The sequence below is a fragment of the Halalkaliarchaeum sp. AArc-GB genome, from assembly GCF_031432225.1.
Lineage (GTDB): Archaea > Halobacteriota > Halobacteria > Halobacteriales > Haloferacaceae > Halalkaliarchaeum.
Window position 1 is genome coordinate 1 of record NZ_JAVKGM010000018.1, and the last position, 56,083, is coordinate 56,083.

A 56,083-nucleotide genomic window follows, 5' to 3' on the forward strand; every position below is an offset into this window, starting at 1 on the left:
GAATTTTGTTTCGAGCAATTCACGGAACCGTTCCTCCCGTCCATACGTTCGGAGAAACGCCGCATCCCCCATCCCCGTTTTCGATGCCAAACTGAGTTGATACCCGTTCTCGTCCGGTCGAACCTGGATCAAGTACTCACCATCGTAGATATTCACTTTGAATCCAGAGTCGCTATCCTCTGAAACCTTGACTTCGGGAGTTCGTGGCTGTTCCGAGGGCATCAATGACCGAAAGTGGTTCAAGAAACAGCAAAACGGTTTGCCCTTGCGGTGTGGACAGGTAGATGGCGGAATCAGGTAGATTCCATCATATGAAAAATATTCTATCCTGACAATTCCTTCCCAGTCCTATTTGATCATCGTAGAGAACTGTGTTCCTGGTTGAACAGCTATGGCATATCGTATACCAAGAAATAGGAGTGATTCTTCCGAGCGTGGACTTGCTTGTTCATCCCAACGACAGTTGGTTTCTCTTTCCTAATCTGAACGAATAGGTCACGAGTGTAGAAATCCAATTCTCTTTCGTAGTAGTTTGTTACTTGAATGTGCGCAAGTTCCTGCTTATTCGACGAGACCTCGTCCATTATTTTGATAATCAGCGTTCCATCCGGTTTCAGCACCCGCTTTGCTTCATGCCCCCCCTCAAAGTAGGTTTGAAGAACTGCTTGGTGGTATTTCCCACTGCCGTCATACGCTCGACCCCCCGAATATGTGTCGCGGAACGACTTGTGAGACCCATTCCCAGCCATGTGTTCCCGGTTCCTTCGGTAGTACCCTTCAGCGTATGGTGGGTCAAGGATCATACAATCGAGACTATTGTCTTGAATGGGGAGTGCGCAGCAATCGCCAATCATGGAAAGGTCGTCCGTCTTCGGTGTGATATCGGACGTGACCAGCTCCATACCACGGCTTTCGAGGTCAATGTCTTGCCAGAAGACACCTGTGCCGTGTGTAACATCCGCGATGCGCGCGCCTTCCTCAATATGTAGATCGAGAATACGGGGGAAGAGTTCGCTACTATCGGCTCTGTAAGCAGAGAGGATTAGATCATCGTTCTCTTCGCTATCCGTCATCTGTTGCTAAATTAGCTACCGTGTATATATTTAAACTTGCGTCACTTGACCGCTCAGGCACTTCGCCAATCATCTCGCTTACCGTCCCTGACCACGGTTCTTTGTTCGCTTCCTCAGTGATGATTTCATACATCCGCTTCCACTTCCGCGCGCTCCTGTACTGTTCTTTATCTGAGGGAATGACATTAATCAGACTACGAGGGACAACCAGTACGAGCTTCTTTTTCATCCGACTCATCGCCACATTCAGGCGTTCGGGACTCAAAATGAACTCTGCTTCACGCCTGATATAGTCCGGATCAGAAACGGTTGCTGACACGATGATGAGATCACGCTCCCCACCTTGGAACCGCTCCACCGTGTCTACCGAGTCATCATCGACACGCCCTCGGAGTTTGGTTCGGAGACGGCCGCGCTGTGCATTGTGAGGCGTCACGACACCTTTCGATTCTTTGTCTGCAGCGGCGTCCACGAGTTTGCTAATGATACCCGCCTCGAATGGGTTTGACTGTTGGCTCTCCTGCTCGTCATGGACGATTAACACCAGGGGATAACGTGGGTGCATTGCACGGCGAACTCCCGGCCGGTGCGACCCTTTGACATCTAGCTGATGATTGAGCCCAGAGCGGTATCGGATGCCATCGTCGCTGTAGATGAGTCGGCGGAGGAACTCGGCGACAACAGTATGACACCGGTACGTAATTTCGAGACGGTCAATAGGGACGAACTGTCCAGTTGGGACATCCACGAGTTCCAGATTCTCACCACCGCTGAAGTTGTCGTCTTCGCTGAAGAGCCGGAAAAAGTCCATCGTGGACAGGAACGGCGCGATCTCCTCAACAATCCGCCTGTCCTCCCGGTCCCAGTCGTGCTGTTGAACCGGGGGCATCTGCCGGTGATCGCCCGATATCAGGATCTGTGCACCCTTTGTTGTTGAGGCCCCCGGGACTAACAGATCTGGGACCGGCATCATCGACGCTTCGTCAGCAGCTAATAATTCGAAGTGGGGTTCAGTCCCGTCGTCATAGATCTTCTCAACAAGCTTGTAACCTCCCGAAGGAGTTGAGCACACCAGAATCCCTGAGTTCGTACTTCCACCAGCACCGAACGCATCGAGACTGCTCTGCCCACTCGTCAGGTCCCGCTTGATTTCCGAAATTGCTTCCTCGTCCGTATGGTAGTTGACGAACCGGGATTCGTCGTAGCGGTCTTCACGGACATCAACGTCGCGGCTAACTGCCCGGACGAGTTGTAGATCATCTAGAGGGTCGTCGTCTGTCCGTGGGCCACTCGCCCTCCATTGCTGGAGTAACGCGTCCGTTTTCTCTAAGATGGCGTTCGTTGCGCGATTGGAGGGGGCAACGACGAGTCCGCGGAAGTCTTCATTGTCGTCGAGCCTAGCGAAGGCGCGAGCTAGCAGACCATAGGAGAGGGTGACCGTCTTCCCAGTACCCGGTGGGCCTTGAAGTACTGCAAATCGCTCTGCGTACCGCTGAATGAACTGACGTTGTTTCTCGTTCGGTGAATCTAATTGGGTCTCCTCGTCAATCCACGAGAGGAATTCGTTCGCTTTCCTTCGGTTGAATAATTCAATCTCAGCGGGGCTACTCATAGCTACCCTCCATTAACTGCTCCATCGACTCGTAGATCGGCACTTCCTTCTCTTCGATGCTGTTGTACACTGTTTGACCGCTTTCAGCAGTCCATTCGTCGGTCTGCGGATCGAGAATTATTACGTCATCGGGCGCGAAGTGGACGAGATAGGGCCTTTCGCCAGCTTTGTGTTTGTCTTCGTGCCACGCTCGGTGTTCTCGGACGTAGTCGTAATCCGTATACTGGTTACTGCCGGGATGGAACCCGTGCGCAAATTCGCTCAAGTGGATCTGTATTTCCCGGTCCGGAATATCGATATCCACAACCTCGACGGGGACACCTTGTTCGATAGTCTGCGGCGTCTTATTGTCTTCGTGCATATACTTTTCACCATTCCATTCAACATGGCTCGCTATCAGACGGCTGCCCGATGTCGTCCCTTCCGAGCCCTTGAGACGGCACGAATTCGCAATCTCACTTGGATTAGCGAATTCTCGCCTGTCGTAAACTAACTCCCCATACAGCATCTGTTCCTTCTCTCCCACCTGCTCAGTCCGTTTCACACGGACAATTGCGGTTCGGCCCGTCCGGACCCTTTCTCTCGGTGACTTTGCGTAGTGTCTGAGTTCTTCTTGGCGCTGTGAGAAGTGTTCTAGGTCGATGTAGTCTTGCGATGCCTGTCGCAGGTCGCTCTCACCTAGGGTGAACGACGGCAACTCGGGTAGCGGAATAGGCTTTTTACCGAGATACGCGTTGTGGTACTGTTCATTGTTGTAACCGAGCGCGCGCTCAACGTGCTCTATCGCCCGACACAGTTCTTCTCCCAGTAGTTCAACGTCGTCCGGGGTAATTCGTCGATCTTGCTTGTCTGCGTCGTGCCAGCGATACTGCTGGATCTCGTTGATTTGCTTATCACCGCCAGCCCAGTCGAGGTCGAGTTTCCCCTGCGCAGCCCAGATATACTCCAAGGGGAATTGAGAGTCGAATCGAGCGCGGACCGGATACCAGCCATCTTCATCCTGCACCGATTGGAACGTGAACCCCTCGTCAGTTTCCTTAAACGGCAGGCGGAAATTGAAGAAGTTTGGTTTGAACGTATTGTATAGGTCGATATCGGGCTTATCTTCGCGCTCAATCTTCCATTCCCATCTGGTGAATCCACCGTCACATCCACACGTGCAGTTGTAGAAGTACGCTCCCTCAAGAACTGGTAGCAGCCCTGTGGACGTGAATTTCAACTCGTATCGCTCTCGCAGTTCGTCCTGTAGGATGCCGACCATAGGCTGGTCTATGGCTTGCCTGAGGCCGAGGAGATCACGAACCGCGCCGAGACTTTCTGAATCCCACCGCTGCATATGCCGTTTAATCCCCTCCACAAGCCAGTCACGTTCACTTCGCGTGTAGAAATAGAGGTGAATCGGGACTTCGTCTCGCCCATCGGCAACCGTTTGAATTGCCTTGAACAACTTGCGGAACGAGGTTTTCAGTAACTTTCGCTCTACCCGAAGTTTCTCCTCATCATCATCCGGAAGTGACTCTGACAGTTCGGAGAAGGTCTCAGGTTCGCCGTCGTAGTTCGTCCGCGTGACACGGCCCGCTACAAGTCCAACCGCATCACGCATGTAGTCCTGCCTAACATACAGGTAGACCCGAACCATCTCCCCCGGCTCGTACTCGATATCCCCCTTATCGTACTGGCTCTGAGTCGGTTGGTCCTTCGGTAGCGTACCATCTCCTGCTCCTTGCAGCGTCCGAAGATAGGATTTCGACTCGGTAAGTGGGTGGTCCTCGTAGAGTTCCCCAAGTACGCCCTGGGCGTTTTGAACCATATCGTCAAGTCCATCACCGATAATCGGCTCATTCATCAGATCCTGCACTTTTGCCTCACGAAGTGAGTCCAACTCTCGGTACTCCCATGGCTTCGGGTTTTGAGGTGCGCGTTTCAACGACGCGAGTTCGTCAACGGTTTCAATGCTATGCTCTTCGAGGACTCGCTGTTCGCCCTCTGTAAGGCCTAACAAGGCGAGATCAAGGTCACCAACCGCTTGCTTGAAACAATCCTCGTTATACAGGCAATAGTTGCATTTGCCCGATAACCGATAGCGGACATCGTCAGCGTCAGCTAATTCATCCATTCGCCCACCCTCCCTCAACAGGCGATTGACGTCACCCTCAACTACCCCCAGATCGTTGATGCTAGGGAATGTGCTTGGATTAGTTGCGTCGAGGGCATCCGAATCGCGGTGAACGATCCCGGCTTCGACGTTCGCATCGAAGCCACTAATAGAGAGATAGTCACGCAGCATTAACGAGTAGACTGCGGCCTGAACCTCGTGGTGTGGCTGGGTGTCTTTCGAACTCTTAATCTCCACTACATGGGCGTGTAGCCCGTCGCCTTCGGGCCAGAAGGCAATGAGATCGGAGTTCCCTGTAACGGGCCAAGCACCGATACGGCGGCGGAGTGGTGCTTGGTATACGAGAACCATCCCGTCTTCTTCAAGTGCAGTCGTGGCAGCCTGATCGATCTTCTCACGGATTGTATTCAAGGAATCAGAGAAGTCATCGGGAAGTTCCCATTCTCCCTTCTTTTCGGCGTCGATGAATGCGGCAGCATCCGACTTGAGTTGTGAGAGGATTTCCTGTTCGAACCGCTCGCCGTGTTCCGATAGGAGGACGCTCAATTCCTCCTCCTTCCCCTCGACTGGCCCCATACTCTTTACAAGATAATTAGCGCACTCCTCGAAACCGATATAGAGACTAATGCTTGACGCGGTTATCGGATTCCGGGAACGATCAATCACGGATTTCGTTTCAAATGATTACGACTTAAACCCTCGCTGTAACCTGAACGTGGTCCGTAACTACACTCTCCTAAATGACTGCTATCATTTCCTTGATACTCACCTTTCGGATATCGCTTGAAAAGACGCAGATACGGACTAATTAGCTGATGCAGAACGATCATCGGGGTCAGGTCACTGGAGGAGATCTGAACCTTCGTAGATCAAGGGGCGGCTATCCAATAGTGGGTTCTCTTAGAATGCAGTTGATCTAGCCTAAACAAATGAGAAAATCCGTCCACTATTCTACTGTGTTTACCAGGAAGCCGGTCTAGAGATCATCCAGATATTCCCTCCGTTGCTCCATCTTTTCACGTTCAGTACGTCGGTCGTAGTGCTGCTCGATCACGCGTTGACTTACATTTGCACGGTCGCTGACGACCTTGTCCGGCATATCGCTGTTCAGGCTGTGGGTTATGCTTCCTCGACGAATGGCGTGTGGGCTCACACTCGACGGACATCGGTAGGCAGTGTCCCGCTCTACTGCTGAACACTCACCGAGGCCGCGGTCGTGGGGACACTCGGTGCTATAGACACACGGACGTGTCCAGCGGTACACGTAGGCGCGCAGCGTCGTCTTATTCGTCCGTCCTTCCCGCGAGGCCAGCAACGGTTCTCGTCCGTACTCGTCGGTGACTGACGGTCGCTTGGTTTCGAGCCAGTCATCGAGGAGGTCACAGACTTGGTCTGACAGCGCGACCATCCGTTCACCCTCTCCCTGGTTTTTGATCGGGGTGCCGGTGTCCGGTCGATGACGGACCTTGATGCACTGCTCGTCTGAGGCGTAGTCGTCAACGTCTAGTGCGTGAACACCGCCGACGCGCATCATCGTGTGCCACATCAGGGCAATCGAGACGTGCTGGATGCTCGCATATTCGTACTTCTCCAGATGCGCGAGCACCTTCGAAGCACTGTCACTGTCCAACATTACGTCCCGAGAGTTCTCATCAGGAGTGATCGCCGGAGACAGCACCTTCTGACTCAGGTCCTGTTCTACGCCGTCGATAGACTCTAGCCACCGGATGAACACGCGAAGGGTATCCATCTGGGTCTTCTCACTGACTTTGTTCAGGTCGCCATCCTCGCGCCGCCAGAGCCGGTACTTGTGCAGCTGGCGGCCGCTAAGGGTGTTGAGGTTCTGTATCTCTTCTACCTCGTCACACCAGCGGACGAAGTGACCGAGTCGGTACTTGTGGCCCTTCAGCGAGGCCTCCGATAATTCGTTTCCTCTGTCAGCGAGGTACAGTTCGAGCGCGGTTTCTGCGTCGATTGGTTCGAGACTCATGGTTGGTCTTCTCCGGTCAAGCGAACCCCATGAGTCCCGGCTACTGCACGTTCCGAACCAACGGCTACAACGCTCGAAATCGCCAAAAGGACGGGTTGTCACGCCGCGTGACCAGGGCCTGCAGATTTGAACCCGGAGGAAGACGGTCGCTCACTCCGTTCTCGCTGCGTCTTCCAGGGCTTCAAATCCACGCGTCCGCAAGGCGGACGCTCGGCTCGTCCATTCTCGCTCCCTCGTAAAACTCGGTCGCTCCGATGGACTCGCCGGGATTTGAACCCGGGGCCTCTCCCATGCCAAGGGAGTGATCTACCACTGATCTACGAGCCCCCGTACGCGACCGAACGTATCCCGGTTACGCTAATAAGGCCTTCGAATCGCCCGAACCTCCGATACCGATTCCAAACCGACCGGGGATAGAAACCCATTAAACCCTCCGCGTCCACCTCACAGTTGGGAACAGCACGGCCGCAAATCTGACTCGCCCGTACGGGCTTGGGATTGCGGAAGTGCATCGAGAGCTCCCGGCGGACCCACCAGTTCGTCGCGGAGTAGTCGGTGTTTCGCCTTCTGCGGCCGGCGTTCCAATCAGACAATGGCACGAATGCACACACGCCGACGCGGCTCGTCCGGTTCGGACAGGCCCGTCGCAGACGACCCACCGGAGTGGAGCGACGTCGAACCAGACGCGATCGAGGAGCGCGTCCTCGAACTTGCAGACCAGGGGCACGATCCCAGCCAGATCGGCATGAAACTGCGCGACGAGGGCGTCAAGGGCGTCCCAGTCCCCGACGTGAAACTCGCGACCGGCAAGAAGCTCACCGAGATCCTCGAGGAGAACGACGCCGACCCGGAGCTCCCCGAAGACCTCCGGAACCTGATGGAACGTGCCGTCCGCCTGCGCGAGCACATGCAGGAAAACCAGCAGGACCACAGCAACAAGCGGGCGCTTCAAAACACCGAAGCGAAGATCCGCCGCCTGGCTAACTACTACCGCGGCGACAAGCTCGAGGAAGACTTCAAGTACAACTACGAGAACGCCGTCGAGCTGCTCGAAGAGTAACCCGAGACGACTCCCACCACCAATGTCCGGAACCGACGCGGTCGGTCCGTCCGCCGACGCGACAAGCGTCGCCGCTACCGTCCGGGAGGCATCGTTCCTGACGCTGCTTTCCGACACTGACGGCGATGCGATCGCCGCTGCGGGACTCATCGCAGGCGCCGCACGGACCGCAGGGATCCCGTTTCAGGTCAGGTCGACCGACGACCCGAACGGCCTGCTTTCGACGGGACTCCCGAACGACGGCCCGGACGAGCGGACGCTGGTTGTGGGACGCGAGTCGGCGATCGCCGACGCGTCCCTGCCAGGGAAGGTGTCGACAGCCGACGGGGAATCCGCTAGCGCGTCCGCCTACCGGACGGCAATCGAGCTCGACGACGATCCCGATCCGGTGCTCGCGCTCGCAGGCTCGATCGCGGCCGGGGCGGTACCCGGAGACGACGGCACCGCGGCGATCCTCGAACGCGCACGGGAACGGGACCGCCTCGAACAGCGACCCGGCGTCGGGCTGCCGGTTCGGGAGCTCACGGACGGGCTCGGCCACTCTGTGCAGTTTCTCGCCCCGTTTTCGGGTGATCCCGATCGGACCGCGGAGATCCTCGACGAGTGGGGACTCCCGACGGACGCCGATGCGGGAGAGCTGGAACCCGGCCAGCAGGAACAGCTCGCCTCACTGCTCGCAATCGAGGTGACGACCGCCGAGGGGGCGGTCCCGGAGGCGGCGGCCGCGATCGAGACAGCGTTGCGACCGTACGCGATCGACGGCCCGTTCGAAACGCTAGCCGGCTATGCGGAGGTACTCGACGTGCTGGCCCGCGAACGACCGGGAACCGCGATCGCGATCGCACTCGATCGCGACGACCGAGAAGGGCCGAACAGCTCGAACCGATCTCCCCAGCTTCGCGAGAGCGCACTCGAGGCGTGGCGCGCCCACGCTCGAGGAACCCATCGAGCGATCGACGCCGCGACCACCGGGCGATACGACGGCTCGCTGCTCGCGCGCGTCGACGCCGACCCGGCCGTGCTGCCGACGATCGCCAGACTTCTGTGCGACTACCGGTCGCCGGAGCCGGTCGTGGTCGTGATCCAGCAGGGCGCGGACGGTGCCGGCGGAGCAGCCGCCGGGGCGAACCGGGATCCCGGGGGAGGTGGGCCGGCGCTCGGCGAGGCGTTCACGGACGTGGCTGCCGAATTCGACGGCACCGGCTCGGGAACGACCACAATCGCGACTGCGAGGTTCGACGGTGACCCCACCGAGTTCGCGGCCGCCATCAGGGAACAGCTATGACAGGAAACACCGCCGACGTCGACACCGAATGGGACCGCGGGGATCACCGCCGGTTCGCGCGGATCGAGACGGCACACGACGATCCAACGGCCGTCGCGGCCGCGGTCGCGCCGGACAACACCGCCGACGTCGACACTGAGGCGGTCGAATCCGACGGCGTGGTTCGAACCAGAATCCGGCGGGAGACGACCGGCGGGCTCCAGTCGACGGTGGACGACTACGTCGTCAACCTGATCGTCGCAGAGCGGCTCTCCGGGATCGCCGCCGACCACGCCGACGCCCTCGGCTATGACGGAAACAGCACCGACAGACGAACACGACACGAGACAGACGACACACATCATGAGTGAACGATCAGTAAGCAAGCAGAAGCGAGGTAAGCGATGGTACACCGTGATCGCGCCCGAGCAGTTCGACCGGGCGGAGATCGGCGAGACCGTCGCGGAGGAACCGGACATGGTCATCGGACGAACCATCGAGACGACGCTGGGCGACATCACTGACGACGCCGGCGCGAACAACACGAAGTTGACGTTCAAGATCACGGATGTCGGCTCCGACTCGGCGTATACGGAGTTCGTCAAACACGAGCTCACGCGGGACTACCTGCGATCGCTCGTGCGTCGGGGCGCATCGAAGATCGACGCGTCGATCACGGTGCTCACGACCGACGACTACCGACTGCAGGTCCAGCCGGTCGCGTTTACGACCAAGCGTGCGGACCGCTCCCAGGAGGAAGCGATCCGCCGGATCATGATCGATCAGGTCGAGGCAGCCGCCGAAGACCGCACGTTCGAACAGTACGTCGACAGCATTGTCGAAGGACGTCTCTCCTCGGCGATCTACGGTGACGCGAAGGAGATCTACCCGCTTCGTCGCGTCGAGGTCCAGAAGCTGACGCTCGAGGCGCGTCCCGAGGAAGTCGCCGCAGAAGAGGAAGCCGCCGTCGACGTCGACGCCGAAGACGTCGCCGTCGACGAGTAACCCTCGAGGATCTGCCGCAGACGAACATTCTTCGAGTCACTGTCAGTCTTCGACGAAGACGCGGCCGGTCATGCCTCCAGTTTCGTGGGGAACACAGACGTATCCGTACTCTCCCGGCACCTCGAACGTGTGCGAGAAGGTGTCGCCCGATTCCATGATCCCGCCGTAGTCGTCCCACCACTCCTGACGGGCGGTCAACTCGTCGTCGTAGCCCCCGCTTGCGAAGTAGTCCGCGTCCTCGGGGATGAGGTTCTCGTAGGCGGTCACGGTGTGGGCCCGCGCGCTGGTGTTTTTCCACACCACCGTCGTTCCCACTTCGACGATCAGCTCCTCGGGAACGAACTCGGTTGCGGTCATCCCGACGTCGTACTCTTCGTCGCCCAGCACGCTCGAACAGCCCGCAAGACCCGTAACCGCGGCGGTGCCAGCGGCCGCGAGAACCCGACGCCGCTTCATAGCGATCATTCGGGGCGTCACGGATAAAGGGTTCGCGGTTCAGCCGGATGGATCCCTTCGGTCCTCACGGGACCCCCGAACTGGCGGAACAACGGCCTAATCGCTCGCAGCCGGTTCCTCGGGATCCAGCGAGAACGTCTCCCCGACCATCTCCGTCGAGACGGGACGGCCGACCGACAGCGGCGAGACCGAAATCTCCCCGTCGACGGCCGCCCGACGGTCGGTCCCCACCGGGTCGGGAACGTCGAGGTTCAAAAACGAACGCCAGAACCGGTCGCGAAGTTCGATTCCCGCCTCCCCGCGTGCAGTCACTTCCGGATCAGTCGGATCGACGGTCGTCACGTCGTATCCGGTCGCCGGTCGGGTAAACCTCATCGGCGGGAAAGCCGACTCCGGCCACCCGTCTTCACCCCTGGGGTTGCCGAGGGTTCGTGCGGAGTCGGGGGCAGGTACGTTCACGTTCAGGTAGTCGGCTCCCTCGATCGGACCCGTAGAGAGCCACCGGTCGACAAGCCGGCAGGTGACGTCGGCGGCGACCGCGAAGTCCTCGACCGACGGGACCGCGTTCGTCGGCGGCAGATCGGAGAGATCGTACAGCGACATCGCGATCCCGGGAACCGAAAGCAGTGCCGCCTCGTGGGCTGCGCCGACCGTTCCCGACCGACCGAGGATGTGTGCACCGATGTTCGGTCCGTCGTTGCAGCCGGACACGACAAGCGACGGTTCGAGTTCGAGCCCGGCGAACGCGAAGGCCACGCAGTCGGCGGGCGTCCCCCGGACGGCGTAGCCGAGCTCGTGGTCGTCGTACTCGAGGGTGGTCTCCCACCAGGTGCGAGCGCCGCCGGCGCCGCTTTGGTTCGTGGCGGGCGCGACGACCGTCACGTCGTACTCCGAAGAGAGGGCGTCGTACAGCGCCCGAATCCCGGGCGCGTCGATCCCGTCGTCGTTCGTGAGCAGGAGTTCGGTCATACCTGTAGCTGTCGCCGGACGGTGATAGATGCACCGAGAACGGTTGGACGGGACGCCGATGCCGAGAGGCGCCGCTGCGGGAAACGAAACGAACGAAGCCTCACACCAACCTCAATCTACCGACCTCAATCTACCGACCTCAATCCGCTGCAACCGGCACTCGACGCTCCGCCAGCTCGAGTACGTCGTCGAAAAAGCCCAGCGAGTCGTGCGGTCCCGGGTTGGCCTCGGGGTGGTACTGACGGGTGATGACGTCCGACTCGGCACACTCCAGCCCCTCGACCGTGCCGTCGTTGACGTTCACCTGCGTCACTTCGAGGCTGCCGACCTCGTCGACGGTGTAGCCGTGGTTTTGAGTCGTCATCACGACCTGGTCGGTGCGGAGGTCGCGGACGGGCTGGTTGACTCCACGGTGACCGAACGCCATCTTCTCGGTGGTGCCGCCGAACGCCCGGGCGACGATCTGCTGTCCCAGGCAGATCCCCGCGATCGGGACGTCGCCGACGAACGACTCCACGAGCGACTGGGCCTGCTCGAAGTTCGCGGGATCGCCCGGCCCGTTCGAGACGAACAGCAGATCCGGATCCACCGCGGCGACCTCCGACTCGCTCGCGTCGTACGGGAGGACGTGGACGTCCGCACCGCGGGCGGTAAGCGACTCTATGATCGATCCCTTGACGCCACAGTCGACGAGCGCGACGTCGTACTCGCCGCCTCCATCGTAGGTCGTCGCCGAGGGAACGCTCACTTGTGAGCCGATATCTACGTGATCGCTCATCCCTTTCGCGTTCGCGAGCTCCTCGCGTGCGTCCGCCGGAGTCGCGTCCGGTCCGGCGGCGATCCCGCACCGCATCGCCCCTTCTTCCCGGACGGTCGTCACCAGTTCCCGCGTGTCGAGGTGGTCGATCGCCGGCACGCCCTCGTCTGCGAGCCACGCCGCCGCCTCGTCGGTGAACTCGCGGGCGATCGCAGCACGGGGGTGGACGCGGTCGGACTCGAACCGCTCCGCTCGGACGCCGTAGTTTCCGATCAGGGGGTACGAGAACGTGAGGATCTGCTCTTCGTACGAGGGGTCAGTGAGCGACTCCTCGTACCCCGTATAGGCAGTCGTAAACACCAGTTCGCCACGGGTGCGCCCCGGCGCACGAGCACGTGCTTCGAACACGCGTCCGTCGGCCAGCGCGAGGTAGGCGTCCGACATTACGAGATACGAATGGACTCCCGGGTAATAAGTGCGTCGTTCGAAGCGACGTTACGAAATTCGTAATCGGTAAGGGACTGGAAATACATTTTCGTACATGGACGACCTCGACCGTCGCATCCTGAACATCCTCCGGCGGGACGCTCGAACGCCCTACACGGAGATCGCAGAGTCGGTCGGAACCTCTGAAGGAACCGTCCGCAACCGGGTCGAACGCATGACCGAGGAAGGAGTAATCGAGCGGTTCACGGTTACGACCCGGACGGGGAACGTGAAGGCGATGATCGAGATCTCGGTGGCGATGGACGTCGACACCGCCGGCGTCTCCGAACGGATGGCCGACTGGGCGGAGGTAGACTTTGTCTGGCAGGTGTCCGGGGAGGAAGACGTCGTGTTGATCGTCGACGCCGTCGACACGCGCGCGGTGAACGAACTGATCTCTCAGGCCCGGGAGATGGACGAAGTGAAAAGTACCAAGACGCGGCTGATTCTCGACGAGCGGCTGGGATAGCCGATCCGCTCACCCCTGGAACCCGGAGCAGACACCGAACCCTTATTGTGTCCGCTGTCCGTCACGGCGCACATGAGTTCCGAGCAGACGGACGCCGAGAGTGGCGCCGACTCCGGTGGCGCGGACAGCCGTTCCGGCGACGAGCCGGTCCACGAGAACGCGCGACAGGACGTCATTGCGGTCGATGCGGACGACAGTGCTACGGGGACGGTCAACAGACTCGAAGCACACACCGGGGACGGCGTCCGACACCGGGCGTTTACCTGCATGGTGTTCGACGGCGAGGGGCGGATCCTGCTCGCACAGCGGGCTCCCGAAAAACGACTCTGGGACACCCACTGGGACGGAACGGTCGCCTCACACCCCGTCGAAGGGCAAAGCCAGAAGGAAGCGACGAGACAGCGCCTCGAGGAGGAGCTCGGCGTGACGCCGGACCAGTACAGCGATCTCCGTGTCACCGACAAGTTCGAGTACAAACGCTACTACCCGAACCAGGGCGTCGAGTGGGAGGTGTGTGCCGTGTTGCAGGTCACCCTCGAGGACACGACGCTGTCGCCGGACGACGCCGAAATCGGCGGGCGGATGTGGGTCGACTACGAGCACTTCCACGAAAACCCGAAACTGTACCGCCAGCTCAGGCTGTGTCCCTGGTTCGAGATCGCCGTACGTCGGGACGTCGCCTGATACTGGTTATTGTAGTGATTGACCGGACGATCGGCCACCGGATGGGCCGATCGTCCGGTAACGGCCGAGAATAATCATTATGAAAGCGCCGAATAAAGCGCCCGGAAGCGGTCTCTCTGTGCCTATTGGCTTTTATAAGTAGTGCCGTCGTACCCCGACCCGTGTGTACCCTGACACTCGCCTGGCAGGTGTTCCCCGACGCGCCCATCGTCGCGGCGGCGAACCGGGACGAGGCGACCGACCGCCCGTCATCGCCACCGAAGATTCGTTCGGACGGGATCGCAGCGTCTACGGGCGAACCCGGTCCAGCCGTGCTCGCGCCGGTCGACGACCGGGCTGGGGGAACCTGGATCGGCCTCAACGATCGGGGGGTGTTCGCTGCGATCACTAACCGCTGGAACGCGTCCGACCTGAAGGGGGACCGTTCGCGGGGGCTTCTGGTAGCGGACTGTCTCCGTTCGGATTCGGCAACGGACGCGGCGAGACACGTCGAACGGGAGCTCGACCGGACCGCATACGAGGGATTCAACCTCGTTCTCGCCGACGCCGAGAGCGCTCATCTCCTGGAGTGGACCGGCCGCTTCCAGGTTCGCAGCTTCGCTCCCGGCGTTCACGTCGTCGTCAACGTCGGCGCGGACGGGGTCTACGAGATTCCCCACGAGCGTGCCGAACTCGGTGAAACGCAGGCGCAAAACGCCGACGAACTCAGAGCTCGCCTCCAGCCCGAGCCGGGAGAGACGGCCGACCGCTGGCTCGACCGGGCGGGCGGAGCCCTCGGGGATCACGAGGCGGGAGTCTGCGTACACGGCGACGGCTTCGGTACCCGGTCGTCGTCACTGGTTCGGCTTTCGAGCGACGGCGACGTACGGTACGACTACGCCGACGGACCCCCCTGCGAGACGCCCGCAGAACCGGTCGACCTCGACGGGACGTTCACGATCGAAGCAGAGCGAGAGAGCAGGTTTTAAGCGACTCGCAGGCGGGTGTACGTGTATGAGCGTCTCCGAGGAGGAAGCTGAACTGTCGGCCGACGAGCTCGCTGGACTCGAGCTCGTCCGAGAGACCGGGGGAATCCACCAAAGCGACTTCTGGAAGGAGCTGGACATCTCCTCGCGGAAGGGAAGCCGGATCGCGGACAAACTCGAGAGTACGGATCTCATCGAGCGGGAAGAAACCGTCTACCAGGGACACAACACCTATCTCCTCCGACCCACGGCGCGCGACCTCGACTTCGAGCTTTTGATGGCAGGCGACATGCTCTCCCCGTTTATCGGCGAAGAGGAGGTCAACCCGCAAAGCGACGCCTTCTCGCAGTGGTTGATGAACCTCGCGTACGAGGAGTCCTGAAACGGGACGCCGGCGGACCTCACTCAATGTAGCGTCCCATCCCTTTCGACCCCGGAGCGACGGGTTCGAACCCCCACTGTTCGTAAAACCCGTCGACGTCGGCGATCAGGTTCACGTACGCCCCCGTGGGCGCAGTCTCCTCGAGGTACGCCATCAACCGATCCATGATTTCCGTCCCGATCCCGTTGCCCTGGTGGTCGGGATGCACCGCCACGTCCGAGATCTGATACACTGCGCCGCCGTCGCCGACGATCCGCCCCATCCCGACGGTCGCCCCGTCGTTGCTCTCTTCGTGAACGTCGTCGGTAGTTGCGGTGCGTTCGGATGTGCCGTCGACGGTAACAACGACCCCGTACAGGGTGCCCGGCAGCCCGCGCCGGGCCGACTCGACCGTGCGGGGCGTCATCCCGGAACGGCGGCGGAGTTCGGTGAACCGTTCGGGGGAGGGCGTGCCGGGTTCGAACGCGTACGCGTCCGTTCGGTCGGCGACCATGTGGGGCGGATGAGGTGAGCGGGCCGTTACTGCTCGGTGTCGTCGCTTTCGTCTGTGTCGTCTTCGCCTGCTTCTTCGTCGTCTTCGTCGCTTGCAAGCAGATCGTGCTCCTCCAGAATCTCCTCGATCTCCTCGGGCGACCGATCGTGGAACTGTTCGTCCTCGACCGAGACGGTCGCGACGCCGACGCCCTCTGGCGTGAGCCCCTCGTCGTTGCTCTCGGCGATCGCCTCGAGCGCGAGACCGATCCCCTCCTCGAGGGTGATCTCGTCGTGGTACCGCTCCTCGAGGAAGTTTCTGATCTCCGACCGGTTCGATCCGATCGACAGCGCCTTCCACTCGTAGGGTGTCCCGGAGGGGTCGGTTTCGAACAATCGGGGTTCGCCGTTGGAGACTCCGCCGATGATCAACGCGACGCCGAACGGGCGCGCGCCGCCGATCTGGGTGTACTGCTGGATGTGGTCGGTCACCGTTTTCGTCAGGGTCTCGATGCCGACCGCTTCGCCGTACCGGAGGTGGTTGATCTGGGCGAACCGCCGGGCGAAGTCGATCAGCTGCCGGGCGTCGGCGACGTGACCCGCCGAAGCGATTCCGACGTGGTCGTCGGCCTTGTGGATCTTCTCGATGCTCGCCGGCTCCATCAGCGAGGAGCGCGGGCGTTTGTCCGCCGCGAGCACGACTCCGTCGGCCGTCCGGATGCCGACGCTCGCGGTGCCTCGCTTGACCGCCTCGCGTGCGTACTCGACCTGATAGAGCCGTCCGTCCGGCGAGAAGATGGTGATCCCGCGGTCGTACGCCTGCTGTTGGGCTTGTCCCTGCATAGTATCACTCGAAATCGAGTCCCGTCGCGCCCACGAACCCCTCGTCGGTCCGGACGTCGTACGCCTCGTCGCGTTTCCACGCGGACCGACGCTCGTTCGCGAACGCCACGTCTCTCTGGTTGGTTTTTCCGCCCGCACGTCCTAAATACCTTTCCGAACACGCCCGGACTGTTCCCGAAACGCCCCGCACGCGGATGCCGACCGGCGCCCCGCCGATCTCGTCCACGCAGGCGATCGCCGCCCTGGCGGGGTCGACCTCGCCGCGCCGAACGCGAACGACCGCTTCACCGTCGCCGTCGGCGAACCGGAACGCGAACACTCGGAGGTCGGCGTCTGCGCTCCCCGGATCCCCCAGAAGGTTGCCGGCAGCGTACCACAGTTCGCGCTGGAACGCGCCCCGGTCGATCGAGGCGTCCGGCCACGACTCGATCCCGACAGCGAGATACCGCCACCGTGGCTGGAGATGTTTCGGGAGGTGCTTCATCGATTACTCCCTCACACCAGTGTGCCGTCGGGCTCGCCGTCCCCGGCGTACTCGCCGACGAGCACGCCCACCTGTGGATGGACGTGCTCGACGGCGGTGATCGCGAACCCCGCGTCGGTGAACGCGTCCGCGAGAACACCCACCGTCGCCGGGTCGTCCACCTCCGGGCTGTAAAACGGTTCCTCGGGGTCGGGCTCGCCGAAGAACATCACGTCGCCGAGGACGAACCGCCGGGGTTCGAAGCCGGCAACGACCTCGATCGCCTCTCGCTTCTCCTCGTCGGCGAGGTGATGCAACGCGAAGTTCGAGGTGACCACGTCGGCGGGGCCGTCGTAGTTCGGCTCCCGAAACGAGCCGGTACCGAACGAGACGTTATCGAGGCCGGCTTCCTCGCGTTTCCGCTCGGCCTGACCGAGCATGCCCTCGCTTATGTCCCGACCGACGACCCGGCCGGCGTCGGGAGCAATCGCCAGCGCGATCGCGCCGGTGCCGGTTCCCAGATCCAGGACGACGTCGCTCGATCGGGGCGCCGCGTGCTGGATCACCAGATCGGCGCAGGCGCGGTACTCCGGGGAGTTCGAGTCGTCGTACTCGTCGGCCTTCCGCGAGAAGCGCTCGGCGTGTTCCTCAATACTCCGTTTCATATCTCCCACGTTCGATCCCCTCCCCAATGAACGACTCGGAGAGCCGCCGGCGGTTCCGATCTGCGATCTCGCCCCAGCGCTCGAGTCCCTCGCGTATCGCCCCCTCCTCGAACCCGATCTGTACACCGAGTGCGCACAGCTCCCGAACCGAACGCACTCGGAGGTGGGAGTCGGGACGGACACTCACGACGAACGGCGCCCCGTAGTGCTCGATCAGCTCCCGCAACTTCCGGAGCCGCCCGAGGGCCCGAACCCGGCGACCGCCGGAGAGCCGGACCACTGGAGAGAGGTCGTACTCGATGGCGACGTCGTTGTCGCGGGCCGCCTTCACGAGCACGTGATTTACGTCACCTCCCTCGGTCCCGCCAGCTCCGTCGTCGCCGAACGGCCGGGAGAGAACGTCGACCCGGGAGTCCTCGAGCGCGGCGCGGTTGACACCGGAATCGCCGCCGCGAACGATCACCACGACCGTTCGATCCCGAACCGATGAGACGAGCCCGCCGACCCGCGTCGACGAATCGGGAACGATTTCGACGCCGGAAACGACGTCGACGCCGTACGGATCCGATCTCTCGGAGTCAGGGGCCGGTAGAGTCGGGCTCCCGTCGGAACGACCCATCTGCGACCGCAGGATGACCCCACCGTAGCCGTACTCCCCAGCGGTTTTTGCGAACCTGTTCGCGGTGGCGTTCCCGTCGGGGTACGGGAGCACCGCCTCGTACGGTTCGCTCACGGAACTCACCACCTGTCGCTCTGTTTCGTCCCCTCGCGGGTTGCGGCCGCGACGTTCACGGCGGCGACGTTTTCGGGGACGTCGTGGACGCGCACCACGTCAGCCCCTCGATCCGCTGCGATCGCGGTCCCGGCGATGGTCTCGGCGTACGCCTCGCCCGCCTCCCCGCCGGCGCGTTCGAACATCGACTTGTGAGAGTGTCCCACCAGTACCGGACAGCCAAGCGCCTGGAACTCCTCGATGCGGTCGAGCAGTTCGAAACTCTCTTCTGGTGACTTTCCGAATCCGAGTCCCGGATCGATCACGACGTTCTCCCGGGGAACCCCCGCCTTCTCGGCGAGCAGCACCCGCTCGCGGAGGTCGCTCAGTACGTCGTCGACGACGTCGTCGTACTCGACGTGTTGCCCCGGAACGACCGGCGCGTCGACGCTGTGCATCACCACGACCGGGACGTCCCGGTCTGCCGCCAGGAAGCGCATCTCCGGATCCTGGAGTCCGGTCACGTCGTTGAGAACGTCAGCGCCCGCATCGAGCGCCGCCTCGGCAACGGCGGCCCGGCGACTGTCGACCGACACCAGCGCGTCGACCTCCGAGACCGCCTCGATCACCGGAACCACGCGTCGAATCTCCTCCTCGGTCGAGATCGGTTCGGCGCCCGGCCGAGTCGACTCGCCGCCGACGTCGACGACGTCCGCACCGGCCTCGACCATCGCCTCGGCCTGGGCGACGGCGTCCTCGAGGTCGTAGTACTCGCCCCCGTCGTGGAACGAGTCCGGCGTGACGTTCAAGATCCCCATTACTGCGGTCCCGTTCTCCCAGGGATAGGTTGGGTCGTCGACGCCGGAAGTTTGCGTTCCGCTTTTCGGTTCCGGTTCCGATTTGAGACGCCGACGCAGTTCGGCTGCGATCGTCGGGAGCCCGACGCGGTGGCTCTCGAGGGCGTCGATCAACCGGTCGAACTCGAGACGGGTCCCCGACAGGACAACGGACACCCGTTCGCCCGATTCGACATCCGAGACGCCACACTCGCCGCCGGCTCTGAGGAGTTCGGTACGGACCGTCCGGGCCTCGCCGGGCTCGAGCCGTGTGCGAACGACGTGGTGTGTCATCCCGTCGGCCAGGCGATCGGCCGCGGATGGCGCAACGTCGGCGTCGGCGAGGAGCCGTTCGGCATCTGTACGGCTCTCGACGCGCGTCGGTATTTGAAGCCGCGTGTACGCCGATCTCGCCTCACGGACGGCCGACAGCGATCCAGTGAGCAACACGGCGTCGTCGTCGCCGGCACGTTCCCGGGCGTCGGCGAACGCCTGCGGGATCGAACTGGCCGTTTCGACGACGGTCTCCCGGTCGACGGTGGCCTCGGTCGCCCTCGCGAGGACGTCGGCGTCGGCGGCCCGTTCGAGGTCCGCCTCGCAGACGGTCACGCGCGCGGCGTCGGGCAGCGCTGCGGCCATTCCGGCGTGATCTTTGTCGTGCATCGCCGCGAACACGATCTCCAGGTCGTCGTACGCGAACGTCGAGAGCGTCTCGGCGACCGTCGCGCACGCGTCGGGGTTGTGGGCGCCGTCCAGCACCACAAGCGGTGACTCGGAGAACACCTCGAAACGTCCCGGCCAGTTCGCCCGTCGGAGCCCTCGATGGAACGGGGTGTCGGAGCGCCCACCGTCGCTTTCTCCCGGTTCGGCGACCGAATCGAACCCGATCACCTGGCCGGCCAGGGCGACTGCGACCCCGGCGTTTGTGGCCTGGTAGTCACCCAGGAGAGGGATCCGTGCCTCGAACTCCCACCCGTCGCCGACGATCGACACCGCCGATTCCTGACTCGAGACGCGACCCTCCGGCCGCACGACGACGTCGCGGTCGGCCTCGACGCCGACGGTGAACAGCTCGCCTGCAACCTCTCGGAGCGTTTCGAGGGCGTCGCCGCTCGCGGCGGTGACGAGTGGGGCGTCGACAGGCGCGACGGCCGCCTTCGTCCGGGCGATCTCCTCGACTGTGTCGCCCAGCACGTCGGTATGCTCGAGGGACACGTTCGTCACACAGGAGGCGATCGGGTCGACGGCGCTGGTCGCGTCGTACTCGCCCCCCATCCCGACCTCCAGGACCGCGACGTCGACGTCGGCGCGTTCGAACTGCCACAGCGCCATCGCGGTGACGACTTCGAAGAACGTAAGCGGATCGTCGGCGGGCGATCGGTCGATCAGCCACGGCCGGACCTCCGAAACGAACTCCGCCATCGCGGCGTCGGCCATCGGCCGCCCGTCGATCCGGACCTCCTCGCCCAGGTCACCCAGATGGGGGGAGGTGTACAGTCCGACAGTGTTCCCTTCCGCCCGGAGGATCGATTCGACCATCCGCGCGGTGCTTCCCTTGCCGTTGCTCCCGGCGATCTGGACGCTGTCGAACGACTCCTGGGGGTTCCCGAGTTGTGCGAGCAGTTCCATCACGGAGTCTGTGCCCGGATCGATGGCGAACCGGCGGAGGCCGAAAAGGAAATTCGCCGCCTCGTGATAATCCATATCTCCGAATCCGCTGGCATCCGTTTAGCAGTAACGGACGCCGCCGACGCTTCCGCTACTCGTCGTTCACTGGGGCTCGTCGCTGCTGTCCTCACCAGGATTTCCGTCAGACTCCGCTTCGGGACGCTCCCGCTGGACGACGATCACCGGGCCGAGGAACCGCTCTGCCACCTGTTTGGCCCGCATCCCGAACACGAACGTCGCGATCGACGGGTCCGACTCCCCCATCACGATCGCGTCGTATTCGTCTGCGGCGTCGGCGATCGCTTGCTTGGGATCCGTTCCACGGCCGATACGTGTCCGGATCGCACGCTCGTCCATCCCCAGTTCGACCAGGCGATCGGCGACGCCGTCCAGAAGCGTCTGGACGTCCTCGTCGGTTTCGTCTTCGGCGGCGAGATGGAACAGCGTCACTGCGACACCTGTCTCCCGGAACAGCCCCGCTACCACGCGGGCGATGCGGTCGACGCCGACGGTTCCGCGCACGGCGACGAGCACGTCCTCCGGCGGGCCGGTCGCCTTCGGAACGAGCGCGGCGATACAGTCGTGTTCGTAGATCATTCGGTCGATCGTCGTTTGCCCGTCGTGGGTGAACACGAGCCTGGTCTCGACGGTCGCCCCGGCCTCCTCGAGCATCTCCTCGAACTCCTCGAGCCGCTGTGTGGCGCGCTCCTCGAACTGCATCCGCGCCTGGCCCGGGGCGGTCTGGTCCGGGATGACGTGATAGCCCAGTAGGACGACGTGGGCGTTCGCGAGCAGGCCGGGCACGCCCTCCGGGATCGATTCCCCCTCGAGGATTTGGATCGGAACGAGTACGTTGGGTCTGTCTGTCATGGTCAGAAGTCTCCTTTGAGTTCGACGGTTCCGGCGTAGTACCAGTACCACATGTACGAGAGGATCATCACGCCGATGCCGATGACGATCGAGGCGGGTTGCATGAAGACGATCAGCCCGAAACTGGCGACCGCGCCGACGCCCGGCAGGACCGGGAAACCGGGCATCCGGTAGCTCGGTTCGTACCAGGACGGGCTCCGTCGCCGCAGCACGATCACTGCCACGCAGATCAGTCCATACATGATCAAGTGGAGGAACGAAGCCACCTCCGCGAGCACCTCCACCTGCCCGGTTGCGGTCAAAAGCAGGATCGGACCGCCGGCCGCAAGCAGCGCGACGTGTGGGGTGCCGTACTTGAGGTTGATCTCGCTTGCCTTCCGGGGCAACAGCGCGTCGCGGCTCAGCGCGTACACAGTGCGGGAGGCGCTGAGGATCGAGGCGTTCGCGCTCGAGAACGTTGCCAACAGCCCCGCAAACAGGATCGCGACGGCGCCGGGCAGCCCGACGAACTCCCGGGCCACCTCGACCATCGCCGTCTCGCCGAACCCGGCGAGTTGCTCCGCGCCGAACGCGCTGGTCGCAACGAAGATCGTCGCCACGTAAAAGACCGTCACGACGATCACCGAGCCGACCATCGCGAGCGGGAGGTTCCGGCTGGGCTGTTTGATGTCGCCGGCGACCGTCGCCACCTGCGCGAACCCGAGATAGGAGGTGAACACGAGCGCAGCAGTGGTCAAAACCGGCAGATATCCCCGGGGGAAGAACGCTTCTGGCACTGACTCTCGGCCGAAGACGCCCACCGCGTCCAGCGCACCGTACGACAGGAAGACCGTCAAGATTACGAGCAGGATCCCGACGACCGCGTTCTGGATCTTGGCGGTGTTTTCGGTCCCGCCGATGCTCAACGCGGTCAACGCGACGGCAAACAGCAATCCCAGCGGAATCACCGGGCTGACCGGGAGCCCGATGCCGACCTCCGCAAACACTGCTGCGGCGTAGTGGCCGAGCCCGACCAGGTAAAAGGCGGACGCGAACACCAGCCCGAGCCACAGTCCGAGTCCGACGATCGCGCCGTACGCGGTGCCCATGCTCCGGGAGACGAAGTAGTACCCCCCGCCGCTCCGGGGCATGGCCGTCGCCAGCTCCGAGGCCGGTAAGGCGACCAGCAGGGCGATCACACCGCCGATGGCGAAAGAGAGGGCTGCCGCCGGTCCCGCATTGCCCGCGGCCAGTCCCGGGAACACGAAGATCCCCGCGCCGATCATCGTGCCGATCCCGATCGCCAATCCACCGGCGAGCCCGATCGTCCGCTCGAGTTCGACGTCGTCGTCGTGAACCGTGGCGCCTTCGGTGACTGCCTCTGGTTCGTCTTCGGGCCGGACTCCCTCGACGTTCGCCCCCGACCCGGCGACCTGTTCCCCATCGATCGGCACCTCGACGTCCCGATCGGCCATAGTACAAACATCACACGAGATGCAGATAAGTGTGCCGTCGAACCCGGATTCGAACCGGTCGAACCGGCCGTCTCCCCCGGTACGCGGAGTTTGAAGTCGGCTGGCCGCACGGATAGCGATATGGCCGAGCTATCCATCGACACCCAACGCGAAATCGCGTCGTTCGTCCGCGAGTGGATGAGCGAGGCGACCGTTCCGGGAGCGAGCCTCGCTGTCACCGACTGCGACGGCGTCGTCTACGCCGACGGGTTCGGTTCGCGTACTCTCGCGAGCAACGCGCCGGCGACGCCGGCGACGCTCTACGGGTTCGGCTCCGTCACGAAGTCGTTCACGGCGCTTGCCGTGTTACAGGGGGTCCAGAACGGCTGGTTCGACCTCTCGGACTCGATCGCCGACCACACGCCGGCCTCGTTCGACGGCGCCGAGGAAGTGACGCTTCATCAGCTGCTGACACACTCCTCGGGGCTTCCGTCCCTGGGGACCAGCGAGGTGCTGATCGCGCGTCAGGGCGGTGCCGGGGAACACGGGATCCCCCTCGGCGACATGGACGACGTTTACGCCCACGTCGACGGCGCCGGGGACGAACGGGACGCACACAGCGAGGGACTATTTATGTACAACAACGAGGCGTACGTCCTGCTCGCCGACGCGGTCGAACGAGCCAGCGGTCGGCGGTTCGCCGACTACCTCGACCGGGGAATTCTCGACCCCCTGGGCATGGAGCGGTCCCGACTGCTGACGGGTACCCTTCCCGGACAAAACACTGACGGAGAGGACGCTCCGGACGTGATGACGCCGTACCGACCGGGGGAGGACGGCCCGGAAGCGGCGTCCCTCCCCGTCCGGGAACTGAGTCACGGGCCGGGTGGGCTCTTCGGCACCGTCGAGGAACTCGCCGCCTATCTGCGGTATCACCTCTCCGGTGGCGAACCGCTTCCGGACGGTACGCAACTCGTCGGTCCCGCTCTGCTGGCCCGGGCGCACGAGGGCCACGTCGACACTCCGTCAGGGCCGTACGGCTACGGCTGGCGGACCCGCGAGATCGCCGGCACACGACTGGTGGGCCACGGCGGATCGATCATGGTCTCGACCGCATACGTCGGGTTTCTCCCCGAGGAGGATCTCGGCGTCGCGGTCGCCTGCAACGTCGGCGCTCGACCACACCCGACCCAGGTCGCGGAAGGGATCGTCGCTATCCTACAGGACGAAGACCCCGCCGAAGTCGTCCCGTACTACGCGTACCGCGACCGGATCGATCCGCTCGTGGGGAGCTACGAGGCGTACGCTGGGATCCGGGAAGCGACCGTCGAAGAGCGCGACGGCGTGCTCTGGGTGACCCTCGAGAACGGGATCGACGAACGGACCGTCGCACTCGTGCCCGAAGATCTCGAGGAGTGGCAGTTCCGGACGCGAACCCGGGGTGGCCGGCAGTCGGTAGTCGAGTTTGTCGAAACCGACGACAGAATCGACCTGTTCCTCGAACGGCTCCGTCTGCACCAGATTTGAAGGGTTGGTGTGGCGAACCACCGATCATGAGCGGTTCCGAACCGACACTTTCCGACGACGCACAGCGCAACTTCCCGGTGCCGGAGTTCGAGGACCTCCCCGCGGACCTACAGGAACGCATCGCCGAGGAGACCGCCGACGCCGGCTTCACGCCGAACGTGTTCGCCGCGCTCGCATATCGACCGGAACATTTCCGGCCGTTCGTCGACTTCCACGACGCGATCGTCGAGGAGAGCGCGCTCGACCGGGCGGAAATCGAGATGATCGTCGTCGCCGTCTCGGGGGTCAACCACTGTCTGTACTGCAACGTCGCCCACGGCGCGCTGTGCCGGATCTACGCCGGTGATCCACAGCTCGCTGAGCAGCTGATCTCCAACTACCGTACCGCCGACGTGAGCGACGCCCACCGGGTCATGCTCGATGTGGCCGTGAAACTGAGCGAACAACCCGCGTCAGTCACTCGCGAGGATCTCGACCGCCTGTACGACGCCGGATTCTCCGAGGCGGAAGTGTGGGACGTCGGCGTCGTCGCGGCGTTTTTCAACCTCTCGAACAGGCTCGCGACGTTCGCCGACTGGCGGCCCAACGACGAGTTTTACGAACTGGGACGGGTCAAACCCGACGGCAGCGACTGATCGGAACCCGAGAACTGACGGAGGAACACCCCGCCGCGTCAGCAACCTGCTCTCCTACTGTTCCTCCAGAAGGTCCCTGCTGTGGGCGAGCGCCTCCGTCGCCCCGTCGACGACGTAGAGCAGATCGATGCCGGCGACGAGGTAGTCGACGCCCCACGCGAGCCGTTGCTCGCGTTCGGTCGCGTCGGTGGCTAACGTCCCGATGGCGACGTCGTTTTCCCTGGCCGCAGCAAGTGCCCGATCCACCGCGTTTTGAAACCTGTCGGTGTCGTACTCGCCGAGCTGCCCCATCGACAACGAGAGGTCCATCGGCCCGACGAACACGCCGTCGATCCCGTCGACGGCAGCGATCTCGGCTGCGTTGTCGATCGCCTGCTCCGACTCGAGCTGGACGTGAAGCGCGAACGCGTCGTCGTTGGCCTCGACGGCCTCGGCGAGCGAGAGACTGTATCCCGTCGATCGCGCGGGTCCGATCCCCCGGCTGCCGGACGGCGGGTACCGGACGGCGCGAACGATGCGCTCGGCCTGTTCGGAGGTGTCGACCATCGGGACGAGAATCGCGTCGGGACCGAGATCGAGTGTTCGCTGAAGCGTCGTGGGGTCGTCGTCGGCGACGCGGACCATCGTCTCGGCGTCGCCGTTGGCGGCGTCGATCGCCCGGAGCATCTCCGCTACGGTCTCGTCGGACATCGGCGAGTGCTCCGCGTCGACGACCACGAAGTCGTACCCGACGCTCGCTGCGAGTTCGGCCGTCGACGGGTGTGGAATGAATCCCCAGCTTCCGATCAGTGCCTCTGCCGTGGCGCCGGCATTCTCGAAGCCTGGTTCCATACTACTCTCCCCGAGAGGGGGGCACTATAAAGTCTCGGCCCGGCCCTCGGGCCGTGTCGAGAGATAGCAGAAACCGCTTACACCTCGCTCGTCGAGGTCCGTCGTCTCCCGAACCGACCGGGCGGGGTCGGACCTTGCGACTCGCCGCAGGCGGGACAGATCGGATAGCCGAGGTCGTCGTATTCGACCGACCGTCCCTTGAACGCGGCGGTGCAGTTCCCACACCGAAGGTTTGCTTCCCAGACGAACTCCATGAGCGTGAGATAGTCACGAAGCCCAATAGGTATGGGCCGCCTGAAGCCGATCGAGTTTCTCCGAGAGAACCAGCCCGCGTTCGCAATCGACCCCGTCGGAGTCTGGCGGTAATGTGACGTTACCGACCGTCGCTGTGACGGTTCACTCGAGGAGTCTGTCGGCGTCAGCGTGTTCGCGCAACAGTCCCCGCATCACTTCGACGGTCTCCGGCGACCGGGTACGCCCGCTACGCACGACGTTTTCGGCGCGCTCGATCGCGGTGAGCGTGTCGGTGTTCAGCGCGAGCACTGGCATGCCGGCTTCGGTGGCCTTCCCCAGCACGGCACTGGACGGGCGGTGACCGCCGGTGAGCACCAGACACCGCACGCCCGGCGCCTCGAGGGCCGCCGTCTGGACGTCGGAGCGATCGCCGCCGGTGATCACTGCCGCGTCCCGGGCGCGTCTGAAGTGGCGGAGCGCAGCATCCCCGCCCATCGCGCCCACCAGGAACCGCTCGACAAAGGCGTCACCGGGCACATCCGTGAGCACGTCCGCGCCGAGTTCGTCCGCCAGATCGTCGACGGTGACCCCGGACAGTTCTTGCACCTCGGGGATCGCGCCGAAAACCTCGACCCCCTCCGCTTCGAGGAAGGGGATCGCGTCTCGTTCGAGCCCGTCGTAGGCGGCGTCGTCGACAGCGTTGAAGATGATCCCGGCCAGTCGGTCACCGAACGCGTCAGCCGCCCCCAGCAGTTCGTCGAGATCGCCCGGCTCCTCGTAGTCCGCCACGAGAACGACGCGGGCGTCGAGCAGCTCCGCGACGTCGACATCGGTCAGATCGATGACGCCGCCGGTCGTGTACCGACCGCCGCCCTCGATAAACATCAGGTCGTGTCCGGATCTGAGGGAGTCGAACGCCTCCCGGACGCGGTCGCGCAGCTCTGTGGGGTCCTCGCGTCCCTGGATCGCCCCCTCGATGAACGTCGGCGAGTAGACGACCGGCTCGAGGTCGTGCATTTCGGCCTCCAGCCCCAGCAGTTCTCTGGCCAGCATCGGATCCGTATCGAGCGTCTTGCCCACTTTGCTTTCGAGGCGGGTTCCCTTCGGCTTCATGTATCCGACCGAGCGTTCCTCCGTTGCGTGGGTCGCAAGCGCCAGCGTGACTGCCGTCTTTCCGGTCACGTCGTCGACGGCCGAGATCAGGATCGTCTCGATCTCGCCGTCCCGGTTCGACGCCGTGGTTTCAGTTTCGGTACCGCCGTTTTCCGTCGGTGTGTCGTCAGTCATTGTGTTCCGCCTCTAGTTGCTCCGGATCGACAGTAAGTGCGATGTCGACGGCCGTAACGCCCGTCGTCTGCTGTTCGTCGTCCGCGTCTCCCGTGGCTTCGGGAAGCGCGACCAGTGGATTGATGTCGAGTTCGAGGATCGCCGGGAAGTCCGTCACGAGCTGTGAGAGCCGCTGGACAGTCTCGACGATGCCGTCAACGTCGACTGGGTCGCGTCCGCGAGCGCCGCGCAGCAACGGTGCTGTCTTCACCTCCTCGGTCATCTCGCGAGCTTCCGATTCCGCGACCGGCGCAACGCGGAAGGCGGTGTCTTCGAGTACCTCCACGAAGATCCCGCCCAGTCCGAACATCAACAGCGGCCCGAACTGTGGATCGCGGTTCATTCCGACGATGGTCTCGATGCCGTCCTCGAGGTCGACCATCTCCTGAACCTGAACCCCGAGGAGATCCGCGTCGGGCTGGTAGTTGCGCGCCCGAGTGACGAGATCTTCGTACGTGTCGGCTACAGCTTCGTCTTCGACGCCGACGGCGACGCCGCCGATGTCGGATTTGTGAAGGATGTCCGGCGAGACGATCTTCATCACCACCGGCCCCTCGATATCGCGGGCGACCGACTCCGCTGTGTCGGGGGAGTTTACGATGTCGCCGTCGGGGATCGGAATACCGTAGGCGTCGAGGAGGCCCATCGCCTCCACGCCGAGCCGGTTGTCGTCGCGGCCACGGACAGCGCCGAGTATCTCCCGTGCGCGTTCTCGGTCGACGTCGAACTCCGTCGACGCTTCGTACTCCCGTTCGGTGATGCGTTTGTAGCGTGCTAACGCATCGAGACTCGAGACCGCCCGTGCCGGATCGAAATACGAGGGGATCCCGTACTCCTGCAGTTCCCGTCCGGCGGCCCTGGCGTCGTCCCCACCCATCAGACAAGTGGCGATCGGGAGACCGGTGTCGGCCTGGACGTCCGCGGCCGCCTCCGCGAGGTCGTCGAAGGAAAGCACTGCGGTCGGCGCCGACAACACCAGCGCCGACCCGACGTTGTCGTCGGCGAGCACGATCTCGAGCGCCTCCCTGAACCGGTCGATGTCCGCGTCCCCGATGATGTCCACCGGGTTGTGGATGTTCGCCTCCTCGGGCATCGACTCCTTGAGCCGGTCGGTGGTTTCCGGGGTGAACGCCGCCATCGAGAGGTCCGAGTCCCCGATCGCGTCGGTCGCCATCACGCCCGGCCCGCCGGCGTTGGTGATCACCGCGACGTCCGCGGTCTCGGGAAGCGGCTGTCCGGCGAGCACTCCGGCGTAGTCGAACAGCTCCTGAACCGACTCCGCGCGGAGCACCCCCGCCTGATCCAGCCCGGCCTCGTAAGCCCGGTCGGAACCCGCGAGCGTCCCCGTGTGGGATGAGGCGGCCTGCGCGCCAGCGCTCGTCCGGCCCGACTTGACGAGCACGACCGGCGTGTCGTTCGTCACCTCGCGTGCAGTGTCGATGAACTCCCGGCCCTCCTCGATCCCCTCGAGGTAGCCGATGACGACGTCGGTCTCGTCGTCGTCCCCCCACGTCCGGAGGAAGTCCGTCTCGTCGAGCACCGCCTTGTTCCCCAGCGAAACGACGTCCTTGAAGCCGATTCCCTGATCGTTCGCCCAGTCCAGGACCGCGGTGATGAACGCGCCAGATTGGCTCATAAACGAGAGCCCGCCGGGAATCGCGTTTTCGGGGCCGAACGTGGCGTTCATGCCCGACGGTGTAGACATGATCCCGAGGCTGTTGGGGCCGACGAGGTTCAGTTCGTACTTCTCGGCGATCTCCTGTAGCCGCCGTTCGCGCTGAGCGCCGTCGGCGCCAGCCTCGCCGAAGCCGGCAGTGATGACGACGACGTTTCGAACGCCCGCCTTCCCACACGATTCGATCGCGTCGATCACGATCGAGGGCGGGACGACGACGACCGCGAGGTCGGCGTCGGCGTCGTCGACGTCGCCGACCGCGGTGATGCCGAGCACCTCGTCGTAGTTTGGATTCACCGGAACCACCTCGCCCTCGAAATCGTCGAGGAGGTTCCGGGTGATGGCCCGGCCAATCGATCCCTCTCGGGGTGTGGCGCCGACCACCGCGACCCGGTCTGCCGTGAATAGTTCCGATACGACTCCCATCTTTAGAAGCTTCGCAATCCGAGGTTAAAAGCCTCCTGACGCCGAAGAACTTCAGCATCGATGATTATACGTTCGTCGAACTACGGCGGTTTTCGACGGGAGCCGCCGACTTTAACCGTTTGTCCCGTCCCAGTGGGGACGTACGTATGAGCGAGGACCTCGCGGAGTCGGTTCGGGACGTGCTCGAGGTCGATCCCGAAGCGTTCCGCTCGCGTGCGGCCGCCGACGCGGAAGTTGTAAAGGAAGCCATCCACGAGGGGACCTTCGACAACCACCAGTCGATCGTCGGTCTCGAGTACGAATTCTACGCGGTCGCCGACGGACGCTGGTCCGGGGAATCACAGGGTGGGAAGTACGCGCTGATGCGGGTCCCGCGCCGATTGCTCGAATTGATCGGCTTCGAGAAGGAACTGGGGCTGCACAACGCCGAGATGACGACGAACCCACAGCCGTTCAACGCCCACGGGTTGCGGGCACAGGAGGCGGAAGTTCGTGCCCGCCTCGAGGCCGCGTTGAACTGTACGAGCGCCGAGGGGATGCGGCTCGTCAGCGACGGGATGTGGACGATCCCGCCGGTGGGCGAGACCGCACGAGAGTATCTCACCGACAGCGTCACCGACAGCGGGATCCGGATCGCGACGAACATGAGTCGTGCGGTGCGGTATCACGCGATGGCAAACCAGACGGGCGACGGCCGGACAGTTTCCGTCGACGCACCGCTTGTCGATCTCTCGGCGGACACCGTGATGCCAGAGAGCCTCATCACCTCGATCCAACCACACTATCAGGTGAAGCAAGCGGTTGACCTCGCCCTCGTGTTCAACTACGCTCTCCGGGTTGCCGGCCCGTTGCTCGCGCTGTCAGTCAACACCCCGGTGTTCCCCCCGGACCTGTACGCCGACGGCACCTCCGGCGATGACGTCCTCGCGGACGGGTGGCACGAGAACCGGATCGCCGTGTTCGAATCGGTGCTCAACGCCGCCGCAGACGCCGAGAAGGTCCGATTCCCGAGAGATCTCACGGACGTCGAGGAGGCAGTCGATCGCGTCGCCAACGACGAGCCGTTCGTTCCGATGCTGCCGTCGTCAGGGGACCGGTTCGACGACTCCTTTTCCACCCTGCGGGAGAAACACGGCACCTACTGGCGGTGGGTTCGTCCGGTGTTCGACGGCGCGACGAGATCGGAAGCCAACGCGCGAATCGAATTCAGGCCGATTCCCGCACAACCGACGGTTCGGGACACGACCGCGGTGCAGGCGGCATTCGCTGGTCTGATGGAGGCGCTCCCCCGCCGGGAGCATCCGATCCGCGAACAGCCGTGGGAGAAGGCGCGCGAAAACTTCTATGCCGCCGTCCGCGACGGGTTCGAGGCAGACATGGTCTGGATCGACGCAGCCGGGGAGACGGTCACCGACACCGAACAGCTGTTCGGAGACCTCCTCGATCACGCGGAGATCGGTCTCCACGCTGCCGGCTGTAGCGAGCGCCAGGCTGAAGAGATCCTCCGACCGCTCCGGTTCCGGGTGGAGTCCGGGAGGACGCCCGCTGGCTGGAAACGCGAAAAGATACGCGAGTGGATCGAATCCGGTCGTTCGCTGAGTGCCGCGATCCAAGGAATGCAACGCGCGTACATCGAACACCAGGTCGACACGTTACTCGACGGGTCGTTCGAAGAGTGGATCTGATCAGTACTCCGGCCGCTGTGCCCGGAGCACCTCCGCGAGCTGTTGTTTCTCGTCGGCGATGAGTTCGATCAGATCGTCTGCCGAGATGATGCCCACGAGCTCGCCGTCCCGGCACACGGGTAGCCGCCGAATGCCGCGATCACTCATACGCGCCGTCGCCTCGTAGAACCCGGCGTTCCACTCGATCGTACACAGGTCCTCGGTCATCACGTCAGAAGCGGTGGCCGCCGTCGGATCACTCCCCTCCGCGAGGATCCGTACGGTCAGATCGCGATCCGTGACGATGCCGACCGGCTCGGTTCCGTCCACGATGACGACGCTGCCGACGCTCTCGTCCCGCATCGTCGTTGCGAGCTGGGTCGCCGACGTGTTCGGTTCGGCCGTCACGACGTCGCTTCTTGCGAGATCGTCCACTGGCATGTTGTGTTCCCTCCCCCAGGTGAACGACGACTGGGTACCTTAATAAATTATCATTATTGTTCTTCGTAGTCAGGAATCGGCGCCGCCTTTATGAAGTTCTCCGAGGACGGTTTCCAGTCTATTTCTAAGTGTTTCCGAATCCGAAGCGAGCAGGCGGGTCATCGCTTCCTTTCCCACGTCGCCCCGGTCGAACACCGCCGAGGGCGTTTTCTCGGCGCGTTCGAACGCTCGACCGGCGGCCCAGCCCATCGTCGATCCCTCCTCGTCGGGCGCGGGTTCCTTCGAGCGGTCGATCTCGACGACACTCTCGAGGGCCGACAACGCCGATTCGACGTCGTCGTCGAACCGGAGGTTCGCCGCAAACCGGAGGGTCGAATCGTGTTCCCGGGCGGAAAGCAGGAAGCGGGCGACGTGGCTTGATGCGCCGAATCGGACGCCGCGATTCGGCCTGACACCGGAACGAGTTCGAGTGATCCGCCCTTCGACGGCTGCAGTCTCGACGGTCGCCTCGGCGTACGGCGTGGCACCGACCACGTTCAGCCCGACCTCGGGGACGAGCGGTCGTGCGTCCATCTCGATCAGGGAATCGACGACTTCCTCGACTGCTTCTGCAGTGGGATGTCGCGAGGCACGCTCCCGAATCTCGACCAGGTGATGCACCGGACCCGGGCCGGTACCGACGTCGTGGTGATACCGGACCGCACGCTCCAGGAACGCGATTCCGGTTCGAACAGCCTCCTCGAGCTCCTCACCCCGCGCGAGTCGCGCGGCGATCGCACTCGAGAGCGTACAGCCGGATCCATGCGTCGCGTCAGTCCCGACGCGCGGGTGCTCGAAGATCATCGTTTCTTTGTCGCCGGCGAAGGCGAGCACGTCGCGTATCCGGTCGCCCGGAACGTGTCCGCCTTTCACGAGGGCGGCGTCGGCACCGAGTTCGACGAGTCGTTCGCCCGCCTCTCGTGCGGTGTCTTCTCCCTCGGGTTCGATGTCGGTCAGCACGCCAGCCTCGTCTGCGTTCGGCGTCACGAGCGTCGCTTCGGCGATCAGGTCCTCGTAGGCTGCTTCAGCCTCCGATTCCAGCAGCCGATCGCCGGACGCAGCGACCATCACCGGATCGACGACGAGGGGGATCGACATCTCGGCTGTTCGTTCGGTGACTGCCTCGAGAACCTCTCGAGTCCCGAGCATCCCAGTTTTGGCGGCCCGAACGTCGAAATCCGAGCGGACGGCGTCGATCTGTGCCTCGATCTCCGAAACTGGAACCGGATGGGTCGACTCGACGCCGAGCGTGTTCTGTGCGGTGACGCTCGTGACGACGCTCGTCCCGAAGGTCCCCTGCGCCTCCATCGTTTTGAGGTCGGCCTGGATGCCGGCGCCGCCGCCGGAGTCGCTGCCGGCGATCGACAACACGACTGGTTTCCGTACGGGTGCGGCGCGTCTCTGGGTTCCCATGTGTGACGCTATAACGGGAAGATACTAATCGGTGGTGTCGGTGGTAACAACTGGATTGTATCACCTACTTATTTCGGCATTGAGCTACGATCCTCCGGCATGAGCAAAGCGGGACACGAACGGGGCGAGTGTCTCGAAGACGCCAGCGGCGAAGTCGCGGGCGAAGCAACGCCGCCGGAGTCGGGTGAGCCGTCGACTGACGTGACAGCTGTCACTCGGGGCGCGATCCGTTCGTACCTGGGGGAGATGGGGCCCTCCTGGATCGCGGGCGCGATCGCTGCCGGGCCGGCGACGATGGCGAGCCTGATCACCGCGGGCGCACTCTTCGATTACGCCCTGCTGTGGGTGGTCGTTCTGTCGGCTGGAGCCGGCGCCCTCGCTCAGTACCTGGCGATGCGGTTGGGTCTGCTCACCGAACGAGGGATCGTCGGCGTCACGGAGGACCATCTCGGCGAAACGTGGGCGTGGATACTGGTGATCGACGTCGTCATCGCCGCCGGCCTCGCCCAGTTGGTGATCATGAACACCCTCGCGAGCGTGTCGGCGACGCTCACGGGGATCGACGCCCGTGTGTGGGGCCTGCTGTGGGCACTGATCCTCGTACTCGGCCTCGCCGGGAGGGGGTACGACCTCCTGGAGTTCGCGGCCAAACTTCTGGTCGCATTGGCCGTGCTCGCGTTCGTCGCCTCGCTATTCGTGGTCCCGACCGACGCCGGTACGGCTGCGACGGGGCTTGTTCCTACCCTCCCGTCCGGCGGTGCGCTGGTCGCGGCGGGCGTCCTCGGCGGCGCGGTCCACATCACGCTGATCACGATGCACTCGTACACGATGCGGGCACGCGGGTGGACGGACCGAGAGTACGGGCTCGCGACGTTCGACGTCGGCGCGTCGATGCTCGTGGCGTTCGGGATCTACAGCGTCGCCATCTTTCTCGTCGCCGCGAGCGTCCTCTCGGATCCGGATCTGACCGCAGTGGGGGCCGCGGAGGCGCTCGGTCCGCTGGTCGGCGAACACGCGCGTCTGCTGTTCCTGCTGGGTCTGGGCGGTGCCGCGGTGTCGACGCTCGGCGGAAACACGGTGGTGCCGCCGTTCCTCGTCGCCGACAAACTCGGCTGGGAGACGACCATCGCCGACACACGCTATCGCCTGTTGCTCGCGGGCTTTGCCGTCGTCTCCGGCGCCGGCGCGTTCATCGGCGGGGAGGTGCTCGGCCAACTCGTGCTCGTGCTCGCGCTGGGTACCGTCGGGACACCGTTCGCGATCGCGATCGTGCTGTACTTGCTGAACAGCGACGCGGTCCCCGAACCCAACTCCCGGCTGGCGAACTTCGGCGGCGTCACGCTGTTTGCCGTTACGGGAACCCTCGCGGCGAACTTCGTACGGGAGGAGGTTTCGACCGGCGTCGATCCGATCTCGGGATTCGTACTCGCGTTCGCCATCGTGCTCGGAATCGCGATCGTCGGACTCCTCGGAAAATACGGACTCGAGACGGTGGGCCGATGACCGACCACGGCGAGCAAACTCGGGACGTTCCGCTTTCGGGATCGACGCTGATCGTCGGCCCCTCCGGCACGGGGAAAACCCGCCTCACAGCCGGGGCGCTTTCCGCATGGATCGAACAGCACGGAACTGAGGGCGTCGCCCTCCTCGAATTTGGGCCGGAGGTCGAACGCGACGGTCGGGTTATCGGCGGTCGACTCGATCGGTTCCTCGAGGTTCCCGAGGGGGTCTGGCACGGCGTCCTCGTCGCACACGCGCCGCGGCTACAGGGGAAAACAGACGACGAGGCGCTACGGCTGGCACGGAACAACGCCGAGCGCGCCAGGAAACTGCTCGACGCTGTACCGTCGAATCCATCTGCGGTGTTCGTCAACGACGCCACAATCCCGTTCCAGCACGACGTGGGGAACCCGAATGAGCTAACTGCCTACTGCGATCGCGCCGAGTGTGCAGTGGTGAACGCCTACGAGGGTGGGGAACTGGGGAGAAACGATCCCGTCACCCGGCACGAGCGGGATTGTCTCTCGACGCTCAAGCGCTGGGCCGATCGGACGATCGAACTCGAATGACGATCGAGTTTTGAGTGAACCGTTTGTGAAGACAGCGCATGGCACGTCGTTCGGAAACCTGCCCGAACTGTGGACACAGCTTCAACTACAACGCGGCGACGGGAACCGGGCCGACCGAGTTCATGGAAGAAGGTCAATGTCCGAACTGCGGACACCACGTGCGGACCCCGCCCGGAACCTGACGTTCACCCGTGGAACCGGTAGAGGGAGGTCACGAACGGGAGTCGGTTCAGCATCCAGATCGCGATCGGGAGGCCGACGATCGTGATCGCAAGCAGGGCCGCGAAATTGGCCCACAGAAAGCTCAGCCACCAGCCGATCAGCACGAAGTAGATCGCCCTGAGGAGAAGCGAGTGCTGTCCCCGGCTCGAGGACTTGTCTGTAAGCGACCGCGGCTCCGCCAGCGTCAGCACCGTCGGGACGAGGTTTATGAGTTTGATCCCGATCGGGATGAGGATCACGGTGGCGTTCAGCGCCCAGGCGACGTTGACGACGATCGGCGTCGTCCACCAGCCGACGAACAGGAACCACAGTGCACGTGTGAGGAGGGAACGTTGGGTCATTGTTGTTAGTACGCCATCGAGCGATAAACCGGTGTCGGAGCCGGGATCTTGATCCGTTCGCGTTCACGGGCCAGGCGTGCCAGGATCGCCAAAAATCATCGGTGAGAATCCGGGGCAGCCATTTAAGGGACGATCGAATCGAGAGTCCGATGGAGGAGACCGGTGCCACCGGAAACAGGACATGACGGCGACGACGTCGTGGTGAGTTGCGAGTTTAGAGATCGGATCGGGCTGTCGGGGTCCGGTAGCATAACCGCCCGGGTCCAGGAGTACTGGAGCTGGATCGCAGTCGCGCTGTTCCTGCTCGTCACCGTGGACATGATCACGACGACGTATGCGGCCTATCAGGTCGGGGTGATCCACGAGGCGAATCCCCTTGTTCGGTGGTCGCTCCTCCAGGGGCCGGTCATCTTTCTGGGGATAAATCTCGCTGCGGTCGTGCTCGTCACCGTGCTGTTCGACAGAGTCGTCGACGTTTTGCGCCGGACACCCGCACCATACGACGGTTATCTCGCGGCCGGAATCGAAGCGTGGCTCGGGGGCCTACTCGCTGCAGGACTGCTCGTGTTCGCGAACAACCTGGCGGTCATCTTCTTCGGACAGAGCCTGTTTTGAGTGCCGTCGCCCCTTGACCGTCGGACGTGAGCTGACTCTGCCCAGTCGACGGTGTTCAGATAAGATGGCTGGCCCGTCCGACCGGTCGGGTGGGACTGAAAGAGGGCTTTCGAGGTCCGCTGAGTCACTGTCTCACTAGTTCCAGCCGTCTCTGAACAGTACCGCCCAGTTCCTCACGAGAACTCGCCCAGGCCGGACTGTTCGTGCTCGAGGGGTTCGATCACGCGCTCGTCGTCGTTTCCGGGATCGTTCACCCGCGTCGAGATTTCGTACGCGTCGAGATCGTCTCCGGGATACGGACGGCACAGTTCCGCGCGGGCTGTCGGGTCCGCCTCGAGCCACTCGGATTCGACCTCGTTCGGCAAGACAACGGGCATCCGATCGTGGATCGGCTCCATCAACTGGTTCGCCTCGGTGGTCAGGATCGTTACTCTCGGCATCGACTCTTCGGTGTTGTCACTCTGGCCCGCGGGGGGTTCCCACAGTCCTGCCATCGCGAATGCGTCGTCCCCGTCCTGATAGATTCGATACGGCCGTTTCGATCCCCCGGCTTTCGACTGCCATTCGTAAAACCCCGACGAGAGAACGAGACAGGGCCGGGACTTCCATGCGTCCCGAAACACACGCTTTTCAGCGACGGTCTCGCTGCGAGCGTTGACGAGCAGATCCCCCCGCCCGGAATCGTCGCTCCAGGGCGGGACGATCCCCCAGCGATAGCGGTCGATCTCGTCGGGGGCCTCGGCCGTGATCACTTCCAGCCCGTCTCCGGGAGCGACGTTGTATCGCGGTTCGTACCCACCGTCGGCGACGAGTTCGGCGTCGAACCGCGCTTCCAGTTGCTCCCGCGGGACGAACAGGGAGTTCCGTCCGCACATGGTGTGTCATTTCTCGAGGAGCACCTTAACATTCGGCTATCGATACCGTTCACGCCGGAGCACCCGTCCTGCTGTCGGCGAGCCACTGGATACAAGACCGGGTCCGCCGTACTGTGGCGGTAGTGACGCCATCACACGTGCTCGTTCCACTTGACGGATCGCCGCTCGCCGACGACGCGCTCGTGTATGCCCTCGATGTGTTCGACTGCAGAATCACCGTTCTGAACATCGTGACGCCGATCGACGCGGAGATGAGCGAAGGCGGTGTTCTGGAACCCGAGACGCCGCGGATCGAGGATGCCCGGGAACGTGCCGAACGACTGATCGAACGCGCCAGAAGGAGGGCCGAAGCCGCCGACCGGTCGGTCGAAACGGCAATCGAAACCGGCGAGCCGGCGGAAACGATCCTCGCGTACGTCGAGGCAGCCGACGTCGATCAGGTTGTGATGGGGAGCCACGGGGGCCCGCGGACCGGCATCGTTCGTCGGCTCCTGGGAACCGTCGCGACAACCGTGACCGGCGAAGCGCCCGTTCCGGTGACTGTCGTTCGCTGACTGCACGGCTGCTTGCCAACTTCCTGACACTCACTGAATCCCCAGGAGCGTCGAGAACAGTCGATAGAGCCCGAATCCGATCCCGATCGACGTTGCCAGCGTGAGCAGCCAAAACGTTATCGTCACTCCGATCTTCTTGCGGGAGACACCGGCAGTCCCGGCAGCCAGTCCGCCGCCGATGACTCCCGAGATGATGATGTTGTTAAAGGAGATCGGAATCCCGAGCGCGATCGCCGCCTGCGCGATGATGAACCCCGGGACGAGCGCCGCGATCGACCGGCGGACGCCCAGCTGGGCGTACTCCCGAGAGGTGGCCTGTAACAGTCTCGGGGCCCCCATCCACGCTCCGGCGAGGATCCCCGTAGCACCGATGGTTAGGAGCACGATCCCTGGAAGGCCGAGCTCGACCCCGTACAGCTCCTCCAGTGGACCTGTCGCCAGTCCCACCTGACTGCCGCCGCTGCTGAACGCGACGATGCCACCGAGGACGAGGAGGAACGACCGGATCCCTCGATCGACGGACGCGGACACCTTCCGTCGGATGAACAGGAATCCAACTGCGGCGAAGGCGACGGTCACGACGACGAGAGCCGGATCGATGCCGATGATGCTCGGACTCCCGACCAGGTGTGAGACGAACTCCGCAACCGACCCCTGGGCGCGGTCGGGGTGTGGAATCACCCCGAGTCGGATGTGGGCGAGAATGGCCGCGACGACCGCCGCCAACAGGGGAACGCCCACGGTTTCGGGAACGTCGTCTCGGCGGAGCAGCGTGGCGGTGGAATACGCGAGCCCGCCCGACACGGGCGGAACGAGCAGCCAGAACGTCCCGATCCGTCGGTACGTGTCGAACGCGGGGGCGCCCCCCAGCGAGAGACCGACGCCCACCATCGCGCCGGTCGTCGCAAACGCCGCCGGGACGGGATACCCCGAATAGACGCCGAACGTCATGAACGACGCTGCGACGAGCAGCCCGGTCGTCGCCGCAAGCGGCGTGATGGTCGTCCCCAGAATGAGGTCTGTACCGACCGTTTCGGAGATACTTCCCCCCTGTGTGACCGCGCCGGCGGCCGCGAGGATCCCGATCAGGAACGCCGCACGCATCGTCGAAACCGCGTTGGCGCCGATCGCCGGCGCGAAGGGAGGGGAGTTACTGTTGGCGCCCAGCGACCACGCCATAAACAGCCCGGTCGCCGTCGCGAGGGCCACGAGCACCCAGAACGCGAGTGTCACGTCCGCCCCCGGAGCCGATCGGGGCCGCCGAATTCACGGACGCCCCTGTCATCGATGATCCGCGACGGGAGTGGATGCTCCCTCGATACTCCGTTCACGAGTAAAGCGTTCGATCGGGAGCGACGAATAGTCTGTGATTCGACCGGGGACGACGAATAGTCTGTGATTCGACCGGGGGGACCGACGACGGATCGGACAGTCACGGCCGGGCGTACACCATCTCCATCGGCAACCCGGCAGGGTCACCAGGACCGTCCGGACCGCTCTGATCGTCCGAATCGACGCCGGACCGATCGCCGGGGAGCGTCCGAAGGTCGCCAGTGAGCGGGCTGGCCGTCACCGCGAGTGCGAACGCGTCGGCGAGATCGTCGAGACCGACCTCGGCACCGAGATCAGTTCCGGCCGCCCGAAGGTGCGACATGACCTCTGGATCGATCGCCTCGAGCCGGTCGACGCGCTCGACGAACGCGGCAGCGGGTTGCCCCGTTTTCGAATATCGAGTTGCCTCCTCGCCGGCGAGCGCCCAGAACGCGACTTCTGGGTGGGCTTCCCGGACGACGCCGACCGCTTCCGGTCGCATCTCCCGAAGGAAGCGATCCACCTGTGCGATCCCGTCGGCGATCCCCCACGTCTGGACCCCGAGGCTGCCGTCGGTGTGCTCCTCCTGAATACGCTTGGCTTCCTCGTAGCTGTCGGCGTGGACTGCCGCCCGGATCGGCGGGGCGAAGACGCTGGAGTGACGATCGGGGGACAGCAGCTTCCTGGCGGCGACGTCACAGGGACGTTTCGCGTTCGAGCGCTCCCGGAGACCGATCGGGACGTCGACGAGGATTGTCTCCGCGTCGACGCCGTACTTCCCGTAGAGGTCTTCGATGTGAGAGTACAGCCCGGAATCGGCGTACCCGTGGTCGTCGTAGGCAACGGCGATCCATCCGTCCGGACAGCCGTCGACTCCGAGATACATACGGGAAGAGACGACGGCACGTCGGTAAAGTGATCCGGGTTCCGGGACGCTCCGAAAGAATTTTCAGCGTCGTTAACTGACCAGTCAGTCAATGGGTCGGGAATCGGCAGCGGACGAGGAGATACTGGAGGCGGTCGACCGCGCCCTGCGGAAACACGGCTACGCCGAATTGACCATGCAGAACATTGCCGACGAGTGTTCGAAGAGCAAGTCGCTTTTGCACTACCACTTCGATACGAAGGAGGATCTGCTGGTGGCGTTCCTCGATGACCTCCTCGACTCCTACGAACAGCGGCTCGAATGTCGGTCGACCGAACCGCCGGGGGAACGACTGATGGAGTTTCTGGCCCGGTTCGTCTTCGCGCCGGGCGACGAGGACCGGGAGGCGTTTCACCTCGCACTGCTGGAAATGCGGTCGCAGGGCGCGTTCAACGAACGTATCCGCGAACGACTTGTCCGGAGCGACCGGCTATTGCGGACTACTGTGATCGACATCCTCGAGGACGGGATCGAGACCGGCGTCTTCGAACCGGTCGATCCCGAACGGACCGCAGCACTGCTGGTCGCGACGCTCGATGGCGCCAGAACTCGACAGATCACTCTCGGCGAGGAGAACGACAGTTACACCCGGACTGTCGTCGAGGAGCTCCTCGACCGGGTCATCGAACCGATCCTCACCCGGGACGCTGATCTCCCCACACTCGAGGAAACGCTCGACGAGCTCGACCGGCAGGCCTGATGTATCGGCTGCCGAACCCCGTCCGGCTGGTTATTCTGTGGATCGGACTCGGGCTGGCGAAGCTCGGGCTGATCGACCGGGAACGGGCGGTGAAGACGACGGCGCTGGCCTGGCCCCGCGTCGTGACCGGTATCGCCCGAATGTCGAAAAACGCCGTCGACGTCGCGATGGTCGGCGTCGCGGTGGGGACGTCGGCGATCGCCGGCGTCGGCTTTGCGAGTCCGTTCTGGGGGTTCGCGTTCGCCGTCGGCGGCGGCGTCGCCGGCGGGACGATCGCGCTGGTTTCCCAGCGATACGGCGCACAGGCGTGGGGCGAACTGGGACGGGCCGTCCGGTCGAGCACGCTGCTTGTCGTCGTCTTGACGGTTCCGCTGTCGGTCGTGTTCTGGACGTATCCCGAACAGTTCATCTCGCTTTTGACCCGCAACGAGGCGGCGATCCGGGAGGGGGCGACGTATCTCAAGATCGTCGGGCTCGGTATCCCCTTTGCGGGGCTGAACCTCGTCGGAAGCCGCGTGCTCGTCGGCTGTGACGACGCCTACACGGCGATGCTGGTGCGTGCCGGCGGGGCGGTGGCGAACATCCTGCTCAACGCGGTGTTCATCTTCGGGTTCGGCATGGGCGTTGCCGGCGCCGCGCTCGGAACGGTGCTTTCCAACGTGGCGATCACGGCGGCGTTCGTCGTGGGGCTGCTTCTCGGTGGATTGCCGGGTCTCGTCCCGTTTCCCGTGCAGATCTCGGCGACCGGCAAGTGGGCCGAGCCGGGGATGATCGGTGATCTCATCGAGATCGGAACCCCGGTCGGACTGCGTAATCTCGTCTGGACAGCCGCCGAATTTCCGATGCTGGGTATTCTCGACATCTTCGGGGAGAACACCGTCGCCGCGTGGGTGATCGCCCGGCGGATCTGGGGCGTGATGAACGCGCCCGGCTGGGGATTCGGGCTCGCGGCGTCCAGCCTGGTCGGCCAGTCGCTCGGGCAGAACGACGAAACCGAAGCCGCCGCCTACGGCCGGGACATCACCCGGTTTTCGGTGGCGACGTACGTGGTGTCTGCGCTGCTCGTCGCCGCATTCGCCGAACAGATCGTGGTGCTTTTCGCCGACGACCCGACGAGCGGCGAGATCCCGATCGCGATCAACCTCGTGTACGCGGCGTGTTTCGCGGTGGTGTTCCAGGGCGTGAAAAGTTCGGCTGCGGGCCTGCTGGACGCCAGCGGCGACACCCGGATAACGTTCCTGAGTCAGCTTCTCGGCATGTTCGGCGTGTCGATCCCGGTCGCCTATCTCGGTGCCGTCGGACTGGTCGTGCCGTCGATCGCGGTTCCGGTCCTGGGGGTGACCACGCCCGGGATCGCCGTGCCCGCGATCGGGCTGTGGGGACTGTATCTGGCGTTCGTCGCCGAGACCGCGGTTCCGGCGGTAATTAACTACTGGCGGTTCCGCACGGACAAATGGCTGAAGATAAGCGAGGAGTACCGGCCCGACGCGGCAGTCGCCGACGACTGACCGGGTCGAACTGTAAGATGCCATCCCCGTAACGCTATTGAGAGTTGGAGATCAAGACTTAAATATGACTACTCGCGAGTTCGGCGACGTCACGCTCGAGAAGATCCGGAAACACGTCTGGGAGATGCCCCGCGAGGGGGAGATGAACGTGCCGGCTCGCGTATACGCCAGCGAGCCCCTGCTCGAGGAGATCAGCGGCGACAAGACCCTCGAACAGCTGCGTAATTCGACTGAACTGCCGGGAATGACCTCCCACGCCGTCTGCCTCCCCGACGGCCACCAGGGGTACGGCTTCCCCGTGGGCGGCGTCGGTGCGATCGACGCCGAACACGGCTGTATATCCCCGGGGGCGATCGGATACGACATCAACTGCGGTGTTCGAATGGTGAAGACGAACCTCACCTACGAGGACCTCCAGGGCAAAGAGGAGGAACTCGTCGACGCGCTGTTCGCGAACGTCCCGTCCGGGCTGGGCGGGGGCGGGGTCGTGGAATCGGACGTCGACACCGTAACCGCGGTGCTCGATCGGGGCGTCGACTGGGCGCTGGAGCACGGCTACGCCGTCGAGGAGGATCTCCGCCACTGCGAGGACGAGGGGATGCGCCCCGACGCAGACCCCGGCGCAGTCTCGGCGGAGGCGAAGAACCGCGGGAAAAACCAGATCGGCAGCCTCGGGTCGGGGAATCACTTCCTGGAAGTCCAGCGGGTGACGGACGTCTACCGGGAGGACGTCGCCGACGCCTACGGGCTCACAGAGGATCAGATCGTCGTGTTGATCCACTGTGGCTCCCGCGGGCTCGGTCACCAGGTCTGTACGGACTACCTCCGGAAAATCGAGAAGCGACACGGCGACCTCCTGGCGGAGCTTCCCGACAAGGAGCTTGCGGCCGCACCGGCCGGATCCGAACTCGCAGAGCAGTATTACGGCGCGATGTGTGCAGCGATCAACTTCGCATGGGTGAACCGACAGCTGATCACCCACCAGACTCGCCGGGTCTTCGAGCGCGTCTTCGACGACAGCTGGGAGGATCTCGGAATGGAACTGCTGTACGACGTCGCCCACAACATCGGCAAAAAGGAGGTCCACGAGGTTTCCGTCGACGCGAACGGGACTGCAGTTCCCCACGACTCGCCTGACGCCGTCGACACCGAGCAGCGGGAACTGTACGTTCACCGGAAAGGAGCCACGCGGGCGTTCCCGGCCGGCCGGCCCGAGGTCCCGTCGGCGTATCGCGACGTCGGCCAGCCCGTGATCATCCCCGGCAGCATGGGGGCCGGATCCTACGTCCTTCGGGGTGGAGAACACTCCCTTGAGCTCTCGTTCGGCTCGACGGCCCACGGCGCCGGCCGGTTGATGTCCCGGACCCAGGCGAAACAGGAGTACTGGGGCGGCGACGTTCGGGACGACCTCAGGGAGATGAACCAGATCTACGTGAAGGCACAGTCCGGCGCGACGATCGCCGAGGAGGCGCCCGGCGTCTACAAGGACGTCGACGAGGTGGTTCGCGTGAGCGACGAACTCGGGATCGGCGACAAGGTGGCCCGGACGTATCCGGTCTGTAACATCAAAGGCTGAGGCGGCCGAACCACCAGCGGTTCAGCAGTTTCGAGGCGGATCCCTCGGCCTCAAGTTTGTCGATAGATAGCCGGCACGTCGACGAACCACGAACACGATCCCCGCCCCGGCGACGACGAGACCCCCGGCCGTCCCGAACGCGAGGAGGTAGTCGATCGCGGCGAGATATCCCCCGAGGATACTACCGAACCCGCCGGCGAGCGCCCCGATCGCGGCGTACACGCCGAGCGCTTCCCCGCGGACGGTCATCGGCGCGAGCCGCGTGACCAGCGTCCCCGCAGTAACCGCGATAACTGCCCAGGTAAGCCCGATCACGGCGAAGACGGCGGCAGTGGTGCCCAAACTCGCCGGCGTGGCGCCCAGCAGGAGACCGACGACCGCAACCGACGGGATCGCGACGCCACGGACGAGGAGACCGGCCGCCTGGAACACGCCGACGTCGAACCGGGTCGCGAGCCGTCCGGCGGTTCCGAACGCGACTGCCGCGCCGGCACTCGAGACGAGATACAGCAGGAATATTTCCCCTGACGTGAAGCCGGTGTCTGAAAGGAACGCCGGAAGGGGCGCGAAGAACCCGGAAAACCCGGAAAAGAAGACGAACACGGCACCGAAGTACAGCGCGAGTTCGGGCGTGAATCGGTCGACGAGGCGATCGAACCGGAGCCCACGGAAGTCACTCCGCGCCGGGGTGAACGGGAACGTCACCGTCCGGACGCTGAACCGGTCGGAGCGCCTGAGCGCCCGCCTGATTCGATCCCCCGAGAGTCTGGGAGTGCCGTCCGCCCTTCGGGTGGCGGGATTGACCGGAAACGTTCGAACCCCGACGATCAGGCCGATGCCGGCGCAGATCCCCGTCAGGAGAAAGAACCCGTCGAACACCCACCCTGGAGAGAGGAACCGTTCGGCGGTCCCTGTCCACACCGCACCAAAGAGGAGTCCGAGCGCCCAGCCGACGCCCTGATACTTGTTCAAAATCGCGATCCGAGTGCTCCAGGAGTCGGGCGGAACATCGGAAACCGCAAGGAGTGTGAGAACGGGCGTTGCCGCCGCAAAGGCAAACCAGATCGCCCCGTTGGCCACCACCACCACGGCGATGGAGTCGACCGCCGGCATGAGCAGTAGCATCGCCGCCACGAGTCCGAGAGCGCCCAGCACGAACAGCCGACGCTTGCCGGTTCTGTCCGCGAGCCGTCCGAAAACGAGCGCTCCCGGAACCCCGACGAACGCGGCGATCCCCGCGAGCACGCCGAGCGTGAACGGCGTCCCGCCGAGGGCAACGACGTACAGCGGGATGATCAGCGACGCGCCGCCGAGGGCGACGGAGCCGAGCCCCCACGCGTACAGCCATCCCTTCGCCATGCCCGGTGGCTCTCCGGGCGCCGTGAAAAGGTCACCGCTCGGGGCGGTCGAGAACAGAACTCCTCGGATGGACAGTCAGCCGGAACCGCTTACGGCGTCAACACGAGCTTCCCGAGGAACGTATCCTCCATCACCGCACGCTGCGCCTCGGCGGCCTCCTCGAGGTCGTACGTCCGGGCGACCGACGTTTCGAAGTCGCCGGCGTCGACGAGCGTTGTCAGCCGCGCCAGCGGATCCGCAAGTCGGGGCGTGTTGAACATACTCATGAAGGTCGCCTGCAGATCCTTGCTCCGGGCGGCGGACGACTGCGAGAAGCCGACCGACGGATCGTTCTCGCCGATGCCGACGAGTCGGGCGCCCGTCACGGCGACCTCGGCGTCGAACTGGAGATAGTCGTCCAGCCGATGATCGAGGATAACGTCGACGCCATCCCCGACGGCCGCCTCCCGGACCGCGTCGGCGAGCTCGTCGCGCCCGTAATCGAGGACGACGTCCGCGCCGAGATCGGCGACCCGATCGTGATACTCGGGTGCGGCAGTCGTCACGACGTGTGCGCCCGCGGCGGCGGCGATCTGTACCGCCGCGTGGCCGACGCCGCCCGACCCGCCGTGGATCAGGCACGTCTCGGCCGGTTCGAGACCGGCGTGATCGATCAGCGCGCGCCAGGCGGTGACGCCGGCCACTCCCATTCCGCCCGCCGCCACGAGATCCGCACCCTCGGGCAGAACCGCGAGTTGGCTCTCGGGTACTGCGACGTATTCGGCGTACCCCCCGTATCGATCGTTGCCAAGGCCCGTCGCGACCACCGGGTCACCCTCCTGAACGGAGTCGACGTATTCGGACGTCTCGGCGACCGTGCCCGCGACGTCGACGCCCGGGATCATCGGCAGCGTGAACGGCTCGTACGATCCCTCCCTGAAGTAGGTGTCGACCGGGTTCACTCCGGCCCCCGCGACCTCGATTACGACGCTGTGACCCGTCGCCTCCGGGCGTTCGGTTTCGTCTACCTGCAGTACATCCGGCCCACCGTGTTCGTGAAAGCGAACTGCGCGCATGCCAGACGAGTCGGCCTCGGGAACCATAAACCCGCCCCCGGACAGTTGGTATCGGAACTTATTCGAGGACACCTTTTTTAAGCGAGCGGGCGACTCGGCGCACGTGAAACGATCGCTCGGATATCTCGCGGTTCTTTCGGCAGTCCTCCTCGGCGCGGGTGCAGGGGTCGTGAGACGGACCGAGCCGCTACAGCGATCACTCTTCGACGTGCCGGCGAACGTAATAGCGGTTCAGCTACTTTCAGTCGCCGCGGTCGTCGTCGGGATCGTCGGCATCTACGTCCTCGTGACTCAGTTCCTCGTCGGTCGAGTCGGCGACAAACGCCGCCGACACAACCTCCGGAACCTGCTCCGGTTCGTCTTCGGGCTTGCTGCGCTCGTAGCCGTGTTCGCGGTGCTCACCCGGCAGTGGGCCGGCCTGCTCGTCTCGCTTGGCGTTGTCGGGTTCGCGATCACGTTCGCACTCCAGCAACCTCTCTTTTCGCTCATCGGCTGGATCTACATTATGGTCAAACGTCCCTACGGCGTCGGTGACCGGGTCGCAATCGAGGGCTCGAAGGGTGATGTGGTCGACGTCGACTTCTTCGTCACCACGTTGTGGGAGATCAACGGAGAGATCGTCTCGAGCCACCAGCCGTCCGGCCGGGTCGTCACACTGCCGAACTCGGTCGTTCTCTCCTCGCACGTCCACAACTATTCGTATCAGGACTTCCCACACATCTGGAACGAACTGTCCGTCCAGGTCGCCTACGAAACCGATTTGGCGTTCGCCCGCCAGCTGATGGTCGAAGAGGCCGACGATTACCTCGGAGCGGAGATGGAACGGGCGATCGAGCGGTACCGCGTGCGGCTCGCCGAGACGCCCGTCGAACTGGAGGTCCGCAGCCGCCCCTCGGTGAACATCACTCAAAAGGAGTCCTGGGTAGAGCTCAGGCTCCGTTATCTCGTTCATCCCCGACGCGGGCAAACGGTGCGAAACGAGCTGTACGAGCGAATACTCGACCGGATGAACGACAACCCGGACCGCGTCGCGTTTCCGGTCAGTCGGAGCCGGTGATTGTCGACTGACCGACCGTCTCGGTGCCGATAGCCGTGGACGGAGAAGCCAAGAGCCATCTGTCCCGGGGTTCTATTTCACCCATGGCACGATCCGACGCCGACTCGAGCCGCGAGTCACCCCAGGGATCCGACCGGGGACGCCACGCGGCTCTGGCGATCGTTTGCCTCGCAGTCGGCGTCGGTCTCATGGCGAACCCGCTTTACTTACCGGTCGCCGTGGGTCAGCCGACAGCCGAGTACGTCCACACGGTCCAGCCGGCCGACGCCTCCACGCCGGACTACGGAACAGAGCCGATCGCGTACGAACAGCTGCCGCCCGACGCCCAGGAGCTGTTCGAACAGACCCGCGAGAGCCGCGAGTTCTCTGTCGCCGATCCCGACGACCGGATCGACCGGTTCGCATATCCTGACGATCCCTCGCCGAATGACGGGTTCTATCTGATCGAATACGACGGAGAAACGTACGAACTGTGGACCCGAACGATCGAATCTGATGGAGCTGTCGTGTTGCTGCAACGGCTCGTCGTTCAACCCGCCGCGTTCCTCCTGGGCTTTTTCGCGGTCTTCGCCGGCGGACTACTGGCGCGTCGCGCCGCTTCGTGAGTCGTCGTACTTAAACATCCGGTAAATAGGGGGTAGTCCACTTTCCCGAGGAGGCCAATTCTCGAACAATGAGTTCACCCCACCGCCGAGACGCCGGTTCCGGTAGCCACCCACACGCGGATCGCTCCTCCGATTCCGGTAGCCACCCACACGCGGATCGCTCCTCCGATTCCGGTAGCCACCCACACGCGAACAGGGCTGCAGACTCCGGAGGCCATCCCGGCGCCCGGGACTACAGCGAGTCCCCGCTCGTGGTCACCTGGGAGGTGTCCCAGGCGTGTGATCTCACGTGTGACCACTGTCGCGCGGAGGCGAACACGGACCGGGACTCCGGAGAGCTTTCCACCGAGGAGGGGATCGAACTGTTCGAGCAGGTCGCGGAGTTCTCGACGCAGCCGTTCATGGTTCTCTCCGGCGGCGATCCGCTCAAACGGCCCGACATCTTCGAGCTGCTCGAGGGTGCGGTCGAGGCCGGCGTGACACCGTCGATAACGCCGGCGACGACGCCGCTTTTGGATCGGGAGACGATCGAGCGGTTCGCCGACATCGGGATCGGACGCATGGCGCTGAGTCTCGACGGGGCGACCGCAGAGAGCCACGACGCATTCAGAGGCGAGGAGGGAACTTTCGAGACGGCGATCCGGGCGGCAGAACACGCCCGTGATCTGGGTGTGTCGATCCAGTTCAACACTACCGTCACCGCCTCGACCGTGGACGAGCTCCCCGAGATCGCGGACCTCGTCGAGGAGTACGACGCCGCGATGTGGGAGGTGTTCTTCCTGATTCCCGTTGGACGGGGAGAAGAGCTCGAACAGTTATCCCCCGAGCGCGCCCGGGAGGTCATGGAGTGGCTCTATCGCCGGGGACAGGATGCGCCGTTCCGGCTCATCACCGTCGAAGCGCCGTTCTACCGTCGGGTCGCCCGGGAACTTCAGGAACGGGAGGGCGTCCGTGGCGGTCCGGTCGGCTCCACCGGTGCCGGCAACGGCTTCGTGTTCGTGAGCCACACCGGGGAAGTGTATCCGTCGGGGTTCATGCCGCTGTCTGCCGGGAACGTTCGGGACACCCCGCTGCCGGAGATCTATCAGGAGTCCCCGACCCTGCAGAAGCTCCGGGACCGAAACTCCTTCAACGGTCCCTGCGGCGACTGCGTCGTCACCGAGGAGTGTGGCGGCTCTCGCTCCCGGGCGTACGCCGCCACCGGTGATCCGATCGGGAGCGACCCGTTGTGTCCGTGGGCGATCGCCGACGACTGACGGACGTCAGTCTCCAGGGAGTTCGATGCCTAAAAGGCCGTTCGGCGTGTGTCGAAGCGGTTATTGGCTCGACGCCGGTAGGCCGACACAGATGGGTACGTCACCGATTTCACTGTTGTCGGGCGCCAGATCCGAGGTGGGCCGATGACCGTCGGCGTCGTCGGTGCGGGCGTCTCCGGACTCTCGGTCGTCCGCGAGTTGTCGAACCGCGGCGTCGACGTGGTCGGATTCGAGGCGCGCGAAGAGCCAGGCGGCATCATGCGGAGCCGGCAGGTCGACGGACACGTCTTGGAGCTCGGTCCCCAGCGGCTCCGTCTTTCCGGACAGATCTCCGGGATGGTCGACGAGTTGGGTCTGCGCGAGGAACTCCGTATCGGCGACGACGACCAGCCGATGTACGTCTACCTCGACGGCGAGTTGAAGGTCGTCCCACTGTCCGTCCGCGAGGCGTTCACGACTGATCTGCTCTCGCTCGGAGGCAAGCTTCGGATCCTGAAAGAGCCGCTCACCGGACCGCCCAGAGACGGTGAAACCGTCGAGGCCTTCCTCGCGCGGAAGTTCGGTCCGCAGGCCGCCCGTCGATATCTCGGGCCACTGTACAGCGGACTTTACGGGACGGATCCCGACGAGATGCTGATGGAATACTCGCTCGGGAAAGCGATTCGGGGCGCCGGGATCGAGGGAAGCATCTTGCTGTGGCTGATTCGAAAACTGATCGACGGACGGGAGGTCCCGGAAATCTGTACGTTCGAGGACGGTCTGGGTACGCTTTCGGACGCGTTGTACGAGGCGAACGCCGACGCGATCCGGCTCGGGACCGCGGTGACGGGGATCAGGCGTGACGGCGACGGGTTCGAGATCGTAACCGAGGACGGGGTCACGCCCGTCGAGCAAGTGGTGATCACGACGCAGGCGAACGCTGCAGCCGAGGTGCTGTCGAATCTCGACGAGGAGACCGCCGACACGCTGAGACGGTTCAACTACAACCCGATCGCGATGGTGTATCTGGAGTCGTCGTTCGACCGACCCGGCATCGGGACGCTGGTTCCGTGGTACGAGTCCTCGAAGATCAGCGGCATGACCTGGAACTCGAGTTTCCTCGACCGGGACCGGCTGTTCACCTGCTACGTCGATCCGGGCAGCTATCCCGGACTGCTCGAGGTGTCGGACGGAACGCTCGGCGCGGAAATCGCCCGGGAGTTCGAAGCGGTGGTCGGCACGCCGGCGACGCCGATCGACGTCCACCTGATCGAACCAGGAATGCCCGCTTACGACCGGTCCTTCAAAGCGCTCGACGAGTTGAACCCCCCGGAGGGAATCCACTTCTGTACGGCGTTTACGGAACGGCCGGGGATCCCCGGCCGGCTCCGACACGCCGCCCGGATCGCCGAGCATATTGCAGAGGAGAGACCGGAATCCGGAACGTGAACCGGGTCGAGAGCGGCAAAACAGCGACACCGAACGGTCGGCCTCCGACGACACTCTTATAGGACATCCCTCGAACCGTTAGATATGGAACTCTCCCAGTTCGAACACGACGCGTGGCAGACGGCCGGAGCGATGGTAGTGAGCTACGCCATCATTCTCGTGGCGATTTTCGTCGTCCTGTTCCTCGTGCCGTACGGCATTTTCGCGCTGTTTTGAGCGACGGTACGGAACTCCTTCCGGACGGTACGGTCACCATAACTACCCTGTGGAACGACCTCCGGAAGGTATGATCGAGGTTATTTCTCGGACAGTCGCGTCGATAGCGAAGCCGGAGTACACTGGCGAGAACCGATGTCTGCCGTGCACTGGTGTCAATCTCGTGATCGCGGGGGGCCTTGCGATCGCCGCTGGTGTGTTCCAGCCGGTGCTGGGCGTGGCGGTTCTCGTTGTTTCCCTGGGGGCGATCTATCTACGTGGGTACCTCGTTCCCGGGACGCCAGCACTCACGAAGCGATACCTTCCGGCTCGCGTGCTCCGGTGGTTCGGCAAAGAGACCGCTCGGCCGGTCGTGACGGGTGACTCGATCGACATCGGAGAGACGTTGCTCTCTGCGGGCGTGCTCGTCGAAGACCCCGACACGGAGGATTTCGTCGTCGAGCCCGCGTTCGCCGCCGAGTGGATAGATCGGGCCCGACAGTATTCCGACGCCGACACCGACGAGGCGCTGCTTGCCGACTTCCTGAAGGTCGAGGAGACCGATCCATCGCGGCGTGAACTCGGCTTCGAGTGGCGCGGACTCGCGTTCGTCGCCCACCTGGGGAACGAACGGATCGGACGCTGGGAGTCCAGATCCGCGTTCGTCGCGGACATGGCTGCGGCCGACGCTCTCGCCCGGCGGTGGGAGGGCTGGACCGCAGTTCCGGTCGCACACCGGGGCGAACTGCTCGGCGGACTGCGACTGTTCCTGGAAACGTGTCCGAGATGTGACGACGTCGTGTCGCTGGATCAGCGGGTGGTCGAATCCTGCTGTCGCAGCTACGACGTCGTCGCGGCGACCTGCGATGGGTGTGGCGATCGGCTCTTCGAAGCCGACGTCCCGCCGGCAGTCGCCGAGGCGAGTCGGCCCGCCAACTGATCTGTCTCCTCGCAGTGATCTCACCCGACTTCTCCGTCCGGGAGCGGAACGTTAATGGGGACGGTATGCTGATACGTGCGTAATGATTCCCCTGCAGTTCGTGGACAGCATCCTGCTGGAGTACCACATCGGGCAGGTCCTTCTTCTGGTGTTCGGACTGGCGGTCCTCGGAAGCCTGCCGCTGGGTTCGAGAAAAGTACTCGCGTTGAACGTCACGGCGTTCGGGCTGGTATTCGCGCTGACCCCCCAGAGCCTGGTGCCGCTGTGGTACATGTTCTTCGGACTGGTGTTGCTGCTCGTGGGGCCCGTTCTGTGGTACACCGCGGAGGACTGATTCCCCCGACAGCCCGCGGACGCGGTCTCCGACTGCGTCGTTCGCTACATTTTTCCCCGGCGTTGTGGAACGGGTTGCTATGATCGCGGTCCGGGCGCCGGCGACAAGTGCGAACCTCGGGAGCGGCTTCGACGTCTTCGGGGTGGCGTTGTCGCATCCTGCCGACGTCGTGGCGGTCGAACGCGCCGAGGAAACGACGATCGAAGTGACCGGCACGGGGGCCCAGTACATTCCCGAAGACCCGGAATCGAACGTCGTCGGTGCCGTCGCGGAGGCGCTTTCCGCGCCAGCACACATCCGCATCGACAAGGGGGTCCGTCCGGCGTCCGGACTCGGATCCTCGGCGGCCTCGGCCGCCGGCGCGGCGCTGGCGCTCGACCGGCTGTACGACCGTGGGAACAGCCTGGAAGAGTTGGTACCGATCGCCGCAAAGGGCGAGGCAGTAGTCTCGGGCACCGCACATACGGACAACGTCGCCCCGTCGCTGCTCGGCGGATTCACGGTTTCCTCGAGCGACGGGATCCGATCGGTTGACGCGTCGATTCCACTGGTAGCGTGTCTCCCAGACGTCGCAGTGTCGACCCGTGACGCCCGGCGCGTCGTGCCCGAGACCGTCGACATCGAGTCGCTCGTCGGCACGGTCGGACGGGCATCGACGCTCACGGTCGGGATGTGTCGGTCCGATCCGGAACTCGTCGGCGAAGGGATGGTCGACACAGTCGTGACGCCGGCCCGAGCCGAACTCATCACGGGCTACGCCGCCGTCAAAGACGCCGCCCTGAACGCCGGCGCGACCGGTGTCACTGTAAGCGGAGCCGGTCCAGCAGTGCTCGCCTGCTGTCGGAAACCCGATCGACGATCCGTCGCCGGGGCGATGGTTGACGCGTTCGTCGAGGAAGGGGTGGACGCGCGGGCGTATCAGACCGAGATCGGTCCCGGTGCGACGGTGCTGGATCGCTGACTGGCGTTGCTTTCCGCTCAGACGCCGCGGTTCTGGAGGCGTTCGTCCTCGGGGAGGTCGGCGGTGGACTCGCCGCGCATACCGCTGCCGACGTCAGTGGCAATCTCGGCGAGCGTTTCCGGATCGTCCCAGTTGTTGACCGCCTCGACGATCGCGGTGCCCATCTTTTCGGGATGTTCGGCGCCGAAGATCCCGGAGCCGACGAAGATCCCATCACAGCCGTGGTGCATCATAAGCGCCGCGTCGGCGGGCGTAGCGATTCCGCCGGCCGCGAAGTTGACCACCGGAAGTCGACCCATTTCGGCGGTTTCGTGAACCAGCTCCCGGGGTGCGCCGTGTTCGCGGGCCCACGCATCCCGTTCCTCGTGGTTCAGTCCAGTGAGCGTGCGGATCTGTTCTTTGATCGTGCGCTGGTGTTTGACTGCCTGGTTGACGTCGCCGGTTCCGGCTTCGCCTTTGGTGCGGATCATCGCGGCGCCCTCGTTGATGCGGCGCAGTGCCTCCGGCAGATCGCGTGCGCCACAGACGAACGGGGCGGTGAACTCGCGTTTGTCGATGTGGTGGGCGTCGTCGGCGGGGGTGAGTACCTCGGATTCGTCGACCATGTCGACGCCGAGTGTTTCGAGAATCTCGGCCTCCTTTCGGTGGCCGATCCGGGACTTCCCCATCACCGGGATGGAAACCTCATCGATGATCTCGACGACGTTCGCCGGGTCGGGCATCCGGGCGACGCCGCCTCGTTTTCGGATGTCGGCCGGAACCGCTTCGAGGGCCATCACCGCGACGGCGCCGGCGTCCTCGGCGATGCGCGCCTGCTCGCGGTCGACGACGTCCATGATCACGCCACCCTTTTGCATGCGAGCGAACCCGCGTTTGATGAGTTCCGTCCCGTGCTCGAGCTCCTCGAGATCCGTTGCCTCCGACATGGTACGCCGTAGCGGAAGGAGCTATTTAACGCGTGTCTTTTCAGCTCCAGATTGTCCCGTATCCAGCGTCGAGAATGACGTGAATTTCGAGTCCAAGCCTCCTCTTCAGAGTAGTTGCTGAAGTTCTCGCGTAAAACTCGTTCGCTGCAGTGCTCCGACGGGGATTTGAACCCCGGTCATTGCCTCGAGAGGGCACGCCTCGCTCACGAACGGAAATCGCCAGCAAGCACGGCCAATCCCGGTTTTTCTCGTCTATATTGGCTTAGACACCGTGGCTATTGCCTATATTTCGGGCCTTCCTACATAAATTCCCGGAACGATGCCCAACAGGCAAATTACATTCGATGTACGAATTTGGTATTTAAAGAGATCGCGGAAATTGCCGAAATATAAGCTACCAGTCACTTCTATCATTCCATTTTTAGATCTCTCCCTCCGATTAAGGGTCCTTTTGAGATAATGTGTCAAAATGAGACTATTGCTCCCACCGAGGACGTGGAGAGCCAGGTAATTCGTCGGTTCGTTCCAGCAGTTCATCTTCGGTCAGCCACGGATAACACCGGTCCTGTAACTCGAAGAGTCGGAAATCATTCAAATGGACCCAACTATAGGAGGGAACCTCTGGATCATGATCGGCAAGCCACTCTGTGAGTTCAGTAACGGTCACATCGATTCCAGCGGAAGACGCCCGATCAACAAGTGCCGCTAACTCGGATTGTTTCGTCTCTTTGCCCGCTCCAGTTGCGGTCTCAATCTGGGCTGCCGCAGCGAACACGTCTTCTTTGTCCTGCAGGTTGGACTCGGTTTCCCACTGGTAGCCTCGCGGGAGCACATACGCTTTCTCGAAGTACTCAGTCTCGGAGATCTTTCCAAGTTCGTTAATCTCACCACCTGCATCCTGTTCGATGACGCTCGCGATATAGTCAGCGAGCGCTGCTGTGAGGTGGAACTTCACGCGAAATTCGGGGAGTCGTGGAATCTCAATATCGTCGAGGTCACCGATCACAAACGCATAGGTTCCATACCGTCGATTGAGGCGGTCGCTCACCGAGCGAACACGGCGGATATACGGTGATCGATAACTACCCAAGACGAGATACGCAGTCTGATCCCGTTCGTAGATAGCCGGAAGTTCCTCTTGCGCCCACGAGAGAATGTCCATCGCCTCTGTCGGATTGATATCGGTATCGCGGAGTGCGTGACGGACAGCTTGCATAATCTGTCCAGCGTTTGGCGGCACAGACGGCGTCGACATATAGCACCCCACAATTGGCTCAGTAATACATCTTCTGATTAACTTAGTTATTCAAGATTATTATTGACTCAGTTGTCCCGAACCGTTATATGCCGAGCCATGCTATACTTCGGTATGAGCCACACGGCGGGCGACACCTTCGACGATCCATTCGCCGAACAGCGCGAAATGCGGGAGTTGCTCTCCCAGGAGACTCGCCATCTGATCGTCCAGTGTTTGCTGGGCCATCCCCACCATCTCGCGTCGCTGGCTGAACTCGCCTACATGATCCAGAAAAACGAAGGAGCGATCCTCGATCAACTCGAGACGCTCCAGGAGGCTGGTATGCTGGACGTCTACGTCCATGAGCCGAACAAATCGACCCGTGATCTGCCGTCTCGATTTTGGGGCCCGACCGAACGTGGCGTCGAAGTACTGTACGAACACAACTTCCTTCGTGGTGTCCCGGTTGCCCGGGCAGTCTACGAAGAGACGAACAAATCAGAGAAGGTTCGCCGCCACGAAACGGCTCCGCGACCATCGCTTCCCGATGCCGTCCAAGAGGCGCTCCACTTCG

The 56,083-nt window shown here is 63.6% G+C and carries 57 protein-coding genes and 1 tRNA gene (1 of these 58 cut by a window edge); 27 read left to right on the top strand and 31 right to left on the bottom strand.

What is annotated here, in order from left to right:
• The 6 genes from RH858_RS14275 to RH858_RS14300 all read right to left on the bottom strand — a co-directional run.
• A partial coding sequence (locus tag RH858_RS14275) for a hypothetical protein (RefSeq protein ID WP_310562235.1) occupies positions 1-222 on the bottom strand: 222 nt, incomplete at its 3' end.
• A 167-nt stretch (positions 223-389) separates the two neighbouring features.
• Positions 390-1,073, bottom strand: coding sequence for a DNA methyltransferase (locus RH858_RS14280; protein ID WP_310562236.1), 684 nt, complete (start codon positions 1,071-1,073; stop codon positions 390-392).
• A complete protein-coding gene (locus tag RH858_RS14285) occupies positions 1,063-2,685 on the bottom strand; it encodes an ATP-binding protein (protein ID WP_310562237.1) in 1,623 nt (540 codons plus the stop codon). Before RH858_RS14285 ends, RH858_RS14280 begins: the two co-directional genes overlap by 11 nt.
• On the bottom strand, positions 2,678-5,467 hold the full coding sequence (locus RH858_RS14290) for a hypothetical protein (protein WP_310562238.1): 2,790 nt from the start codon (positions 5,465-5,467) through the stop codon (positions 2,678-2,680). Before RH858_RS14290 ends, RH858_RS14285 begins: the two co-directional genes overlap by 8 nt.
• A 310-nt stretch (positions 5,468-5,777) precedes the next feature.
• Entirely contained in the window at positions 5,778-6,791 is a 1,014-nt protein-coding gene (locus tag RH858_RS14295; RefSeq protein WP_256288274.1) for a site-specific integrase, read from the bottom strand.
• Positions 6,792-7,046: 255 nt separating this feature from the next.
• Positions 7,047-7,118 (bottom strand) — tRNA-Ala (locus tag RH858_RS14300).
• A 265-nt stretch (positions 7,119-7,383) separates the two neighbouring features.
• Here RH858_RS14300 and RH858_RS14305 point away from each other — a divergent pair.
• From RH858_RS14305 to RH858_RS14320, 4 genes are read left to right on the top strand one after another with little or no spacing between them, the layout of a single operon-like run.
• Positions 7,384-7,851 carry a 30S ribosomal protein S15 gene (locus tag RH858_RS14305; RefSeq protein ID WP_259536307.1) on the top strand — a complete coding sequence of 156 codons (468 nt, stop codon included), beginning with the start codon at positions 7,384-7,386 and terminating at the stop codon, positions 7,849-7,851.
• A 22-nt stretch (positions 7,852-7,873) separates the two neighbouring features.
• Complete coding sequence (locus RH858_RS14310; RefSeq protein ID WP_259536308.1) at positions 7,874-9,136, top strand: exonuclease RecJ; 1,263 nt, start codon at positions 7,874-7,876, stop codon at positions 9,134-9,136.
• Positions 9,133-9,486 (top strand): KEOPS complex subunit Pcc1, encoded by a 354-nt coding sequence (locus tag RH858_RS14315; protein WP_259536309.1) that lies wholly within the window; start codon positions 9,133-9,135, stop codon positions 9,484-9,486. The genes RH858_RS14310 and RH858_RS14315 overlap by 4 nt, the downstream gene beginning before the upstream one ends.
• Positions 9,479-10,120, top strand: a complete 642-nt coding sequence (locus RH858_RS14320; RefSeq protein WP_259536310.1) for a 30S ribosomal protein S3ae — start codon at positions 9,479-9,481, stop codon at positions 10,118-10,120. Before RH858_RS14315 ends, RH858_RS14320 begins: the two co-directional genes overlap by 8 nt.
• 42 nt (positions 10,121-10,162) lie before the next feature.
• On the opposite strand, the gene RH858_RS14325 is transcribed toward RH858_RS14320, so the two are convergent.
• The 3 genes from RH858_RS14325 to carA form a co-directional block, all read right to left on the bottom strand.
• On the bottom strand, positions 10,163-10,576 hold the full coding sequence (locus tag RH858_RS14325; RefSeq protein ID WP_259536311.1) for a plastocyanin/azurin family copper-binding protein: 414 nt from the start codon (positions 10,574-10,576) through the stop codon (positions 10,163-10,165).
• Positions 10,577-10,672: 96 nt separating this feature from the next.
• Positions 10,673-11,545 carry a 5'/3'-nucleotidase SurE gene (gene surE / locus RH858_RS14330; protein WP_259536312.1) on the bottom strand — a complete coding sequence of 291 codons (873 nt, stop codon included), beginning with the start codon at positions 11,543-11,545 and terminating at the stop codon, positions 10,673-10,675.
• A gap of 139 nt (positions 11,546-11,684) precedes the next feature.
• Positions 11,685-12,746 carry a glutamine-hydrolyzing carbamoyl-phosphate synthase small subunit gene (gene carA / locus RH858_RS14335; protein WP_259536313.1) on the bottom strand — a complete coding sequence of 354 codons (1,062 nt, stop codon included), beginning with the start codon at positions 12,744-12,746 and terminating at the stop codon, positions 11,685-11,687.
• 97 nt (positions 12,747-12,843) lie between these two features.
• Here carA and RH858_RS14340 point away from each other — a divergent pair, with 97 nt between their 5' ends.
• From RH858_RS14340 to RH858_RS14355, 4 genes are all read left to right on the top strand, one after another.
• Positions 12,844-13,257, top strand: a complete 414-nt coding sequence (locus RH858_RS14340; protein ID WP_259536314.1) for an Lrp/AsnC family transcriptional regulator — start codon at positions 12,844-12,846, stop codon at positions 13,255-13,257.
• 72 nt (positions 13,258-13,329) lie between these two features.
• Positions 13,330-13,941, top strand: coding sequence for an isopentenyl-diphosphate Delta-isomerase (gene idi, locus RH858_RS14345; protein ID WP_259536315.1), 612 nt, complete (start codon positions 13,330-13,332; stop codon positions 13,939-13,941).
• Positions 13,942-14,102: 161 nt separating this feature from the next.
• Positions 14,103-14,909: an NRDE family protein gene (locus RH858_RS14350; RefSeq protein ID WP_259536316.1), complete on the top strand. Its 807-nt coding sequence runs from the start codon at positions 14,103-14,105 to the stop codon at positions 14,907-14,909.
• Between the two features lie 25 nt (positions 14,910-14,934).
• A complete protein-coding gene (locus RH858_RS14355) occupies positions 14,935-15,288 on the top strand; it encodes a MarR family transcriptional regulator (RefSeq protein ID WP_259536317.1) in 354 nt (117 codons plus the stop codon).
• 19 nt (positions 15,289-15,307) lie between these two features.
• Here the strand turns inward: RH858_RS14355 and RH858_RS14360 are convergent, their stop codons facing one another.
• The 8 genes from RH858_RS14360 to RH858_RS14395 form a co-directional block, all read right to left on the bottom strand.
• Positions 15,308-15,781, bottom strand: coding sequence for a GNAT family N-acetyltransferase (locus tag RH858_RS14360; RefSeq protein WP_259536318.1), 474 nt, complete (start codon positions 15,779-15,781; stop codon positions 15,308-15,310).
• Between the two features lie 26 nt (positions 15,782-15,807).
• Positions 15,808-16,602 carry an archaeal proteasome endopeptidase complex subunit alpha gene (gene psmA / locus RH858_RS14365; RefSeq protein WP_310562239.1) on the bottom strand — a complete coding sequence of 265 codons (795 nt, stop codon included), beginning with the start codon at positions 16,600-16,602 and terminating at the stop codon, positions 15,808-15,810.
• A 4-nt stretch (positions 16,603-16,606) separates the two neighbouring features.
• Positions 16,607-17,086 carry an Rpp14/Pop5 family protein gene (locus RH858_RS14370; protein WP_310562240.1) on the bottom strand — a complete coding sequence of 160 codons (480 nt, stop codon included), beginning with the start codon at positions 17,084-17,086 and terminating at the stop codon, positions 16,607-16,609.
• 11 nt (positions 17,087-17,097) lie between these two features.
• The gene (locus RH858_RS14375; RefSeq protein ID WP_310562241.1) at positions 17,098-17,730 is read right to left on the bottom strand and encodes a class I SAM-dependent methyltransferase; all 633 of its coding nucleotides are present in this window, start codon (positions 17,728-17,730) and stop codon (positions 17,098-17,100) included.
• Positions 17,714-18,463: an RNase P subunit p30 family protein gene (locus tag RH858_RS14380; protein WP_310562242.1), complete on the bottom strand. Its 750-nt coding sequence runs from the start codon at positions 18,461-18,463 to the stop codon at positions 17,714-17,716. Before RH858_RS14380 ends, RH858_RS14375 begins: the two co-directional genes overlap by 17 nt.
• A 5-nt stretch (positions 18,464-18,468) precedes the next feature.
• Positions 18,469-20,982: a dihydropteroate synthase gene (folP, locus tag RH858_RS14385; protein WP_310562243.1), complete on the bottom strand. Its 2,514-nt coding sequence runs from the start codon at positions 20,980-20,982 to the stop codon at positions 18,469-18,471.
• Positions 20,983-21,048: 66 nt separating this feature from the next.
• Positions 21,049-21,816 (bottom strand): universal stress protein, encoded by a 768-nt coding sequence (locus RH858_RS14390; protein ID WP_310562244.1) that lies wholly within the window; start codon positions 21,814-21,816, stop codon positions 21,049-21,051.
• Between the two features lie 2 nt (positions 21,817-21,818).
• A complete protein-coding gene (locus RH858_RS14395; protein ID WP_310562245.1) occupies positions 21,819-23,270 on the bottom strand; it encodes an APC family permease in 1,452 nt (483 codons plus the stop codon).
• Between the two features lie 120 nt (positions 23,271-23,390).
• Here RH858_RS14395 and RH858_RS14400 point away from each other — a divergent pair, with 120 nt between their 5' ends.
• Together RH858_RS14400 and RH858_RS14405 are read left to right on the top strand one after the other, a co-directional pair.
• Positions 23,391-24,776 carry a serine hydrolase gene (locus RH858_RS14400; protein WP_310562246.1) on the top strand — a complete coding sequence of 462 codons (1,386 nt, stop codon included), beginning with the start codon at positions 23,391-23,393 and terminating at the stop codon, positions 24,774-24,776.
• 26 nt (positions 24,777-24,802) lie between these two features.
• Complete coding sequence (locus tag RH858_RS14405) at positions 24,803-25,411, top strand: peroxidase-related enzyme (RefSeq protein ID WP_310562247.1); 609 nt, start codon at positions 24,803-24,805, stop codon at positions 25,409-25,411.
• 54 nt (positions 25,412-25,465) lie between these two features.
• On the opposite strand, the gene RH858_RS14410 is transcribed toward RH858_RS14405, so the two are convergent.
• From RH858_RS14410 to RH858_RS14425, 4 genes are all read right to left on the bottom strand, one after another.
• Positions 25,466-26,242, bottom strand: a complete 777-nt coding sequence (locus RH858_RS14410) for an aldolase/citrate lyase family protein (protein WP_310562248.1) — start codon at positions 26,240-26,242, stop codon at positions 25,466-25,468.
• 77 nt (positions 26,243-26,319) lie between these two features.
• Positions 26,320-26,496, bottom strand: a complete 177-nt coding sequence (locus RH858_RS14415; protein ID WP_259536329.1) for a hypothetical protein — start codon at positions 26,494-26,496, stop codon at positions 26,320-26,322.
• A 142-nt stretch (positions 26,497-26,638) separates the two neighbouring features.
• On the bottom strand, positions 26,639-27,691 hold the full coding sequence (locus RH858_RS14420) for a phosphotransacetylase family protein (RefSeq protein ID WP_259536406.1): 1,053 nt from the start codon (positions 27,689-27,691) through the stop codon (positions 26,639-26,641).
• A gap of 64 nt (positions 27,692-27,755) precedes the next feature.
• Entirely contained in the window at positions 27,756-29,903 is a 2,148-nt protein-coding gene (locus RH858_RS14425) for an acetate--CoA ligase family protein (RefSeq protein WP_310562249.1), read from the bottom strand.
• 146 nt (positions 29,904-30,049) lie between these two features.
• Between RH858_RS14425 and RH858_RS14430 the strand changes: the two genes are divergently transcribed.
• Positions 30,050-31,588, top strand: a complete 1,539-nt coding sequence (locus tag RH858_RS14430; RefSeq protein ID WP_259536331.1) for a hypothetical protein — start codon at positions 30,050-30,052, stop codon at positions 31,586-31,588.
• On the opposite strand, the gene RH858_RS14435 is transcribed toward RH858_RS14430, so the two are convergent.
• Together RH858_RS14435 and thiD are read right to left on the bottom strand one after the other, a co-directional pair.
• Complete coding sequence (locus RH858_RS14435; protein ID WP_259536332.1) at positions 31,589-32,008, bottom strand: CBS domain-containing protein; 420 nt, start codon at positions 32,006-32,008, stop codon at positions 31,589-31,591. It abuts the gene before it with no gap.
• Between the two features lie 69 nt (positions 32,009-32,077).
• A complete protein-coding gene (gene thiD / locus RH858_RS14440; protein WP_310562250.1) occupies positions 32,078-33,460 on the bottom strand; it encodes a bifunctional hydroxymethylpyrimidine kinase/phosphomethylpyrimidine kinase in 1,383 nt (460 codons plus the stop codon).
• A gap of 246 nt (positions 33,461-33,706) precedes the next feature.
• Here thiD and RH858_RS14445 point away from each other — a divergent pair, with 246 nt between their 5' ends.
• Both RH858_RS14445 and RH858_RS14450 read left to right on the top strand, forming a co-directional pair.
• Positions 33,707-34,963: a divalent metal cation transporter gene (locus tag RH858_RS14445; RefSeq protein WP_310562277.1), complete on the top strand. Its 1,257-nt coding sequence runs from the start codon at positions 33,707-33,709 to the stop codon at positions 34,961-34,963.
• Positions 34,960-35,529: a hypothetical protein gene (locus tag RH858_RS14450; RefSeq protein ID WP_259536334.1), complete on the top strand. Its 570-nt coding sequence runs from the start codon at positions 34,960-34,962 to the stop codon at positions 35,527-35,529. Before RH858_RS14445 ends, RH858_RS14450 begins: the two co-directional genes overlap by 4 nt.
• 185 nt (positions 35,530-35,714) lie before the next feature.
• Here the strand turns inward: RH858_RS14450 and RH858_RS14455 are convergent, their stop codons facing one another.
• The gene (locus tag RH858_RS14455) at positions 35,715-36,092 is read right to left on the bottom strand and encodes a YccF domain-containing protein (RefSeq protein WP_310562251.1); all 378 of its coding nucleotides are present in this window, start codon (positions 36,090-36,092) and stop codon (positions 35,715-35,717) included.
• Between the two features lie 162 nt (positions 36,093-36,254).
• Between RH858_RS14455 and RH858_RS14460 the strand changes: the two genes are divergently transcribed.
• Positions 36,255-36,707, top strand: a complete 453-nt coding sequence (locus RH858_RS14460) for a DUF5658 family protein (protein WP_259536337.1) — start codon at positions 36,255-36,257, stop codon at positions 36,705-36,707.
• Between the two features lie 173 nt (positions 36,708-36,880).
• Here RH858_RS14460 and RH858_RS14465 read toward each other — a convergent pair whose 3' ends face one another.
• Entirely contained in the window at positions 36,881-37,582 is a 702-nt protein-coding gene (locus tag RH858_RS14465) for an SOS response-associated peptidase (protein WP_310562252.1), read from the bottom strand.
• 122 nt (positions 37,583-37,704) lie between these two features.
• On the opposite strand from RH858_RS14465, the gene RH858_RS14470 reads away from it, so the two are divergent.
• Entirely contained in the window at positions 37,705-38,136 is a 432-nt protein-coding gene (locus RH858_RS14470; protein WP_259536339.1) for a universal stress protein, read from the top strand.
• Between the two features lie 30 nt (positions 38,137-38,166).
• Here RH858_RS14470 and RH858_RS14475 read toward each other — a convergent pair whose 3' ends face one another.
• Both RH858_RS14475 and RH858_RS14480 read right to left on the bottom strand, forming a co-directional pair.
• Positions 38,167-39,315, bottom strand: coding sequence for an inorganic phosphate transporter (locus RH858_RS14475; protein ID WP_259536408.1), 1,149 nt, complete (start codon positions 39,313-39,315; stop codon positions 38,167-38,169).
• A 253-nt stretch (positions 39,316-39,568) separates the two neighbouring features.
• Positions 39,569-40,333, bottom strand: a complete 765-nt coding sequence (locus RH858_RS14480; protein WP_259536340.1) for a DUF429 domain-containing protein — start codon at positions 40,331-40,333, stop codon at positions 39,569-39,571.
• Between the two features lie 91 nt (positions 40,334-40,424).
• On the opposite strand from RH858_RS14480, the gene RH858_RS14485 reads away from it, so the two are divergent.
• The 3 genes from RH858_RS14485 to RH858_RS14495 all read left to right on the top strand — a co-directional run bounded on the left by RH858_RS14485 (position 40,425) and on the right by RH858_RS14495 (position 44,156).
• Positions 40,425-41,072 carry a TetR/AcrR family transcriptional regulator gene (locus tag RH858_RS14485; protein ID WP_259536341.1) on the top strand — a complete coding sequence of 216 codons (648 nt, stop codon included), beginning with the start codon at positions 40,425-40,427 and terminating at the stop codon, positions 41,070-41,072.
• The gene (locus RH858_RS14490) at positions 41,072-42,580 is read left to right on the top strand and encodes an MATE family efflux transporter (RefSeq protein WP_259536342.1); all 1,509 of its coding nucleotides are present in this window, start codon (positions 41,072-41,074) and stop codon (positions 42,578-42,580) included. Before RH858_RS14485 ends, RH858_RS14490 begins: the two co-directional genes overlap by 1 nt.
• 64 nt (positions 42,581-42,644) lie before the next feature.
• Entirely contained in the window at positions 42,645-44,156 is a 1,512-nt protein-coding gene (locus RH858_RS14495) for an RtcB family protein (RefSeq protein WP_259536343.1), read from the top strand.
• A 21-nt stretch (positions 44,157-44,177) separates the two neighbouring features.
• Here RH858_RS14495 and RH858_RS14500 read toward each other — a convergent pair whose 3' ends face one another.
• Entirely contained in the window at positions 44,178-45,515 is a 1,338-nt protein-coding gene (locus tag RH858_RS14500) for an MFS transporter (RefSeq protein WP_259536344.1), read from the bottom strand.
• Positions 45,516-45,604: 89 nt separating this feature from the next.
• Positions 45,605-46,570 carry an NADPH:quinone reductase gene (locus RH858_RS14505; RefSeq protein WP_259536345.1) on the bottom strand — a complete coding sequence of 322 codons (966 nt, stop codon included), beginning with the start codon at positions 46,568-46,570 and terminating at the stop codon, positions 45,605-45,607.
• Positions 46,571-46,673: 103 nt separating this feature from the next.
• Between RH858_RS14505 and RH858_RS14510 the strand changes: the two genes are divergently transcribed.
• From RH858_RS14510 to RH858_RS14545, 8 genes are all read left to right on the top strand, one after another.
• Entirely contained in the window at positions 46,674-47,627 is a 954-nt protein-coding gene (locus RH858_RS14510; RefSeq protein WP_259536346.1) for a mechanosensitive ion channel family protein, read from the top strand.
• 83 nt (positions 47,628-47,710) lie between these two features.
• Entirely contained in the window at positions 47,711-48,232 is a 522-nt protein-coding gene (locus tag RH858_RS14515; RefSeq protein WP_310562253.1) for a hypothetical protein, read from the top strand.
• A gap of 68 nt (positions 48,233-48,300) precedes the next feature.
• On the top strand, positions 48,301-49,488 hold the full coding sequence (locus RH858_RS14520) for a TIGR04053 family radical SAM/SPASM domain-containing protein (RefSeq protein ID WP_259536350.1): 1,188 nt from the start codon (positions 48,301-48,303) through the stop codon (positions 49,486-49,488).
• A 144-nt stretch (positions 49,489-49,632) separates the two neighbouring features.
• Positions 49,633-50,916 carry a protoporphyrinogen oxidase gene (gene hemG / locus RH858_RS14525; RefSeq protein ID WP_259536351.1) on the top strand — a complete coding sequence of 428 codons (1,284 nt, stop codon included), beginning with the start codon at positions 49,633-49,635 and terminating at the stop codon, positions 50,914-50,916.
• Positions 50,917-51,000: 84 nt separating this feature from the next.
• Positions 51,001-51,132, top strand: coding sequence for a hypothetical protein (locus tag RH858_RS14530; protein ID WP_259536352.1), 132 nt, complete (start codon positions 51,001-51,003; stop codon positions 51,130-51,132).
• Positions 51,133-51,202: 70 nt separating this feature from the next.
• Entirely contained in the window at positions 51,203-52,051 is an 849-nt protein-coding gene (locus RH858_RS14535; RefSeq protein ID WP_310562254.1) for a hypothetical protein, read from the top strand.
• An 82-nt stretch (positions 52,052-52,133) separates the two neighbouring features.
• Positions 52,134-52,385 carry a hypothetical protein gene (locus RH858_RS14540; protein ID WP_259536354.1) on the top strand — a complete coding sequence of 84 codons (252 nt, stop codon included), beginning with the start codon at positions 52,134-52,136 and terminating at the stop codon, positions 52,383-52,385.
• A 79-nt stretch (positions 52,386-52,464) separates the two neighbouring features.
• Positions 52,465-53,346 carry a homoserine kinase gene (locus RH858_RS14545; protein WP_259536355.1) on the top strand — a complete coding sequence of 294 codons (882 nt, stop codon included), beginning with the start codon at positions 52,465-52,467 and terminating at the stop codon, positions 53,344-53,346.
• A gap of 17 nt (positions 53,347-53,363) precedes the next feature.
• Here the strand turns inward: RH858_RS14545 and pdxS are convergent, their stop codons facing one another.
• Together pdxS and RH858_RS14555 are read right to left on the bottom strand one after the other, a co-directional pair.
• The gene (pdxS, locus tag RH858_RS14550) at positions 53,364-54,272 is read right to left on the bottom strand and encodes a pyridoxal 5'-phosphate synthase lyase subunit PdxS (RefSeq protein ID WP_259536356.1); all 909 of its coding nucleotides are present in this window, start codon (positions 54,270-54,272) and stop codon (positions 53,364-53,366) included.
• 475 nt (positions 54,273-54,747) lie between these two features.
• Positions 54,748-55,527 carry a hypothetical protein gene (locus RH858_RS14555; protein ID WP_310562255.1) on the bottom strand — a complete coding sequence of 260 codons (780 nt, stop codon included), beginning with the start codon at positions 55,525-55,527 and terminating at the stop codon, positions 54,748-54,750.
• Positions 55,528-55,641: 114 nt separating this feature from the next.
• Here RH858_RS14555 and RH858_RS14560 point away from each other — a divergent pair, with 114 nt between their 5' ends.
• A protein-coding gene (locus RH858_RS14560) for an ArsR family transcriptional regulator (RefSeq protein ID WP_310562256.1) crosses the window boundary here: on the top strand, positions 55,642-56,083 show its 5' portion. The gene runs 29 nt beyond the window's last position; the window shows 442 of its 471 coding nt (coding positions 1-442); the start codon lies at positions 55,642-55,644; its stop codon lies beyond the right edge, outside the window.

What these genes read in the sequence shown, in the direction of transcription:
- RH858_RS14540 (WP_259536354.1), top strand. Translation starts at nt 52,134, where the DNA reads ATGATTCCCCTGCAGTTCGTGGACAGCATCCTGCTGGAGTACCACATC.
- RH858_RS14475 (WP_259536408.1), bottom strand. Translation starts at nt 39,315, where the DNA reads ATGGCGTGGTCGCTGGGCGCCAACAGTAACTCCCCTCCCTTCGCGCCG.
- RH858_RS14410 (WP_310562248.1), bottom strand. Translation starts at nt 26,242, where the DNA reads ATGGAACCAGGCTTCGAGAATGCCGGCGCCACGGCAGAGGCACTGATC.
- RH858_RS14445 (WP_310562277.1), top strand. Translation starts at nt 33,707, where the DNA reads ATGGGGCCCTCCTGGATCGCGGGCGCGATCGCTGCCGGGCCGGCGACG.
- RH858_RS14325 (WP_259536311.1), bottom strand. Translation starts at nt 10,576, where the DNA reads ATGAAGCGGCGTCGGGTTCTCGCGGCCGCTGGCACCGCCGCGGTTACG.
- RH858_RS14360 (WP_259536318.1), bottom strand. Translation starts at nt 15,781, where the DNA reads ATGGTCGCCGACCGAACGGACGCGTACGCGTTCGAACCCGGCACGCCC.
- RH858_RS14485 (WP_259536341.1), top strand. Translation starts at nt 40,425, where the DNA reads ATGGGTCGGGAATCGGCAGCGGACGAGGAGATACTGGAGGCGGTCGAC.
- RH858_RS14425 (WP_310562249.1), bottom strand. Translation starts at nt 29,903, where the DNA reads ATGGGAGTCGTATCGGAACTATTCACGGCAGACCGGGTCGCGGTGGTC.
- RH858_RS14545 (WP_259536355.1), top strand. Translation starts at nt 52,465, where the DNA reads ATGATCGCGGTCCGGGCGCCGGCGACAAGTGCGAACCTCGGGAGCGGC.
- RH858_RS14305 (WP_259536307.1), top strand. Translation starts at nt 7,384, where the DNA reads ATGGCACGAATGCACACACGCCGACGCGGCTCGTCCGGTTCGGACAGG.
- carA (WP_259536313.1), bottom strand. Translation starts at nt 12,746, where the DNA reads ATGTCGGACGCCTACCTCGCGCTGGCCGACGGACGCGTGTTCGAAGCA.
- RH858_RS14295 (WP_256288274.1), bottom strand. Translation starts at nt 6,791, where the DNA reads ATGAGTCTCGAACCAATCGACGCAGAAACCGCGCTCGAACTGTACCTC.
- RH858_RS14480 (WP_259536340.1), bottom strand. Translation starts at nt 40,333, where the DNA reads ATGTATCTCGGAGTCGACGGCTGTCCGGACGGATGGATCGCCGTTGCC.
- RH858_RS14535 (WP_310562254.1), top strand. Translation starts at nt 51,203, where the DNA reads ATGATCGAGGTTATTTCTCGGACAGTCGCGTCGATAGCGAAGCCGGAG.
- RH858_RS14285 (WP_310562237.1), bottom strand. Translation starts at nt 2,685, where the DNA reads ATGAGTAGCCCCGCTGAGATTGAATTATTCAACCGAAGGAAAGCGAAC.
- RH858_RS14400 (WP_310562246.1), top strand. Translation starts at nt 23,391, where the DNA reads ATGGCCGAGCTATCCATCGACACCCAACGCGAAATCGCGTCGTTCGTC.
- RH858_RS14310 (WP_259536308.1), top strand. Translation starts at nt 7,874, where the DNA reads ATGTCCGGAACCGACGCGGTCGGTCCGTCCGCCGACGCGACAAGCGTC.
- RH858_RS14355 (WP_259536317.1), top strand. Translation starts at nt 14,935, where the DNA reads ATGAGCGTCTCCGAGGAGGAAGCTGAACTGTCGGCCGACGAGCTCGCT.
- pdxS (WP_259536356.1), bottom strand. Translation starts at nt 54,272, where the DNA reads ATGTCGGAGGCAACGGATCTCGAGGAGCTCGAGCACGGGACGGAACTC.
- hemG (WP_259536351.1), top strand. Translation starts at nt 49,633, where the DNA reads ATGACCGTCGGCGTCGTCGGTGCGGGCGTCTCCGGACTCTCGGTCGTC.
- RH858_RS14515 (WP_310562253.1), top strand. Translation starts at nt 47,711, where the DNA reads ATGGCACGATCCGACGCCGACTCGAGCCGCGAGTCACCCCAGGGATCC.
- RH858_RS14320 (WP_259536310.1), top strand. Translation starts at nt 9,479, where the DNA reads ATGAGTGAACGATCAGTAAGCAAGCAGAAGCGAGGTAAGCGATGGTAC.
- RH858_RS14405 (WP_310562247.1), top strand. Translation starts at nt 24,803, where the DNA reads ATGAGCGGTTCCGAACCGACACTTTCCGACGACGCACAGCGCAACTTC.
- RH858_RS14395 (WP_310562245.1), bottom strand. Translation starts at nt 23,270, where the DNA reads ATGGCCGATCGGGACGTCGAGGTGCCGATCGATGGGGAACAGGTCGCC.
- RH858_RS14430 (WP_259536331.1), top strand. Translation starts at nt 30,050, where the DNA reads ATGAGCGAGGACCTCGCGGAGTCGGTTCGGGACGTGCTCGAGGTCGAT.
- RH858_RS14455 (WP_310562251.1), bottom strand. Translation starts at nt 36,092, where the DNA reads ATGACCCAACGTTCCCTCCTCACACGTGCACTGTGGTTCCTGTTCGTC.
- RH858_RS14450 (WP_259536334.1), top strand. Translation starts at nt 34,960, where the DNA reads ATGACCGACCACGGCGAGCAAACTCGGGACGTTCCGCTTTCGGGATCG.
- folP (WP_310562243.1), bottom strand. Translation starts at nt 20,982, where the DNA reads ATGGATTATCACGAGGCGGCGAATTTCCTTTTCGGCCTCCGCCGGTTC.
- RH858_RS14465 (WP_310562252.1), bottom strand. Translation starts at nt 37,582, where the DNA reads ATGTGCGGACGGAACTCCCTGTTCGTCCCGCGGGAGCAACTGGAAGCG.
- RH858_RS14280 (WP_310562236.1), bottom strand. Translation starts at nt 1,073, where the DNA reads ATGACGGATAGCGAAGAGAACGATGATCTAATCCTCTCTGCTTACAGA.
- RH858_RS14435 (WP_259536332.1), bottom strand. Translation starts at nt 32,008, where the DNA reads ATGCCAGTGGACGATCTCGCAAGAAGCGACGTCGTGACGGCCGAACCG.
- RH858_RS14490 (WP_259536342.1), top strand. Translation starts at nt 41,072, where the DNA reads ATGTATCGGCTGCCGAACCCCGTCCGGCTGGTTATTCTGTGGATCGGA.
- RH858_RS14530 (WP_259536352.1), top strand. Translation starts at nt 51,001, where the DNA reads ATGGAACTCTCCCAGTTCGAACACGACGCGTGGCAGACGGCCGGAGCG.
- RH858_RS14495 (WP_259536343.1), top strand. Translation starts at nt 42,645, where the DNA reads ATGACTACTCGCGAGTTCGGCGACGTCACGCTCGAGAAGATCCGGAAA.
- RH858_RS14340 (WP_259536314.1), top strand. Translation starts at nt 12,844, where the DNA reads ATGGACGACCTCGACCGTCGCATCCTGAACATCCTCCGGCGGGACGCT.
- idi (WP_259536315.1), top strand. Translation starts at nt 13,330, where the DNA reads ATGAGTTCCGAGCAGACGGACGCCGAGAGTGGCGCCGACTCCGGTGGC.
- RH858_RS14415 (WP_259536329.1), bottom strand. Translation starts at nt 26,496, where the DNA reads ATGGAGTTCGTCTGGGAAGCAAACCTTCGGTGTGGGAACTGCACCGCC.
- RH858_RS14520 (WP_259536350.1), top strand. Translation starts at nt 48,301, where the DNA reads ATGAGTTCACCCCACCGCCGAGACGCCGGTTCCGGTAGCCACCCACAC.
- RH858_RS14370 (WP_310562240.1), bottom strand. Translation starts at nt 17,086, where the DNA reads ATGAAGCACCTCCCGAAACATCTCCAGCCACGGTGGCGGTATCTCGCT.
- RH858_RS14500 (WP_259536344.1), bottom strand. Translation starts at nt 45,515, where the DNA reads ATGGCGAAGGGATGGCTGTACGCGTGGGGGCTCGGCTCCGTCGCCCTC.
- RH858_RS14390 (WP_310562244.1), bottom strand. Translation starts at nt 21,816, where the DNA reads ATGACAGACAGACCCAACGTACTCGTTCCGATCCAAATCCTCGAGGGG.
- RH858_RS14315 (WP_259536309.1), top strand. Translation starts at nt 9,133, where the DNA reads ATGACAGGAAACACCGCCGACGTCGACACCGAATGGGACCGCGGGGAT.
- thiD (WP_310562250.1), bottom strand. Translation starts at nt 33,460, where the DNA reads ATGGGAACCCAGAGACGCGCCGCACCCGTACGGAAACCAGTCGTGTTG.
- RH858_RS14505 (WP_259536345.1), bottom strand. Translation starts at nt 46,570, where the DNA reads ATGCGCGCAGTTCGCTTTCACGAACACGGTGGGCCGGATGTACTGCAG.
- surE (WP_259536312.1), bottom strand. Translation starts at nt 11,545, where the DNA reads ATGACCGAACTCCTGCTCACGAACGACGACGGGATCGACGCGCCCGGG.
- RH858_RS14375 (WP_310562241.1), bottom strand. Translation starts at nt 17,730, where the DNA reads ATGAAACGGAGTATTGAGGAACACGCCGAGCGCTTCTCGCGGAAGGCC.
- psmA (WP_310562239.1), bottom strand. Translation starts at nt 16,602, where the DNA reads ATGCAGGGACAAGCCCAACAGCAGGCGTACGACCGCGGGATCACCATC.
- RH858_RS14555 (WP_310562255.1), bottom strand. Translation starts at nt 55,527, where the DNA reads ATGTCGACGCCGTCTGTGCCGCCAAACGCTGGACAGATTATGCAAGCT.